This is a genomic window from Paenibacillus agaridevorans, from assembly GCF_003112455.1.
In the GTDB taxonomy this organism is placed as follows: Bacteria; Bacillota; Bacilli; order Paenibacillales; family Paenibacillaceae; genus Pristimantibacillus; species Pristimantibacillus agaridevorans.
Map to the genome: position 1 here is coordinate 180423 of NZ_BDQX01000036.1, position 44813 is coordinate 225235.

The window sequence follows — 44813 nt, forward strand, 5'->3', positions numbered from 1 at the left end:
GCTTCTATCTACGCGGCGAGCAAAGCGGCAGTGTTGTCCTATACGAAGGGACTAGCGAAGGAGACGGCGGGCGACGGCATTCTGGTCAACGCCATATCGCCGGGCTTTATTGGAGGAACGGCCTTCCACGCAACGTTTACGCCGGATGCCGCGAGACAAGCGACGGTGCAGGGCATTCCGCTGCGCAGGGAAGGAACGCCGGGCGACGTCGCCGGCGCCGTGCTGTATCTCGTCTCCGAGCTGTCCGCTTACGTAACTGGCGAGACGATCGAGATCAACGGCGGAATGTTTATGCGATGAGCGCGCCGAAGATGTCTCTGCGAGAAGGGAAAAAGGACGACACGCTGGGTCGGCTTGTCTCCGAGCTGGATGCCATCATGGCGGCGAGTCAGGAAATTCCGACGGAGCCAGGCGGCTGGTGGCATCAATACGTCTGTCCGGAGCATCATACGGAGCTGCTGTTTGATGAGCTCAAGGAAGACGTTGGGCGATATGACTGTCCCTACGGCTGCGTGATGGAGGGCGAGCCTTACCATGGGGCGTGGCTCGTTTTCCGGCATCAGGCGATGGCAAGGTTCGCGTTGCAAGCCGCTGCCGTATTCGCGGCAACGGGCGAACGCCGGTACGGCGATTACGGCAAGGGAATCATCGTCGCCTATGCGAGACAGTTTCCGCTATATCCCGTCCATCCGGACGCTCAGCCTTGGATGCTCAAAGGACGCGCCTTCCATCAGGCGCTGACGGAAGCGATCTGGGCAACGACGCTGCTGCGAGCCTATGTGCTGCTCAAGGACAACGGCCTGGATGTGGAGACGGGGAAAGACGATTTTAACAAATTTTTGGATATGCTCGGAAGCAGCATGGAGCAATACCATCATATTTTGACCGTGGAAAGAAATCAGCCTGAGAATAATTATACGGCCTGGTTAAATGCGGCTTTATGCTGCGTTTACGCTGCAAGCGGCGACGAGGTAAAGCTGCGTTCGCTGCTGGAGCGGAAGGGCGGTCTGCTCCACCATCTGGAGATTGCCATCCAGGCCGACGGGCTGGAGTTCGAAGGCAGCGTCTATTATCATGTGTTCGTGTTGCGAGCGTATATGATAGCCGCGGAGATGGCGGCCAGATTCGGCATCGATCTTTATGCGATTCGCGGGCAAGGCGCGCGGAGCATGGAAGGGATGCTGGATGTCCTGACGAAACTTGCCGACGAACGGGGGTGGCTGCCTGCCCTGCATGACGGGCCGTACGGGAGAGCTCCCTATAGCCGCGAAATCGTCGAAATTTTCGAAATCGGATATACGAAATATCGCAAGCCGGACTACAAACGAATTCTTGCCTTCTATTATAAGGAGTTAAATCCCGAGAGCGGACAGCGAGACGGGGTTGAATACATGCTTTACGGATATCCTTGGGGTCCTGATTCCGTTCTCCCCAATAAAGCTGAGGTTAATGAGTCGGGAGGACGTTCCTGGCTGCTGCAGGACAGCGGCTTTGCCGTATTGAGGCATCCCGATAATCTGCTGAGCGCTCTCGTCGATTATGGACCGCATGGCGGCTCCCACGGGCATTACGACAAACTTAATCTCATGTTAAGCTTGGCGGGTTTGCCGCTGTCTCCCGACCCTGGAACCGTTCCGTACGGCTCCGAGCTTAAAAAGGGCTGGTACCCATCCACGCCATGCCATAATACCGTCAGCGTGAATCGGAGATCGCAGAACGAGACCGCGGGCCGCTGTCTGAGCTACAGCGCCCATGACCGCGTAGGCACATTTATAAGTATGGCTGCGGACGACGCCTATGAAGATGCGAAGTTGAAGCGTCATGTAGCGGTCGTCTCGGATTATGTGATTGATTGGATGCAGGTGAGACTGCAAGAAGAGAGTGAGTTGGACTGGTGGTTTCACTTTCTTGGGGAGCCGGAGGCTGCGGGGGAAGAGAGCCATTGGGAGCGAATGGAGCAGTCTGTCTCCTTAGGCGATAGAGACGGTTACCAGTATATAAAAGGGATCGGCAAGCTTCGTTCAGAAGCGGCGAGCGGAATCGATGAATACAAATACGCTTCATTCCGCATACGACTAACCGGTGAGCGCACGGATGTCGGGATGAGTGCAGACGATCGTATGGCCTCCATCTCGCTGTTGTTCCCCTCGGAATCAACGTTGTGGCAAGTGGAGTCGCCTGGCATTGCGACGGATCCCAGCGTGCCCATGAACGGTGTTCTGGTGCGTCATGTTGGCACGTCCATAGACTTGGTGGCCGTCTATCGCACCGGCGCCGAACGGGCTGAGATCCGGTGGAGCAGCAACAACGACAATGGCTCCGACAGCGGAAATCGTGTGCTTGTCATAACTACGGAAGCCGGTTGCCGGACGTATGAGCTTACGGAAAATGGATTAAAGGAAGGGGAGACGGACATTTGAACCTGATCAAGCTGTTCGAGCCGCGGAGCGGCGTATTGTCGGTGCCGTATTCGCCGCAAGAAGAAACGAAGCTGCTGGAGAATCCGCCTCGTTTTACCTGGATGCCGGCACTTGCGGAAGGCGGAACGTACGTACTCCAGCTATCCTCTTCGCCTGAATTCGCGGACCGTGAGACGACCCAATTTCATCCTATTCCATACAATCTGTTCACGCCGGATGCGCCGCTGTCTCCCGGCACTTATTATTGGCGTTACGCTCTGGCTCAAGACTCCGATGGAGGCGAGAGAGCGAGCAGTTGGAGCAAGGTCCGATCGTTTGCAGTGGAATCAGGCCTGCCGGAGACGCCGTTGCCTGCACGATCGGTCAGATACGCGCATACTGGAGGTGCGCATCCAAGATTATGGCTGAGTCCGGACGGCGTCGCCGCTCTTCGGTCCCGTATCGCAGAGGATGCCGCATATTGCGGCTGGGATACGTTCTACGAAGGTTCAGTGAAGCCTTGGCTTTCGCGGGACCTTATCCCGGAGCCCTCCCCCTACCCAGGCAACAAACGTGTCGCGCATCTGTGGCGCAAGATGTACATCGACTGTCAGGAAATATTTTACGCCATACGCCATCTTAGCGTTGCCGGAGTTATCTTGCAGGATGATGTTCTATTGGCCCGTGCAAAGCAGTGGCTGCTTCATGCCGCATTGTGGGATGCCGAAGGGACGACATCGCGGGATTACAACGACGAAGCGGCGTTTCGCGTGGCAGGAGCATTGGCTTGGGGGTACGATTGGCTGTACGACGAGATGACGGAGGAAGAGCGCCGGCTGGTTCGGGAGGCGCTGCTTGCGCGAACGCGTCAGGTCGCCTTCCATGTCATTGAAAGGTCGAAGATTCATCAGGTGCCGTTCGACAGCCATGCGGTCCGATCCTTGTCCTCCGTGCTTGTCCCCGCCTGCATCGCGTTGCTTCACGAAGTGCCGGAGGCGGCGGTGTGGCTGGATTACGCTTTGGACTATTTCTCTTGCCTCTACTCCCCATGGGGAGGAGAGGATGGAGGCTGGGCGGAAGGTCCGATGTATTGGACGACCGGCATGGCATTTGTGACGGATGCGCTTAATCTCATTAAAAGCTACAGCGGCATAGATCTGTACAAACGGCCTTTCTTTGCGCGGACGGGCGACTTCCCGCTTTATTGCTCCAGCCCGGATACCGTGCGGGCAAGCTTTGGCGATCAGTCTTCCCTGGGCGAACCTCCGATTTTGAAGACGGGCTACAATATCCGGCAGTTCGCCGGAGTGACGGGCAATGGTCTGTATCAATGGTTTTATGAGCAAACCAAACATAATGATCCCGATCCCGATTCAAAATTTTATAACTACGGCTGGTGGGACTTCCGGTTCGACAATCTACAGTATCTGCACGACTATCCTGCCGTGGAGCCCATCCTTCCGGAAAACGGCGTTATAGAACCTGTGAAGTGGTTCCGGGATATCGGCTGGGTCGCGATGCATGATCGCATGGACGATCCCTCGGAGCATCTTATGCTGCTGACGAAGAGCAGCGGCTACGGCTCCATCAGCCATAGCCATGGCGATCAGAACGCCTTCTTGCTGCATGCGTACGGGGAGCCGCTGGCCATCGAGAGCGGTTATTATGTCGCCTTCGGCAGCACGATGCATAAGCATTGGCGGCGGCAGACCAGATCGACGAACAGTATACTAATCGATGGTCAGGGTCAATACGCCGGCGACAACAAAGCGCTCTGCAAAGCGGCGTCCGGCGTCGTGGAGGAGGTCCGTTCCAGCGCGGATCACGGCTACAGCCGATGCGACGCCACGGCAGCGTACAAGGAGAATGTCCCCTATCTGAAGCGATTCGTTCGAGAGATTTATTGGTTCGACCAATCGTATTTCGTTATTGTCGATTATGTCGATCTGGAGCGGAAGGGGAAAATAGAGTGGCTGATGCATACTCTCTATGAGATGGAGCTGTCGAGAGCTTCATTTCTTGTAAGAGGAAAGAAGGCGGATATGGATGTCCGGTTCGTTTATTGCTCTTCGGGTCATCTGGGGCTCACGCAGCATGACGAGTTCACGGACGTGGATCCGGCCGAATACGAAGGTCAGCCGAAGCAGTGGCATCTGCATGCCGAGACCCCGGAGGCAGAGAGCCATCGGCTCGTTACGCTGCTTGTACCGAGAAAGAAAGGCGAAACCAATTTCGTTTCGAGCATTATGGATGACCAAGGGCATGGCGTACATCTTTACTTCACTAATGAGACCGGCATCACTCGAATGATCGAGGTTGCCAAAGGATATTGACTATGATCTCTTCTCGTGTAAAACACAAACAAGGTTCAAGCTTCCAGGCTTGGACCTTGTTTTGCGTCTGTCTTCGGTTAGCTGTCGTCAGATTTACTCCTGAGAAGCCGGAATGGGTGCCGACGTAACATAACTGTCTTTCAAAATATAGAGAAGCGGTTTTTCGGCTTGATTAGCGGCATCGTAAGCCGATACCAAGGCATATTGGCTGCCTTGCAGGTCAACATCCAGCTCCGTAACCCGATCGGCCTCGAGGCTGATCTCCTCCGTCAATTGCTGATTGCTGCCGTTTAGCACTCTGATCTTCATCGCCGAGGGGGAGTACAGAATCAGATGCATAGTATTGTATTTTGTTCCAAAGTTGAATTTCAGGTGAGGAGATCCCTCATACCAACCCAACCCCACGTTTTCCGCGGTAAAGGCGTAGGCTCCGTTATACTGATGATTTCCGAAAACTAGTTGCTTTTTGTCGACCACATCGTAAAACTTTTCGCTCCAATTATCCACTTTCACTTCCGCGGAATACAAGGTGAGGTTGCTTGTCTCGCGCATTCCAATCGTTTGCGTGGAGCCATCCCATCTGATTGGAATGTCAAAGGCGTTGGCAATTACACGAAGAGGCAAATAGGTCGTTCCTTTATACGTGATCGGAAGAACCTCCTTGCCTTTGTCGTCGAGAGGGCGCCAAGGCTTGCCGTCCAGACGAAATTTGATTCCCGCGTTGAGGTATGCTTTGATCTCGGTGAGGTTGCTGGCGGCGAACGCTCCGGTCGACAGCGAGAGCATGGCGGTGAGGATGAGCAACAGAATTACGCTTTTCTTCTTCATCAAATATCCCCTTTCATCGTATGTGATCGAATCATCATGAAAGAGTTTAACAGGATAAGCGCTTCAAAAACGTTTCAAAAACGGCATAGAGAGAGGGAAGCGCTTTTGAAGCGCTCGCTGCTTTAGAATAGACGGGAGGGAGATGAAGAAAGGGGATTCACTATGTTTAAAAAGAAATGGCTGATTGCTGCTTTCTCTACTGTCTTGCTGCTAGCCTGTTTCACTCCGCATCAATCCGCTAAGGCACTCGAGCTTCAGTTAAATCCGGAATTAATAATAGACATAAGGCTATTTTTGCCGAGTTCAAACGGCGTGGAGCGATGGGCGTTCGAAACAGGGGGAGCGATCAATTCGTCTTCGCCCGCAGTCGGTTCAGACGGCACTGTTTATGTTGGATCAACAGACGGGAAGCTCTATGCAGTCGATAAAAAGGGGCAGAAGAAGTGGGAGTTCGAGACGGGAGCTGCCGTCTACTCCTCACCCGCAATTGGTGCAGACGGCACCGTGTATGTTGGCTCAGGCGACAATCTGTATGCCATTACTCCTGACGGAGGGCTGAAATGGACGTTCCAAGCTGGAGGAGACATATACTCCACAGCGGGAATTGGCGCAGACGGTACCATCTATGTGGAATGTGAGGATGGTAAGCTCTATGCGCTTAAACCGGAAGGTACGAAGAAATGGGAGTTCGTAACAGGAGGAGGAATGAGCGGCAAACCCGCAATCGATTCTAACGGCACCATCTATGTCGGTTCCCGCGATAAGAAGCTCTATGCGATCAATCCGAACGGAACGAAGCGATGGGAATTTACAACGATCAATGAAGTGAAGACATCGCCGGCGATCGGGACAGACGGTACCGTCTATATCGCTTCCGGTGCAGAGAGACTGTATGCGATCAAGTCGGATGGAACGAAGAAATGGGAATATCCCTTGGATAAAAAGCTTTATGGAGGCAATTCCTATTCATCGCCAACGATCGGTTTGGACGGCACCGTTTATGTCGGCTCAGGCGGCTCAGGCATTTATGCAATCAAGCCCGATGGAACGAAGAAATGGAAATTCGAAACGGATGGCATTATGATAGCCACGCCTTCGGTCGGCGCAGACGGCACTATCTATATCGGATCGGCCGATATGAAGCTCTATGCGATTAAAACGGACGGAACGAAGAAATGGGAGTTCAGAACCAATGGCCAGATCGTCGCCGCATCGGCGATCGGTCCTGACGGAGCGGTATATATTGGATCTGGCGATCACAAATTGTATGCGATCGGCATGGTGCGCGTTAACGGAGTAAGCTTGAATAAAGACACGCTCAAATTGGACGTCGGGCAAAGCGAGACGCTGCAGGCGACAATTGCTCCGGGCAATGCTTCCTATCAAGAAATTACATGGTCGAGCAGTGACGAACGCATCGCCAAAGTGAACGCTGCGGGCAAGGTGACGGGCATGGGGCCAGGAACGGCTATAATTACGGCAACATCGGAGGATGGAGGATACTACAAACAATGCGTCGTGACCGTATCCGCTGCCATTAACGGCAATCCGCAGACAGAAGAGGCGAGCTTGACGGACATTGCGGGGCACAAGTTGGGACCGGAAATTAAGAAAGCGGTGGCGCTCGGCATTGTATTCGGATATCCGGACGGCAAGTTTCGGCCCGAAGGGAACGTTACCCGAGCCGAGTTTGCCAGCATGATCGTCAGAGGGCTGCCCCCAGGGGAGGAAGGAGCCCCGCTTGGCTTCAAAGATAAAGATAAAATCGGAGCCTGGGCGGTAAAGGCAGTGCGGCAGGCGGTGACGCTGGGCATCATTCGAGGGTATGAGGACGGTACATTCCGACCTGATGCGAACATTACCCATGCGGAAATGATCACGATGGTCATTCGGGCCTCGGGCCTCACTACGGACAACAAAGTGTCGCAGACCGGCTTCTCCGACGATGCGGACATTCCGAAATGGGCGAAGCCCGCCGTTTCCAAAGCCGAGATGTCCGGTATCATCAACGCCGGGGATACCCAGAACGGTAAATTCGCACCACAAGCGATGTCCACCCGTGCGGAAGCCGCATCGGCCATCGTCCGCATGCTGGAGGTCCGCAATTAGAAAATATTCGTCATTACGATTTAGATTCTTTGACCCCCGTCAAAGAATCTTTTTTTTCCGGGTTGTCAAAAGGGATTTCCGCACAATAAGCGAATACAATGGACAAATATGCGATTTGCGATTGGAGGGGAAGCCATTTGGCAGGCTTAAGTTTTCAGTTGTTAGGCCGTTTGAAAATGACCCTCGACGGCGAAGAACTATTGGAAATCCCCGGAAAAAAAGCCGCGTTGCTGCTGGCTTACTTGATTCTCGCTATTGATGCGGCTCCTGGCAGAAAGCAAGTCGCGTTTCATTTCTGGCCCGACTCCACCGAGAAGCAAGCATTGTCCAATTTGCGGAAGCTGCTTCACGATCTTCGGGAATCCGTTCCGATCATCGACCGGTATCTAAAGATCACGCCCGCATTCATTCGCTTGAACCGTGAACTGCCCTTCTATTCGGATGTGCGTGAATTCGAGCAGTCGGCGCAAGGGACAACCGTTCGCGAGCTGTGCAGAGCGGAAGAGCTGTACAGAGGCGAACTGCTGCCCGGGTTCGGCGAGGAGTGGCTTGTGATAAAACGGGATCAGCTGGCGCAAATGTACTTGACCGCGCTTGACAAGCTCGTTTCCGTTTTGGAACGTCAGCGCGAGTATGCGTCAGCTCTTTTTTTCGCGCAAAAGCTGCTTGTCCAGGACCTGTTAAGGGAGGAAACGTACCGCACGGTAATGCGACTGCATGCTTTGAACAAAGATATGGCTGGCGTCGTGCAAACTTTTCGGAAGCTGCATGGTGTTCTGCATACCGAACTGGGAATTGCCCCCTCGGAGGAGACGCTGATTTTGTATGAAGGACTGACGAGAAACGGGAGCGGGATTTCTACGGCCTTGCAAAGTAAAGTCCCTTTGATCGGCAGAATAGTTGAATGGGCAAACATGCTGGGCGCCTGGAAGCAAATCGTGTCTGGCGGAAACGCCATGCTTCTGTTGAAGGGGGAGGCGGGAATCGGCAAAACCCGATTGGCCATGGAGTTTAAGGCATGTCTGGAAAGCTTGGGGATTCAAACCGCTTTTGCCGGTTGCTATCCGTCGGTCAGGTCGCTATCCTATAGGCCCGTAGTCAACTGGCTCCGGAGCCTTCCGCCGCCGAAGCTCGGCTTTGTGTGGTTGTCCGAATTGGCGCGTCTGCTTCCCGAACTTCTGGAGCAATATCCAGACTTGCCGAAACCGTCTCCGATTCAAGAGAAATGGCAGTTGAACCAATGGTTCGAAGCCATCGAAAGGATGCTGCTGGCCAGCGAGCCGCTGATGATTCTCCTTGACGATATCCAGTGGAGCGATGAAGAGACGCTTCAATTTCTATCCTATCTGCTGCGTGGCGATTCCAAAGTCAGACTGCTTTTGGTGGCGACGATGAGAACGGACGAAGATACAGAAGATGCCGTTGCGCATGTTCTGGGCGAGCTTCGGTCCGAGTTAAAGCTGATCGATATCGAGCTGACTCCGCTTAGCCGAGACGAAACGGCCCGCTTGGCGGTCGAAACGGTTGGCGATGCGCTGGCGGACCGCCACTCCACGAATTTATTCGCGGAAACCGCCGGCAATCCGCTCTTTATTGTGGAAACGTTGCGGGAATGGCAATTGAGCGGGGACAGCGGCGAAATCCGACTTTCGCAAGTGGCGAAATCCGTTATCGAGAATCGGTTGAACAGGCTGTCACCGGTCAATCGCAAGCTTGTATCGATTATCGCGGCCGTCGGAAGACCTGTTTCCGCAGCGCAATTGACGATGGTCACGAATATGGAGGAGGAAGTCATTCTAGCGCGCACTGAGCAGCTGGTGCAATTGAAGATTTTGCAGGAGGCGGGGGACGGGAATTACGTTTTCACTCATGACATCGTTAAGGAAACCGCGTACAAGCTGAATAATGAGAGCAGGCGGCGCAAGTGTCACCGGCAAATCGCGGAAGGATTGCTCGCCTATAATCGCGTGTTGATCGAACCAGTTGCCGGAGAAATCGCCTTTCACTATGAGCTTGCGGGCTTGGATCTGGAGGCCATTGCTTACTATGAAATAGCTGCGACGGCGGCGGAGAAGATCTATGCCAATGAGACGAAAATAAATTATTATCGAAAGCTCTTCAGCTTGATGCCAGCTAAGCTGACCTTGCCCGTTCTCATGAAGCTCGGCGAAGCTTTGATCGTGACGGGAGATTGGGATGAAGCGGAGAAGACTTACAAGCAATGGCTTGATCGTTACGGATACTTGGTTACGCTCAATGATCGGTCCTATTGCGACGTCGCGCTCGGCAACTGCTTGCGATTGATGGGCAAATATGAAGAGGCCGGATTTCATCTGGAACGGGCGTCCTATCACTTCAAGTTGGCGGAGGACCATGACGGACTCTCCTTCGCATACGGAACGCTCGGTATTTTGCATTATTTTATGGCAAGTTATGACAAGTCGCTTCGGTACTTCCTGGATAGAATGGAATTGTCGCAATCCGGAAATCAAATCCCAATGGTTACGCAAGACGATGTCCGGTTTCTCGGTATGATCGGCTTCCTGCATTATGACCAAAGCGAGTACAAGCAAGCGATTTATTGGTTCCAGAGACAAATCGGCCTTGCTGGGGAAATCCGGTACGCTTTTTTTGTAGGAGATGCAATGGGCGGATTAGCGTTGGTGTATTTCGAGACGGACGATATGGACCTCGCTTACGACCGCATCGTCGAGAAGCTGGAGATCAGCAAGTCTATTGGGGCACGAATGGGCTTTGCGATGGGGGTGGGCATGCTCGGCAAATATTATTACTTGCTCGGCTCCCGTATGCAGGCGGAACAATGCATCGCCTTCTGTCTCGAAGAAGCGGTACGCATTCAGGATTGGCATATTGCTGCCGTCGTGCTCGGCATCGAAGGCTGCAATCGGATGAAGCAGCATCGGTATGAGGAAGCCGGTCGATTGATCGAATGCTCGTTAAGGTTAACCAAACATCTTCGAATCCCGTTCTTCGAATGCGAGGCGCTTTATTTCACGAGCCTGCTAAAGGAGCGGCAGAGTCAATTCGAGGCCGCTGCAGAGGTTGGCGAAGAGGCGCTGAAGCTCGCCATTCGACTCAAACGGCGAGACTTGCAGGTCAAGCTTCTTGTGCAGCAGCAGCTTTTAAAGATGCGCTTGGGACGGATCGGTTCTGGCGAAGCGATGGAAAGGCTGAAGGGTATGCTGGAACCACACGCCGGTGAACAGGAACAAGCTGCCGTTCGTTTTGCGATGTGGCGACTGGAGCCCGACTCGGAGTTGCTTCGGACCGCTGCGTCCTCCTTGATCGAAACGCTGTACCTAAAATCGGGCAAGCAGGAATATTTCAGCCGTTTGCGCGAGCTTGGCTGCGCAGGCCAAGTCATCGAGGCACGCCCGATGCCGAAGCTCGCGGCAGAAGCTGTGCGGAACAACCGGATTTCCCCCGAGCTATTGGTGGATATCGATCGTTTTTTAATGCGCTCGATGGATTCAGACTGAAGTGTGTAGCGGCTTACGACCAACTGCACGACACGTTGAGACCGTACTTTGACGAATAGAGAACAAATGTTCTATAATGGAGAAAAATGATTCGGAGTTGAATGCCGGTGACCGCGAAATACGAATGGAAAAAGAACGACAAAGCTTTGTATCTGCCGAAGGAGGAGCCGGCCATTATCGAGGTTCCTGTCTTCAGGTATTTTAGGATCAGCGGAGAGGGCAATCCCAATTACGAACAATTCCGGGAAGCCGTCGGAGTCTTGTACTCGTTGGCCTATGCGATAAAGATGATGCCCAAAAAAGGCGAGGCGCCGGAAGGGTATTACGAATATACGATTTTCCCGTTAGAGGGAGTATGGGATCTCGCGGTAGAGGCACGAGGATTAGAGGTACTGGACAAGGATAAACTTCTGTATACGATCATGATCAGACAGCCGGATTTCGTTACGGAACCGCTGGCGATGGACGTGCTGAAAACCGTAAAAGCGAAGAAGCCGCATGTTTTGCTGGACAAGGTTATGTTCGGCGAGCAGGAGGAAGGATTGTGCCTTCAGATGATGCACCACGGCTCATATGATGATGAGCCGCAAAGCTTCGCGAAAATGGAGCGGTACTGCGATGAGCACGGGTTAAAGCGAATCTCGAAGGTTCATAAGGAAATATACATATCCGACCCAAGGAAAACACAGGCAGACAAGCTTCGTACCGTGCTTCGTTTCCGAGTGGAGAAAAACGAATAAATAGCGATCGTCAGCAACACATTGGCCAAGAAAACGTTAGGCTGGCCGCCTCGGCATTCGTGGAGAGATCATCGAGGAGAACGACCTAATTAGTCCGGTAAAAATATAAAAAGTCCAAGCTCATGAGCTTGGACTTTTTGTTGATGCGGTCGAGAGGACTCGAACCTCCACGGCTGTTACACCACTAGAACCTGAATCTAGCGCGTCTGCCAATTCCGCCACGACCGCATGTCTGAAGTAACGAGATTTATAATAGCATGGCTTCCAAGAAGAAGTCAACGACAATGCTAAAGTTTAAATTTTCAGCTTATTCCATCATTTTCTCGGAGCAATGGCATGGTACATAAATCCTTATAAATCGTGGAAAGGTAAATGAAGGAATCGATGATGGAAAAAGAAAATAGACCCTAGGGGGTAGCGGAACAATGAATAGAAAAAAGACTAGTCAATCGCCGCAAGTGCAGCATACGAATAGGATGATGCCCAGATGGAAACGGGCTGTAGCCGTGCTCTCCATGACTCTTGCTATAACGGCTGCTTTGCAACCCACAACGCTTAAAGCCGCAGTCGATCAACCGTCTGAATCGCTTCAGCCATCCGTTAGAACCGAAAAAACGGTCTCGATCGTTATCGACGACTTCGGCAACGGGATGGCTGGTACGGAGGAGATGCTGAAGCTGCCGGTAAAAATCACGGCTGCCGTCATGCCGTTTTTGTCTACGACAAAGAAGGATGCCGAAGCAGCTTACAAGCTCGGACATGATGTGCTGATTCATATGCCTATGGAGCCGAATCATGGCAAAAAGAGCTGGCTGGGCCCTGGCGCCATTACAGCCGATCTTAGCGATGCCGAAGTGCGGGAGAGAGTAGAGGCTGCTATTGCAGATGTGCCGCATGCCGTCGGCATGAACAATCATATGGGCTCCAAAATAACAGCAGACGAACGTATCATGCGCATTGTGTTAACCGTATGCAAAGAGCGCGGACTGTTCTTTCTGGACAGCAAGACGAACTACCGCTCCGTCGTTGCCAAGCTGGCCCAGGAGATTGGTTTGCCCGTACTCGAGAACAATGTGTTTCTCGACGATGTGTATACGGCTGAGCACATATCCAAGCAAGTTAACGTTATTCGCAAGCATATGGAGACCCATAATCGTACCATTACGATCGGTCATGTCGGTTCCCCGGGTCTCAAGACGGCAGCTGTGCTGCAACAATCCATTCCGGGCTTGCAGGCGGAAGCAAGGATCTTGAAGCTGTCGGAGCTTATAGGTGCTTCAATTGGCGACCCATTGGTAATGCCCAATCCCTGAAGCGATCGCCTCGGCAATCTCGAGCTGCTTGCGTGAATCGGTTAACATGCTCCGATCCTGAGCATTGCTGATAAAGCCCATCTCCACAATGACCGAAGGCTGCTCCACTCTCCTCAGCAAATAAAATGGTTTTCCCTCACGCGGAAGCGCAGTGGTATTTTGCTGTCGATTAAGAGCTTCCTGCAGGCAGAAGGCGAGCAAGGCGCTTTCGCCTGTGTTCTGGAAAAGTACAAGAGGACCTCGTTTACCGCTGTTGCGTGCCGAGTTCACATGGAGGCTGACCATCAGCTCGCTGCCGATCTCTTCTGTTAATCCTCGGCGCTGCGACAGGTCGCGCCTATGCCGGGAGCCGGTACGGTGCCAGCGATTATCGTCGCTGAGCGCATAGTCGCCTGTCCGGTTCATGACGGCGGCAATGCCTCGGCTTCGCAAGAGCAAATAAAGCTTGCTCGCGATGGCTAGATTAATGTCCTTTTCCAGCAGATCGCCATGCGATGCTCCGCCGTCGATCCCGCCATGCCCAACGTCAATAATGACAGTCGTCGATGGCAATGCCCAGCGATCGCTGGACTGGGAAGGGAATGAGGCCGCCGACGCAACGGGATGAACCAAAAACATAAATAATACAAGCAGTGTCAGCAAAGTTCGAATCATGATCAACGTCAACCTCCTGCGACCGGATCAGAATGATTTATTTGACGTTAGCGTGGCTGTTCGGAGGTAATCTCATACATGATTATGACCGACCTAAAGCGGGAATAATGATCGTAATAACTCGCATTATAAGAAGCTGGAGGTGACGAAGATGAAGGGCGGAAGCGATCTTGTGAAGTATATGACGGAGCAATTCATTACGTATATGGAGACGCCGGCAGAGACGCGCAAGCAAGCAAAAACGTCAGCCAAAGCGGCAAAAGAGCCTTGGCTGACGCGATGGTTCGGATTCGGCGGCATGAGTCTGATGATGTGGTGGCGAGGTCGGACAGGACGTCAAAGGTAAAAGGATCCTAATGATTGCAGCAAGGAAGCAGGTATATATCGTCGGATCGGAGCATTCTCTTCGCTGTCGAGCGAGATAAACAGCTCTCCGCCCGACCACTCCGAATATCCCGTGACGGACCACGCATACGTCATCTTTCCCTGGAAGGACTTGCTGACGTACCTAAGCTCACTATTGTCTCGCAGGGCATCGGATAAAATGGATAGAGGATCGGCAGCAATCGAATAAGGACTTTGGGTGAGCCATGGCAATCGGCCATAAGGATCGAAAGAAGCCATGGCTCCGGCAGATGAGATCGAAGCATGGGCGTTTTTAACCCCATGCTTGTTTGCGTTGGCGTCTTGAGCAGCGGCAGCGGCCCACTGTTCGGCGTCAATCGGCAATTGTTCGCCCGAATAAGCATCTGTATAATGATTTTCGGTTATTGATCCATGACCGGCAATGCCGCCCGATATTTGCCAAGCAGCCAGCAAGGGATGAATATAGAGTCGAGTCGCTTTCATGGACGTCTCGCTCAGACCTAGTCTGGTTAAAGCGGATTTTAATATTGTCGAGCTAAAGGGCGGATATTCCCCGATGCCGTATTCACCCAGTACATAACCTCCGCCGTCCTTGGCATAAACAATCATATATCCGACAACGCTCTGACCTCGTCTCATCAATACGAGCCAGCTATGCGTTCCGGGTCCGAGCGCTGCCGTGCTTGCCCAAGCGCCCTTCCATTCCGCAAAAGCCCCATCCGGAGAATTCGCGAGCTGTTCGGCCCATAACCGTGCTTGTTCTTTTAATGGAACGTCTTGTTCCTTGTCCAGCGTCGACATGGCTTGTCCGGTTGCGTAGATTCTTGCGTCTGCTCCGCTCGACATGCTTAACATAACCGCGAGAACGGTCGCGGCCGTCGCGATCTTCCAGCTTGTTCGCATTGTAATCACCTCTCTGGATTCATTGTAGCGGACGAGCTCCAAGAAGACTGTTGCAACCTGTCGCCCAATAGCTGCCGGGGAACCGCTTCTTTTGCCGTAATGAAACGATTCCCGTCACAATGTCATCAATCTATGCCTTCCAGATGGAAAATGCCGCAGTTAATGGCGGAAGCCGTCACGCGCGGCTCGTACTGCCACTTGATTTCGGCTTGCCGCTGCATGTATTGTTCCTGAATGGCCGACTTGTTCTCGGGGAGGGCATGCTCCAGCAACGGCTCGTAATAAGCCTGAATGCGGGAAAGCTCCTCTTGCAGCCTCGCAGCGGCTCCTTCCGCCCAAGTGTAGTCGTATCCCTTGAGCTTACGCTCCAACGCCTGCTCAATTAACGTCAGCGCTCGGTTGTAGGATATGCCGTTGCGGGCTAGATGAATATTGGCAGGGAGTCTTGGCGTAAGCTTTTTATGCTGAAGACGGTCGTGAAAGTTTTCAATAATATGCCCGGTCACAAGCGACACGCCGAAGCTGTGGATTTCCTCCCGTTTGCGATCGCAAGTCAGCTCCACTCGCATATTAATGCCGAGCCATGCCGTATAAGGCGTCGAGCTGTACGGATTGCCGCCGCGCTTGTCCGGTTCCTGAAACAGGAACACATAGCTGCCTTTATTTCGAGTAGCACCAAACAGCTGATCCAGCCGACGCGAGCCGAAATAGAGATCGTCGCGAGAAACGCGGGCGGGCGCAGCAAGGGTCGTGTGGACGAAGCCGAACGATCGGGCGAGGGCGGCATCCGCCGCTGGCGCAAGGCTTTCGCTGGCGGAAGGGCCGGGTGATGGAGCTGGAGCCTCCAGCATCGTCTGGTATCTAGTCTTGTCGGTGACAAACAGAAACGTCATGGTCTCCGGCTCCGCGCCTACACGGTCAACAAAGCTCCAGTAATAGGGACGATTCGTCAGCTCTCGATCGGCTTCCGGAGACAGCTTGACCATATAATGGGCATTCGACTTCTCCAGAATGGAGCAGCCCGTTGCTTCCAGAAATCGGCCAACGAATTTATGGATTTGTTTCTCGTTCACGGTTTCACCTCCACAGTCTGCCCCAGTCGGTCCAGCTTCACCACCAAGTCGGGACTCTTGGCAAGTCCGCCTTCGGACTTCGCCCCTTCGCGCAGCTCGGATATGGAGCTGCCGAGCTCGTCGAGCTGACGTTTCAGCTCCTGCTCGTTTCCGGCTTCTAGCAGCGCCTTCGCCAGCCGCTTCTCGATCGATTCGCCTCCGTCGAGCCTCTCCAGTATATGGTCCAGCTCGCCGATCACGAGCTCGAACAAGTTGATCTTCTCGTGCAGCAAACCTACGATATGCTCTTCGATCGTGCCGAGCGTGCACAGATTGTAGATCTTCACATCTTCGGTCTGGCCGAGTCGATGCACGCGTCCGATCCGCTGCTCCACGCGCATGGGGTTCCATGGCAGGTCGAAGTTGATCATGTTGTGGCAGAATTGCAGATTGATGCCTTCACCGCCGGCTTCCGTTGCGATCATAATCTGAGCTCTGCCGCGGAAGAGGTCCATCATCCAATCCTTTTTGCCACGGTTCATGCCGCCGCGATAGGGGACGGCGATCATATCGTTTGCGCGGAAAAATTGCAGCAGATATTCCTGTGTCGCCCGATACTCCGTAAAGATGATGACTTTTTCGTTCATCTCCTTTACAAGCTCCATCGTTTTTTCTGCTTTCGTATTGGCTTTAATGCCCTTGATCTTTTCGACGAGCCCCCAGATTTTGGCCCGGAGCGGAGAATCCTCCGACGTTTTCTTGAACAGATTGACCAGCGTCAGGAAGACGGCATCGCGGCTGCTGCATACTTCGCGCTGCAAAGTAACGAGCGACAGCATGCTGGTCATATCGCCCCCGCTTTCTTCGTAACGTTCCTTCACGAATCCGGTGACGGCATCATATAGCGCCTTCTCATCTTGGGAAAGCGAGAGCGGTATGTTTTTAACGAACCGCTTGGTAAAGTGAATGCCGCCGTCGCCGCGCCGATTGCGAATCATGACATTCGACAGAGCCTCTTGCAGCTGATCTTCATTTTTCGGCAGCCGTTTATCCACGACGAAATTGGCGGCGAATTCGCTTTGCCCGCCTAACTGTCCCGGTTTGAGCAGCGTAATAAGGTTGTACAGCTCGTCGAGATCGTTCTGGATCGGCGTTGCCGTCAGCAAAAGGCAATATTTTTTGCGAAGCAGGTTGGCGAACTGATAGTTCGTCGTTTTTTTGTTCTTCAGCTTATGGGCTTCGTCGATAATGATGAGATCATAGTCGGTGCCCAGCACGAGCTCCCGATGAGGTTCCCGCTTGGCGGTGTCGATGGAGGCGACAACGACGTCGTAACCCCAAGTATGATCCCGTTTCTGAGCGACGGCCGAGATGCCGAATTTCTGGTTGAGTTCCCGCACCCATTGCAATACTAAAGAAGCGGGAACGAGAATAAGCGCTCGCTTGACCAGGCCGCGGACCATATATTCCTTGAGCACAAGCCCGGCTTCGATCGTCTTGCCAAGTCCCACTTCATCTGCGAGAATGGCACGGCCTCCCATCTCATGCAGCACCTTGCCGGCCGTGCCGATCTGGTGGGGGAGAGGCTCGAAGTCCGGCAGCAAGCGCAGGCATTGCAATTCTTCGAAACTCTCAACGCGCTTGGCATGTTCGGCTTCCATAGCGAGCTGGTATAACGTCCAGTCATCCCACGGACCGCCTCGCGATATTCGATTCTGGAGCTCGTCGTACCAGGAACGGTCGAATTGCAGATCGACCAGAGGATGAAGTCTACGCGTAACGGCGGTATCGCTGCTTGCCGCTCCCGTGCTGGACGGCTGGTGCGGAGACGTAAGTTGATCGGTCATAGGAAGCTCCTTCCATTCTTAAAAAAGGGTGAAGTTGTCATTAGTATTGCCTTGTTGGACCATAATCATAAGACAGACTGGAAAATGAAGTGAATATCCATATATAGTGTGATATAATATGTGAGGTATACTATATGTAGATGTTGTCGGTGTCCGTAATTGTGAATTTATTCTCGGAATGCAAAAACAAAGGAGAGAATACCCATGCGGCTCGAAGGTCTAAGCGAAAAAATATTTCTTGATCGGTATGCCAAAAAACATCCTAACGGTCAGTTATGCAAACTTGGCGATACGGTGCTCGTGCTTGTAAAGGACGATCCTAAATTCCCGACGAAGGAAGTAGGGGTAGTCACAGCTCGCCAAGGAAATGAAGTTACGGTTCAACTCCGTGGAGGAGACTCGGTGGAGACGACCGCAGACAAGCTTGTGCTGCCTCTGGAGGTTACGCCAACCGGCATGTGGAACCGTCTTGCGGAGTCTATTGCCTCTGCCGAGGAACGCCCCGATAAACGCGTAGAATGGGAAGGGCGGTTCCTCGATGCGCTGCAAGACTGGAAGCTTGTGCCGGGCGGACGCATTATGGCGGGAGCGGGAGCCAGCGACGAGCTTACGCTTTTTAACTGTTACGTCGTACCGTCGCCGAAGGACAGCCGCGGCGGCATCATGACGACGCTGGGCGACATGACGGAGATTATGGCCCGCGGAGGGGGCGTCGGGATGAACCTCTCTTCGCTTAGACCTCGTCGCGCCGTCGTGGCAGGGGTTAACGGCTCCTCCAGCGGATCCGTCTCCTGGGGCGGCCTTTTCAGTTATGCTACGGGGCTTATTGAGCAAGGTGGTTCGCGCAGGGGCGCTTTAATGATCATGCTTAACGACTGGCATCCCGATCTGCTGGAGTTTATTACGGTGAAGCAGAAGATGGGCGAGGTAACGAACGCAAATCTCTCTGTCTGCGTGAGCGACGCCTTTATGGATGCGGTGAAACGGGATCTGGAGTGGGAGCTTGTATTCCCGGACACGAAGGAAACGGGTTACGACGAGCTGTGGGACGGAGATTTAGCGAAGTGGCGCGAGCTCGGCAAGCGGGTCGTTACCTATCGCAAACTGCCCGCGCGTGAAATATGGCATGTCATGATGGAGTCGGCATGGCGTTCCGCGGAGCCGGGCGTCGTCTTTATGGAGCGGTATAACAAGAAATCTAATAGTTGGTATTTTAACCCAATTGTGTCAACTAATCCCTGCGGAGAGCAGGGCCTGCCGGGCTGGGGAGTATGCAACCTGTCCGCCGTGAACTTGTCCCAGTTTTATGACGCGAAAAGGGGGGGCGTGGATTGGGATGAGCTCGCCCAAGTGACCCAGTCTGCCGTGCGGTTCCTGGACAATGTCATCGATAAGACGCCATACCACTTTGAGCAAAATGAACGAAATCAGAAGCTGGAGAGGCGAATCGGACTAGGCACCATGGGTCTGGCGGAGCTTATGATCAAGCTGGGAATCCGTTATGGGGGAGAGGAATCGATTGATTTCCTGGACCGTCTGTTCGGCTTTATTGCGAAGGAAGCGTATCTGGCATCCTCCCGGCTTGCGGCGGAGAAAGGTTCGTTCCCGGCGTTCGACGCGGATCTGTATCTCCAAAGCGGATTTATGAAAGAGCTGGTTGCGGCCTATCCCGAGGTTGGCGAGGCGATCCGCAGGGACGGTATTCGTAACGTAACGGTGCTGACGCAAGCCCCTACAGGAAGTACGGGCACGATGGTAGGCACGTCGACGGGTATCGAGCCCTACTTCGCCTTCGAATATTACCGGCAGAGCAGGCTGGGTTACGACAAGCAGCTTGTGCCGATCGCGCAGCAATGGCTGGATGAGCATCCCGGAGAGGAGCTTCCCGATTATTTCGTGACGGCGATGAGCCTCTCGGCAGAGGATCATATTCGGGTCCAGGCGACCATCCAGCGTTGGGTCGACAGCTCCATCTCCAAGACGGCCAATTGTCCGGCAGACTTCACCGTGGAGGAGACGAAGCATCTCTACGAGCTTGCTTATGATCTGGGCTGCAAAGGCGTCACGATCTATCGCGACGGCAGCAGGGATGTGCAAGTACTGTCGGCGGGAGAGAAGGAGTCCTCCGTCAAGGATGTAGAAAAGTCTGATGCGGAATCCCAAGAAAAAGCGGAATCTCCGACAGAATTTGAACAGACAGGCAACCTCACTGTTCCATCGACTTTTACAGATACATCCAGCCGGGAGAATCCTGTATCTGTGGATAAACAATATAAGCGCCGCCCGTCCGTCTTGCGCGGAGCGACTTACAAGATGAACACGCCGTTCGGCATGGCCTACATTACGATTAACGATCTGGACGGCTCGCCGGCGGAAATATTCCTCAACGTTGGCAAGGCCGGTTCCGACGTGTTCGCCATGGCGGAAGCGCTCGGCCGCGTATGCTCGTTATTCCTGCGCTACGGCGACCACGGCAGCAAAGTGAAGCTGCTGGTCAAACATTTAAAGGGGATCGGAGGCACCGGAGCGATCGGCTTTGGACCGAATCGCGTAGAATCTATTGCCGATGCCGTCGCGAAGGCGCTGGAAATGCATATAGAAGGCGGTCGGGAACCGCTTGACGTTGTCTTCCAGTCGGAGATGGTATCGGATGAGCTGGCGGCAGCTCAAGCTGCCGCGAACGGAACGGGCGTTTATCCCAACTACGCGACCGACTCGGAAACCGGCTCTCCGCGAGATCATTTCAAACATAAGGCCGCAATGGAGACTCATCCGGATCTATGTCCTTCTTGCGGCTCCGCTACATTAATGAGTATCGAAGGCTGCAAACAATGTACGGTATGCGGGTTCAGTAAGTGTAATTAAGAAAGTTGGTTCCCTTTTGAAAGCTTAGGGTTTGTTCTGGTATACTCGAATAGATAGACAAACCTAACGATCGAAGGGAGCGATTGACATGTATGATGTTGCTATTATCGGGTCTGGACCTGCAGGAGCGAGCGCTGCTATCTTTACGGCCAAGGCTGGCAAAAAAACGATCGTGCTGGACGCCGATCAAAGTGTTACTAAAAGGGCCTGGATCGAAAATCATTACGGCGCGCCCGAAATCAGCGGGCCGGATCTCGTAGAGACAGGCAGAAAGCAAGCGGCTAAACACGGAGCGGAACTGGTTGCTTCCAAGGCGGTTGCACTGGAGACTGCAGGCGAGAACCTCCGTGTGCAAGCGGAGGATGGCACGGTCTACGAAGCGAAGCACGTCATTTTAGCAACCGGCATGTCGGTTGAGCTGGCTGAAGCTAGCGGCGTGGCGGTGAAGCCGGGAACGGAGCCGCGCATCAAAAGTATTGTGGATTGCGATGCGGAAGGCAAAACTAGCGTGGCCGGCGTATGGGCGGCGGGCACTGTTGCAGGGGTAAGCATGCATACGATTATTACCGCGGGAGACGGCGCGAAGGTCGCTATTAATGTGATCAGCGAGCTTAACGGTGCCCGTTATGTCGATCATGACGTACTGAAAGTGAACGGTTAGTCTAAGAGATTCAAATCGATAGGGCCCAATAAATAACGTAATGATAAAAACACATATGATAACAGCTAGTCCGGGCGCTGCCCGGACTTTTTGTGTTGTCAAATTTTAGTAGGCAAATAGACCCTGATATAGTATGATGATAGTCATATTTTGAAACAAAGGGGAGGGTAAAGGATGGATAGGGAGCTGCCGCCGCAGTCGGATTTTCCTATGCAGTCAACGCGCAACAAGTCTTTGGCGGAGAGAATTTGGCAATACAAATTTCATTATATCATCGTCATACCTGCATTTTTTCTCGTTTTTGGATTAAAGATCATGCCTTTCCTGAACGGACTGTATGCGTCATTTCTGGAATACAAACCTTATTTGGGAGTCGGAGGCAGCCCATGGGTCGGGTGGGATAATTACAAGGCACTCTTTCAATCGCCCGAATTCCGGAGCGCATTGGGTAATACGTTGACTTACAAGATCATCTATATCGTTGCCGGAGGCGTGCTTGCCTTTGGAGCCGCATTGGCGTTAAGCGGTATTCGATCGGGAAAGCTGAGAAGCTGGATCACTTCGATGTTTGTGTTGCCCTACGTCATTCCTTCCGTCGTACTCGGTCACTTCGCGATGCTGATGTTTTCCGCCACTTCGTCTCCTTTGGGTCCGGCAGACCGCTTGCTGCTTGGCGAATCGGGGCCTTTCCGAATGATTCTACTGGCGTTGGAGCTGCTGAAGTATGGCGGCATTCCGATGATTTTTGCTCTGGCGGCGATTGCCGCGACGCATTCCAAGATCGGCGACGGTCATAGCGGTGCGACGTTCGGTCGTTTGAATGCGCTTCCCGCCGCAAAGGCGGTTGCGGCTGTTATGCTGCTCCAGCTTGCGATGATTACAACAACGGATTTCGAGCTGCTGCATACTTTGTTTAATCCTCTTGTCATGGACACGGCCATGACAGTTGATCTGTTCGTTTATCAGATGGGCTTCCTTCAAATGAACACAGGCCCGGCATTTTCGGCTACGATTCTTTCGTATGGACTGCAGTTGGCGCTCGCGCTGGCAGCCTATTTTATCGTACGAGGAACCTTGCTGGATTCGTTGTTTCAGCGCGATGCCGATCCGGCTGCCGATTTAAAAGGCGGCTCTGCGGTTGCCGGAGGAGTCGTTGGGGTTGCAGGCACGGGACTCGTGTTGTTTGTGCTTTACTTTATCTTCGTAGATCCATTTCTAAGTCAAAGCTCAACGGAAATTCCTTTAACCGAGCTTCTACGGATGCCAAACGTGGCACTGAGCGCCGTACTGTTCTGGGGAGCGACGCTGATTAGCATGCTCGTTACGATTACCCTCGCTTATCCTATGACAGCGCGCCGTCTGCCGGGCGGGACGTTGTATCGGATTCTCCTGATTGCCGTCATGGGCATCGGAACGGGGACGTTATTCGAATACTTGCAATTCCGTTGGCTGGGCATGGTGAATACCATATACCCGATAGCCATCGTAGGTTTTATAAACATTGTTTCGGCATTCGTGCTCAAAAGCATCTTTAACGGCCAATACGGCCACTTGAAGGAGCAAGCGGAGCTCGAGGGACGGGGAGAGTTTGCCACGTTGTTCATCTTGTTTTTGCCGAAGATATGGAAACCTTTGCTGGCATTAGGCGCGCTTCAATTTATCGTGTTATGGAACAGCTATCTTCCGTCTTTACTGTATATAGCGGATTCTTCCAAACATCTTGGCATGATGCAATTTCTTAATGCGATGTATATGAGCGATCAGTTCGGCATCGACCGCAGCGACCCCATCCTGTATCGGATCGGTGCGCTCTTGAGCCTGCCTCCGCTTGTGTTATTCCTGCTTTTGCGCAAATGGATCGTTGGCGGGGTGCTGTTAGGAGGATTGTTTAAAAGGTAGTTCAATTATTAGAATAATGAAAACGCCTCTATCTGTATTCTATGAAATTCGCTTGCTTCATATAGTAGTAACAACGCTAGATTGAATTGGGGGTTGTTACTATGATGTACAAGCTTCGCGAAAGACTCGTTTCAGGCACCTTTTTTGCATCCACGTGTTTGTTGTCCATGTTATTAAGTGTAGGGTGGGGGCTGGCTGCCGACTCTCACCCGACTACATATGCTGCCTTGCATACGGAAACAGAAGGGGCAGGCGGTCTTTCGACATTTCTGCAGCCCGCTCCTGAGCCGAAGGTCTCGTTCCTCGGCGGGATCCAAATGTTTCCGGGATGGGATGATGCTTCGTTAACCGCTCCAGTTCAAGGCGGAGCAGCTTTGGCAACAGCCGCCGCACCTCCTGCATCTGCGGCTCCCGCTCAACCATCCGCCTCAAATACTCCTGACAAGCCCAACCCTGCGTCAGCTCCAATTGACAAGGCGGACAAGCCTGCTGCATCGGATGCCGCATCGGCGACTGCACCGGCGTCTCCCGCCAAGGACAAGCCCGTCCGCGTCGCAAGCACCTCGCCTCGCGTGCTGGTCTATCATACGCATAATCGCGAATCGTATTTCCCAGAACTCAAGGAAGGGACCAAAAACGCCAGCTCCAAGACGGTAAACGTCACGCTTGTCGGCAAGCGGCTGACGGCCAGTCTGCAGAAGCTTGGCATTCCCGCCTTGCAAGAGAAGATGGATTATCCGACCACGATCTCCAAGTTTAATTATGCCTACTCCTATAAGTATTCCAAACAGACGGTTGTCGACGCGTTAAGCGAGAACAAGGAGCTAACGTACCTGCTCGACATCCACCGCGATTCCTTAAAGCGCAACAAAACGACGGTCGAGATTCATGGGAAAAATTACGCTAAAATCCTGTTCGTTATCGGCGAAAAAAATCCAAACTGGAAGGACAACAAAGCGTTTGCCACGAAACTTCACGAAGCGTTAAACGCCAAATTCCCGGGCATCTCGCGAGGCGTGCTCACGAAGGCGCCGGGAACGGGCAATGCAGAGTATAACCAGTCGCTTTCGAAGAACAGTCTCGTCGTAGAGATGGGCGGAGTCGACAATACGCTGGAAGAAAACTACCGAACTGCGGACGCCTTGGCCGCCATCTTGCATGAGCTTGACCAGAACGGCAAGGTTTAGCTGTCCCGCAGCAAACCTGTATTTTGAATAACCGTCACGAATTCTACCTCGCAGTTGAGCCGAGGCAAATAATCTTCTCTCCAATGCTCCAGCTGATCGCGGGTCAGGTTCGATCGGAAATATTGACCGGTAGCCAGTATATCTGCCCGGGTAGCCTTCATCTTGCCGATAATGCTGTCGTATCGGCTCTGCAGCAGCTTGCTAACCTCATGCCTGATGTTCTCCTGAGAAGGCGAACCCTTCGTCTCCAGCAGCGTCACCTTTAGCCGAATCTTCGATTTTAGATAAGGGATGCCATTTTTCATCGTATGCCGGTGGACGGTGGCGCTGCTGATGATCTCGACCGTCGCGTTCTTCATGACTTCAATCTTGCCCTGCGCGCTGCTGCCCTTAAACGCATTGACAATCAACGTCTCCCCGGGGGTTAAGTTGCCGACCATCCGTCCGCTGCCGATGATGGCCGAACCTCTGCTCTCGATCACGGTCCCGGTGCCGGATCGAATGATCGGTATAGAGACGTCATGCGTATAAGAGTTCATGCTTCGGAACACTTCCCAGACGGATGATTCCGCAACCTGCGGATTCCAACCGGCGTTTTTTTCGAAGAAGCTGAGAAGGACGGTTCCGTTGTTTTTGTGGAAAGTATTAATGTTTTTAAAGAACGACTCCAGCGGTTCGTCGCAGATCGCGACCATAACCTTGGCGGATATGTCATGCGCGCGCATAAACGATTCGATGACGTCTCCCAGCCCTTCCTTGGCGAATTCGTCCTCGAATAGGATGAGCTTCAGATGCAGCAGATCGATTTGGCTTTCCATATTGGTGCTTATTTTATCGACAATATCGTTAATGGTAGTTCCCTTTCCTTCGATCACGCGAAGATCGGTCGTTCCTTCCGTCGGTTCCGGCACCTGCAAGACGACCTTGTATATGCCATCCCGCTTGGCGATGCCCATGACGATCGGGAGGGAGCGATGATTAATGTCTTTGTTATCCCAGCAGCCGCCAGCGGGAATCGTGAGCAGCATCGACAGACAGACGGCAATCCAGCGAAGTTTAAAGGATCTGCTACCCATACGCTGCGCCACCCTTCCGCTTGTAAAGAAGACCCAGGGTCAGCGTAACGCCCGGAATAACAAACATGACGTATAGTCGGAGGAATGTATTCCACCAAATCAGTTTCTCCAGTTGCTCCCAGTCGTCGATGCTTACGCAGATAACGAACAAAACAAAGGCGATGGCCCATACGATAGACCACGTCCGTACAGTAATCACCTTTTGCACCAAGTAGGCAGCGTTCCACAGCATAAGCGAGATAAAAAGAAGGACGAACGCGATCATGCTCATCGTAAAGAACAACGACGTGCGCTCGAACATGAGCCAGTTCACCTCTACGATATCTGTCACGAAGATAAACGGGAACATCAACCTGGAGGCCGTGCTATGGCCGAAGGTCAAGAGCGGAACATAGACGGCAATCCCGTACAACGGCAGCAACAGGAAGCTGGCATACCGAATATAACGCTGATTGAATGCCACTTCCGGTTGAACGAATCCGAGAAAGACGAAACTGCCGCCCACCGCTAACAATCCCATCAGGAAGGAGCGATTGTAAACGAATGACCATTGGAATGCGCCGCCCTCGAATAGGGGGAGCAGGTAATGCCAGTCCACATGTTGAAAGGACGAGAACAGCACGAACAAGGTGGGAGGCATGCATAACACGAGCAGCAATAATCCCGTTCGCAAAATAGCTTCGATGCCTTGCATCGCGAGAAAGGCTGCAAGGATGGCCGTTAACAGCATCGTTGCCCAGAGAGGCGTGCTGGAGAGAAAAATGATCGTAATCATTTCCCCGTACGACCGGATCGAGATGACGATGACTGCAAGCAAATACACGAAGACGGGGGCGAGCAGCAGAAAAGCGATCCACTTGCCGGCGTCAAGGAAGATGTCCACGACATTTCGGCGATCGAAAAGACTTAGCCCTTTTATGTAACTCCATACGACTATGATATGAAGCAGGAAACCCGTCAGAATGCCGATCCAGTGACTGACCTCCATCGCTTGGATCATATTGTCCGGATAGAGGAAAAAGATGACTCCGATATGCGTCAGAATATACAGATTCGCCACTTGCCAGGTTTTAACCATTTGGCTCACCTCTCGGTTTCATCAGGTGCATGTAAGGGATGCCGAACGAGGTGACGCCGGCCATATAGGAGCAGACCAGGAACAGCCCGGCGAGCAGCCCCATTACGCCGTAGATCGCCGATAATACGACAAGCAAATATTTGAACAGCCGGATGGTGACCGAGTTCTGAAAGCCGACTACCGCCGAGTTTGCGATCGTTGTCGCCGCGAGAATGATAATAAGCAAATTGCTAACGAGTTTCGCGCTGACGACGGCTTGTCCCAAAATAATGCCTCCAACCATGGTGAGCGTGGGACCGATGCTTTTGGGCAACCGAATGCTCGCTTCCAGAATCAGCTCCAGGATGACGAGCAGCAGCAGCGTTTCGACCAAAGACGGATAAGGCACATCGATCCGACTCTTGGCGATCGTCAGGGCGAGCTCGATGCGCAAGACGTCCGGATTAACCGAAACGAGAGCGACATACAAGCCCGGAATGAGAATGTTGATCAAGACTCCGAACACGCGCAAAAAACGAATGGCATACATAAAGATGACGGGGAAGCTGCGATCGTTCTCCACGGCAAACATATCCCACATCAGGCTGGGCAGGATGATGGCGAAGGGCATCCGGTCCATAAACAGGACAACCTTGCCTTTGCTTAAGGCTGTCTCCGCTTCCTGCGGCAGCTCGGAGGTGTTGAACTTGGTCACGAGCGACCACTTGGAGAAGCCGAGAGCCGTCGACAGCTGCTGCAAATTTTGAATGTTCATTTCTTTGTTCTTCTCGAGCATCGCGACGATCGCGTCCCGAAGCCGAACGTCCACGACGTTATCGTTGCATAACAACACAATCCGCTTCTTCTGAATCGTCCCCAGCAAATAGGAATGAACATGTAGAGAAGGGGAGGCGACATGCTTGCGAATAAGTCCTATGTTTGTATCGATATCCTCCACGAAAGCGCTGATCGAGCCGCGCAGTACATTTTCCGTCGTAGGCGGTTCAATCGTACGCGAGAGGGGACGGCTGACAGGCGCGACAAGCACGTAGGCGTCGATTCGCTCGAACCAGAGAATGAGGTGACCGGCCAGCATGGATGACATTAATTGATGCTCTGTCGGTTCGGCCACGATAGGTCCAAGGTTGCCGATCACCGACTCTAGCGGCAAACCCGTGTTAGTATCCTGGTGAACTTGCTGCTGAATATGCAGGAGCGAGGCGTTAAAGTCGATCAGGGAGCTCAACCCCGTAAGTTCTACTTCCAAGCCGGACAACGTCATTTTCTGAAAACGTATATCGGCATTTAGGCTTGCCCGATGTTTCAAAGCTTGCAGAATCGTCATGAGATGCTCCTAAGTGTATGCTTTTCTTAGCAGTATCTCCATGGCGGCTATCTCGCCATACCAAAAACCGGCAGACAGAAGTCTACCGGCCAATTGTGGATAGGGATCGGATCAAAAGATGCGATGCGACCAGCCGTTTAACTTGGCGAACGCTTCCGCATAATAATAATCGCCATAGATTAACGATACGTTGATGTTCTGTCCGGCAGGCTTGTGGCCTGTGCCTTCAACGAGAATGGCTTCGTGCCCAGGGCGATCCCATGTAGCGTAGTTTTCTGTCAGAGAATGCAGGATACGGTGCGCCGCATCGCCATAAATTCGTTTCTCCTCCACGCCTACTAACTCGGCTAGCTCCAGCAAGCCGGAAGCGGCGATGGCGCCTGCCGATGTGTCGCGCGGTTCGCCTTCGATCGGATGCGCCCGGAAGTCCCAATGCGGAACATGATCTTCGGGCAGCGAGGCGATAAAATAGTGCGACACGCGTTTCGCCGCTTTCAGGTAACGATCCTCACCCGTACAACGATAGGCAATCGCGAGACCGTATAAAGCCCATGCATTGCCGCGGCTCCAGGCCGAAGTGCCCGACAGGCCTTGTCCGCCCAACTGCTCCAGGAACTCGCCGCTCTCCGGATCAAACGACAGAATATGGCAGACTGAGCCGTCGTCGCGGATCGCATGTTTCAAGAACGTATCGGCATGACGGATGGCGATATGCTTGTAGCGGGGATCGCCGGTCGTGCGGCTCGCCCAGAACAAAAGCGGAATATTCATCATGCAGTCCACGATGGCCCAACCGATGGCTTCATCCGTATTCCATGCGCGGATAAATTCACCTTCGACGTTAAAGCGTCCGGCCAAATAATTGGCGGCTTTCAAGCCGATGCGCAGCGCTTCCTTATCTCCCGTGAGCTCGTATTTAAATACGGCAGTAGGAAGGAACTGAAAGCCTACGTCATGATGCAGCCCGATGGGATGCTCGGAGAAGCAACGCTCTAACTTTGCGTCCCAGTCCCAAGCTCCTTCTTTAAACGATTCCTTGCCGGAGACGTCGTACATGAGCCACTGCAAGCCCGGCCAGAAGCCGGATGTCCACCAGCTATGGCGCAGATCGTCGTAGATGCCATCCTCTCGGGCCACATGGGGCGACTTGCCGCCGATTCTTTTCATCATATCTTCTACTTTGTTCGTGATAGCGGTCATCGTTTGGTTAACGTAGGTTTGATCCATCGATTGGTCAGCTCCTTGTCATGTTTCTAATGCTCCAAGTATAGCGCCTGACAAACAAACAAAGTTGCAGTACAATGAGTGAAAATGTTGTTGTATTGACATTACACATTACGCGGAGATGAAGGACATGAAGGATTTATTCTATAAGTCGATCAATCCTCAGGGCAAGCCGTTCCTGTGGTCCCATCGGAGATGGACGCAGGAGCCGTTCGACGGTTATTATCATTGGCATTGGGGTTTCGAGATGCTGTTCGTGCATCAGGGGAGCGGAGTTGTGATCGTCAATCAGAGGAGGTATGAAATGCGGCCTGGATCGCTTTTCTTCTTTTTGCCGAATCAACTGCATAAGGTGCAAGCGGATATAAACGAAGAGCGGCCTTACGAGAGAAGCATCATCCATTTCGAGCCGGCATTCCTGGAGCGTTTCCTGCCGCCGTTTCCTTCACTTAGAGATACGTACATGCGGATGAAGAAAGGGCTTCTTTTTAAGCAGAGCTTGGAGCTTTCAGCCTGCCAGACCGAGCTGGGAGCAGCGTTCGACAGCTTTCAAGGGGTCATTTATGACAGTGGTGCAGGAGGCGGGGAGGAAGAGGGGGCAGCGATTCTTCTGCTGCAGCTGCTGACCTTCATTCAGCGCGAAATTGCGGAGCCGATAGCCGGGGAAGGTGTTAAGCCGATCCGTCATTCCGACGAAATCATGGCCTGGATAGAGCGGCATTATTCGGAGCCGTTCCAACTGGATAAGCTTGCGGCGGAGCTGCATATGTCGGGTTCTTATCTGTCGCGGCTGTTCCGTCAGGAGACGGGCAGCAGCATTACGGGATACCTGGCTGCGCGTCGGATCCAGCAAGCATGCAGTCTGCTGCGCGGGAGCGACAAGCCGATCGAGCTGATCGGACAGCAAGTCGGCCTGCCAAACGTTTCTTATTTTATCCAGCTGTTCAAACGAACCATGGGCATTTCCCCGCATCAGTACCGTCTGAAGTTGTAGGGCAACGGCTGCCCATCACTTTACCGTTTCAGCTTGAAGTGCACGACGGCGCTATAAAGGAGCCGTTCTTTACGGGGATTGAACACCACCTGATGAGAGACGGAATGAACGTCGAGCATTAGCGCCTTATTGATATCAATCGCACGTTCGATCTGGCCTTCCAGCGACTTCAAGTCATCCGCCTCGTATAACTCGACCTTGGAATCCAGTAGGTCCAGCTTAAAATCCATAATATTACCCTCCTGCTTGTCAACTGAATCGTAATATGAAGATCGAATTCTATTCTAACCGATCTTGCGGCGGTATCCAATAACGATCCAATTATGATACTATAAAGAACATTAGGCTGGTGGAAGGGAGGGGCGGCTAATGGGCAATGTGCCCGGTTCTGTATGGATATTTTCGGTGATCATTATCGTATTGGTGACCTGGATTACCCTTTGGGTGACGAGGAAAGCCTATTCGAAAAAATGGGACGAAACCGATGAATGAGATAACCTCTATCGTGGCCTTTCGGAGATGAGCGACCGAGTTTTGAGGTGAAGGCGATCATCGCCCTCAGTAAAGCCAGGCGGCGGCGCCTGGTTTTATTGGCGTGTCGCGGGAAAAAAACAAAATCAACTGATGGTGATTCGAAAACCCAAAACGGTCCAGTCACTCACCGCTTATCGGACTATATGACGCTATTCATCGATTTTTTAGGTTTTCGAAAATCTAACGGACACACACGACCTAATTGGCATATTCATCGCGTAGATTGGCTCCGTTACGACTCAATAGTGTTTTTCCTGTCCGTTAGATTTGTTTGAGGTTAAAAATCGGACAAATAGCGTCGCTGGTGTCTGTTAGATTTTCAACCTCAGCCGATTATTGGACAAACGAAACACACTTTTATACCTCATTCGGCGCTCACCCCGTCATTCGGATAAACGAAGTATACTTTATACCTCATTCGGCGCTCATTCAGGATCTGTTCGAACCTGCAACCGCCTTTAATCTACATTCCACTTATCCACAAGACTTTTGGTTGCATAATTTTCTTAACAACAAAAAAACTTCCCCCGACCAGGTCGGCGAGAAGTCTTGAAATTACTAGTTGTGAGAAAAAAATGGTGCCGTCGAGAGGACTTGAACCCCCAACCTACTGATTACAAGTCAGTTGCTCTACCAGTTGAGCTACAACGGCACATGTTGTTATCCCTGTGTTACCGGGGACAAGACATATTATTGCACAAAACCAAAAATGAATGCAAGCCATTTTTTGAAGTTCTAATTTTCAGAAAAGTAACAACTTTTGAGGAAATGAAACGCGCTGCTCTGCCAAAGGACGACGACAGCCGTTTCACCTTGGGCTTCGACTACCTCGCAAACCAGGCCATGGATAATTTCCGCACTCCTTCGCGCAACATGTCTTCCTGCATGCCGCCGAAGCCTAACATAACGAATTCACGCGCCTCCGCATCTGGGTTGCTCCAATGTTTGGCGGCGGGGTACACGAGGCAGCCGGCTTGCTCCGCTAATGCAACAAGCTCCATGGCATCTCTGCCCGGCACGCGCAGCAGGATGTGCATCCCCGACGAATCGCCGACGATGCGAACACGTTCTCCCATCGTGGAAGAAACGGCATCCGTCAGCGCCCGATACCTGGCTTGATAAACACGCCTCATTCGGCGGATATGACGACCGTAATGGCCTTGCTTGATGAACAGCCAGACCGCTTGTTGAATCATGGGGGAGACGGAGCAGCTGTAATTCGCCATACGTTCCGTCATAACGGGAACAAGTCTGCGCGGAACAATCACATAGCTGAGTCTGGCGCCGGGCAGGAACGACTTCGACAAGGTGCCCAGATAGATGACTCGATCATCGTAATCCAGCGCCTTTAAGGATGGCACAGGTCTGCTGCCATAACGGAACTCGCTGTCGTAGTCGTCTTCGAGAATGAGCGCATCGCTTGCGGATGCCCACTTTAGCAGGCGTTGACGTTTCTCGATGGACATAACCATTCCGAGCGGGAATTGATGCGATGGCGTCACGTATGCGACCTTGGCCGTCGATTGCTCCAGTGCCGTGACATGAATGCCGTCCGCCTCTATCGGGATGGAAGTGATGCGGCAATCCAGGCCGGCAAGAACGCTTCGAACGCCGTTATAACCAGGCTCCTCCATGGCGAATTCGGCCTGTCGAAGACCGAGGGTCTGAAGCAGGAGAGAGACGGTGTACTGGGTGCCCGCACCTATGAAGATCTGATCAGGGGAGCAGACCGCACCGCGAGATTGATACACATAATCGCAGAGCTCTTCCCGCAGTCCGAGATGTCCAAGCCGATCGCCGTAGCCTAATATGCCGTATGGCGCTGCAGCTGCCGCATCGTTAACCGATTGCGTAAGGCACGACTTCCATATATCGTATGGGAAGCGGTCGAAGGCTATATCGCCGTACCGAAATTCGTAAGGGAGGAAGGAGGACTCCCTCCTGTCCTTCCTGTTAATTGAGTTCATGACCTCGCTTGCCTCGCCACACTTATTATTCATTTCCACATACTGAACGGGGAGAGGATTCCACAGCTCATCCAACGGCTGTATAAGGTAGCCGCCCCTCTCTTTGCTCTCGACATACCCTTCGGCAACCAACTGGCCATAGGCAGCCTCCACTGTATTTTTGCTTATGCCCAGATGCTGGGACAGTGCCCGTATCGCGGGCAGTTTACTTCCGCTTGGCAGCTTGCCGGCTTCGATCGCTTCGCGAATATAACGATACAGCTGAGTATAAAGCGGGGTACCTTTTTCCTTGCCAAGCGCAGGCGTAATGGATTCAATCATCGATGGATCTGTCCCCTTGAATTTTGAAGTTTTTGTCACTTTTCTTGGTGACAATAGTTGCATATAGTGACAATAGCACAAGATTAGCGCAGTTGAGAAGGGGAGAAACCCATGTTTACCGTAAGATTGAGCAAAAGATTATGCCAAGACGAAAACAAAATAGCCGCATTTCTGGAGCAGGCTCAAACGGCTTTTCTCGGTTTGGCGGACGGTGGTATTCCTTACGTCGTACCGCTGAATTTTGTATGGCTTAACGGATCATTTTATTTCCATGCGGCTGAGGAGGGGAGAAAGATGGACATTATGGGTCGAAATCCGGAGGCTTGCGTAACAATCGGGGAATCGTACGGCACGATCCCGCATCCCGTTCCCGCAAAGACGGATACGGCATATATGAGCGTGATGGCATTTGGCGCCATCGAACCCGTCCCGGGACTTGCGGAAGCAACGGCGGCTATGCAGGCGATGCTGGACAAGTATGCGCCCGGTTTCCATAAGGAACGTCTGGCAAGCGTGCATGTGGAGCGGTACGTGTCGTCCATGGGCAGCAAAACCGCCGTCTTTAAGCTGACGGCAAGACAGTTGACGGCGAAGGAGAGCGAGAAACCTGCGGGATAGGCTGGAGGGCGACGGTTGGCAATTTCTATTTTGGAATAGGAAAGGGGCAGCCCCAGGTCTTTGAACCTGGCGGCTGCCCCTTTGAACTATATTTTAAGCCGTTTCTCCTTCAAGCTGGAGCTCCTCGATCTGCATCTCGATCTTGCGGATCCTGTTCTTGCTTGTCTCGCGAATGATGAATTTCATATTTTCGTGCGTATATTCCTTGCCTGGCTTCGGATCCTGCAGCTTGCTGTACAGCCAGCCGCCGATCGTATCGACGTCTTCTTCGTCGAAGTGTTTGCCGGCGATGGTTTCCAGTTCGTCCAGCAGCACCTTGCCGTCCAGCAAATAACAATTGTCGGCAAGCTGCTCGATTTCCTTGCGCTCGTCGCCGTCGAACTCGTCTCGAATCTCGCCGACGATCTCCTCCAGAATATCCTCGATCGTGATCAGTCCGGATGTGCCTCCGTATTCGTCGACCAAAATGGCAATGTGCACGCGTTCTTGCTGCATCCGTTTGAGCAGCATCTTGACGGGAGTAACCTCGGATACGCTCAGTACGGGATGAATCAGATTTTTGATGTCGAATTCCTTGTTCTCTTGGTAGGAGAGGAACAGTTGCTTCGTGTTAATCATGCCGACGATATTGTCCTTGCTCTCGAGAGCAACGGGAAATCTTGTATATTGTTCCTTGCGGATAATCTCGAAATTTTCCGCAAGCGTATTGTTTGTGTATAAGCAGATCATATCGGTACGAGGAACCATTATTTCCTTGGCCAGCAGCTCATCAAATGCGAAGATCCGGCTAACGTAACCGTATTCGGTGTTGTTGATCATGCCGCTTTGGTAGCTCTCGTTCAAAATAATCTGAATCTCTTCTTCCGTATGCGCCTCTTCATGCTCCTTCATGGGTCTCAGTCCGAAGGCGCGCACTAGCGCGTTGGCCGATCCGTTAAGCAGCCATATGAATGGGAACATCAGTCGATAGAAGAAGATGATAGGTTTGGCCGTCAAAAATGTAATAAATTCCGCTTTCTGAATGGCCCATGATTTCGGCGCGAGTTCGCCGACGACGACGTGAATAAACGTGATGATAACAAACGCGATTCCGATAGACAATGCATGGCTCATTGCTTCGCTGAGATGAACGTTTTCGAACAGTGGTAAAAGTATTTTCTCAACCGTCGGTTCGCCAAGGAAACCAAGCCCCAGCGCCGTGATCGTAATTCCCAACTGACAGGCGGACAAGTAAGCATCCAGATTGCTCGTTACCTTCTGAACGGCAAGCGCATTTTTCCGTCCCTCCAGCACGAGCTGATCGATCCGGCTTCCGCGAACTTTAACGATGGCGAACTCCGTTGCGACGAAGAACGCGGTCAAGAAGATAAGCAAAGCGATCATGAATAAATTAAGTCCTATACCACTACCCATTTTCGTGTCTCACTACCCTTTTTTTTATAATTTTTGTAGGACAGCAAACTATTGTTCTATTTACTTATGAATTAATATAACGAATCATGACTCGAACTGACAACCGGCAAAAGGGTCGTAATTCGCCTTGTACGTTCGTTTAAGTCGATTTACATGCGATTATTGCGCTTTTCCCATTGTTTTTCGCTCCTTTACAAGCTTGTTTCGCAGCCGTAAGATGAGTTCATATGAACTCCCATGCGACAGGGAAGGAGGCGATGTCATGGATGGATTCTCTTTGACTCGCGCTGAAGTCGGCCATTTATTGATGGCGATGGAGTCCGGAGGTCAAGAGCAGCCGGCCGATATTATGCAGAAAGCTTGGAGCGCGCGAAGCCAGACAAGACGTTTGAACGATCATCCCGTATTGTCCGAGCCGCTCCCGGCGATCGCCATGAAATTAATGAAAAGCGGTACTCCAAAAGGATTGTCGCTGCACGAAATCGCCGAGCTGGGGCAGCTCGTCGAATTTGCCAGTCCTTCTGCCACCTCCATGCAGAATTGGGTGAAACGCGATTTCAAATCTATATTCGTCTGCCCGCAAGCCGGAAAAAAATATGCGCCTGGTCAAGCGGCACTCCTATATATGATCGATGATCTGAAGTCCAGCCTGGATTTCGAATCCATACGCAATCTATTCGCGATTCTATTTGGCAAGCCGGATTGCAGGGAGGGCTCTTCTGCCAAACCATTCATTGAGCCTGTTGCTTTGTACAAAAGCTACGCCGCGTTATATGAAGAGATGAAAGTTTTGGGACGATCCGGCGTCCGTATTGGAAGCCAGCTGGAGGAGCATGTTCGCATGCGTGCAGACAAAGCGGCGAATCTGCTCGCGCTGGGAACGGAGCCGGAGCGTGAAGCGCTGAGGAATTTTTTGCTGGTTGCTGTCATCTCGGTTCAGTCGGCCTATTGTCAGGCGCTGGCAAGGCGTTATAGCGAAGCCACTTTGTTTCTGGGCGGCCATTAGAGAGGATGAAGACATCGATGCTGCAATCATTTATGAAAGCCTCGCGATTCAAAGTGCTGCCGGTCATGCTTATTCCAGTCGTGCTCGGAGCAGCTGGAGCTTATGTTTGGACAGGGCGATTCCAAATCGGATTAATGTTGTTGACGCTGTTGGGAGCGGGTGCGGCACATCTGTTCTCCAATATGATTAATGATCTCTGGGATTATTACAACGGGACGGATGAAGCTGCCAAAGCAACGGAAGGCGCTATCTCGACCAACTCCGGATTTCTGACGGGGGGCGCCTGGAGCGTCGGCAAGTTCCGCGCCGTCACCTGGCTGCTCTTTTTCGTTGCGGCAGCCAGCGGCATTGCGCTTGGCGTAATCAGCGGCTGGCCGGTTATTGTGTTTGGACTCGCAGGGGCGTTTATTGCGTACTTCTACGTAGCGCCACCCGTGAAGTTCGGCTATCGCGGCAAAGGCTACAGCGAGCTTGCGATTTTGCTTGCCTTCGGCGTGCTGCCTGTAACGGGAGCCTATTATGTTCAGACGTCGCATCTCGATTATCGTGCACTGCTGTTGTCGCTGCCGATCGGATTATTGACGACGCTGATTCTGTTTAACCATCACTTCCTGCACTGGGAGGCTGATCGCCAGGCGGGCAAGCGAACGCTAGTCGTCGTTTGGGGAGAGAAGAGAGCCTTGCAATTTTCCCGGCTGTTATTGTTCCTGGCCTATGCCGCTCTCGTTCTGTGCGTCGTATTTGGAGCACTTCCCCTATATGCCTTGCTTGCCGTGTTTACGGCGGTTCCTTTATATTTGGTATACGGCAGACTTGGCGCGCATAATAAGTCGACGGCGTATTTGCCGCTGATGGGGGCATCGATGCAAGCGACCAAACGATGCGGCGCTGTCCTCATCTTGGCGCTTGTACTGCAAGGTATCCTGCAATAACAGGCAAGCGGAGTGAACACTTTACAACCATATCAGGAAAGAAGGAATGCCGACATGGCTACTACTACGAAAATACTCGGTGATTTCCATACCATATTAAATGACGGAGAAGTGTGGAAAATAGGAGGTTTTCCGTTGCAGGACGGTACCTTCTGGCCTTATCGCGAGCCGGAGGCCGTTGTCATCGTTCGAAACGGCATTCTTTATGTTCGCGCGGCAATCAGTCGATCCAACGACCAAGTGCAGATACTCGATAATGCGAAACATATGTATTATTCCGCTGAACAGGTAGCGGTGCCGGAGAACGGGGAAATCAGCTTCGAGCTGAAGATCCGCGCCCGCTCCAAGGACACGGCGCCAGGAGACTTGTACGACGGCTACGTCTCTTTGAATTTGCTGGATTTTACGACTGGCGGGGCATTGGACTTCTTTGTAGGCAATGATCAATATGCCAGCGTGTACGCCGTGCTGCCGTTCCCGGGCGTGAAGGTGCCGGAGACGGACGGAACGAAATACTTCTGTATATTCAAGGAAGATACGGACTTCGCTCCGCGCGAATTTAATACGTACCGGATTACGTACAACCGGAACAAGGACGAGGTGGTCTTCTTCGTGAACGGCCGGGAAGTTCGCAGAGAGACGGGAACGCCAGTCAAGTTTAACAGCTTCACGGTAGCTCTCGGCATTATGACGGAGAAGGACCTGACGCCGGAAGGCAGCGTGTCGGCGCATGGACAGACCGTGATCGCGGAATGGTCGCCGATTACGATTGAAGTGACCGAAGAGGGATAACATCGCGGACGGCGGTGAATATGGCGCGGCTTGGAGCCGCGAAGGGGCGTAACGATGCTGTTTGTATTGATTGCCTTATGGAGCATAGCGGCGATTGTATGGATATCGGAGCCGGGCTCTGCGGTAAATCGCAGGCTCGGCGGACTTGCGTTTACCGGCGGTACTGGCGCGTTGGCGGCAATGATCGATTTGAAGTGGCTGCCGCAAGCTGAGGAGGCCGGAGCGGGTCAATCGACGCTGCGCCTTCTGTATGAAGTGCAAGCGCTGTCATCGATTTCGTCCTATTATGGCATTCCTTATTTTTTCCTGCTGTTCGCGATCGCTTACAGCGGCCTTCGGGTTAGTCGAGGACTGGCGGTTGCACTTCCTGTTCTCTTGCTTATTCCCATCATTCTGTGCATTTTTCTAACGCCTTATTATACAATATATTACCCTATCAGCTTTAAGGTAGTCGTCTGGTGGGCCGTTCCTTATATGTTGACGGGAGCTGTGCTGGTGCTATCGAAGAGGGTGCCGCCATCGGTATACGCCAGAACCCATTGGATCGTTTGTTTCGCCGTACTTCCGCCCGCGCTGTTCTGCATGTTCATGAACTACATACTGCCCAGTCTGGGCATGCTTCGCATGTGGGTGTATAATACTTGGTTAGTTGGCCTTGGTGCGGCCGTGTTCGTGATCGGGCTGTTCACCTATGGTTTCATGGGCATGCGCGTACTCATTCAGCGCAGAAGATACGATTCCACTTTGCGGGCCGTAACGTCAGGTACGGCCATGCTTAATCATGCCATTAAAAATGACGCGGGCAAGCTGCGGTTGTTCGGCGAAAAGATGAAGCGTCACGCCATCGCCACATCGCAGCAGGAACTGCTGGCCGATGTGGAAGCGGTTCTGTCGGCTTCTCGGCATATGGAGGAGATGGTGCGGCGCGTCCACAGACGTACGGAGGATCTGGAGCTTCGTCCGGAACGCGTCGAGCTGTCTTCCGTACTTCGAGAGGCGCTGGAGCTGGCAAAGCCATCCGCAAGCTCCGTCAGGCTTGAGACAGCATTTGCGGAGGGTTGGCAATGCGAGGTGGATAAGACGCAGCTGGCGGAAGCGTTCGGCAACATTGTGACCAATGCGATCCAGGCGATGTCGGAGCGTGGCGATGCCATGCTGAGAGTTAAGCTGACGGCAACCAAGCGGGAGCTTGTCATCAAAGTGGCGGATAACGGCCCCGGTATGGATCGGGAGCAGCGGCTGCAAGCGTTCGAACCCTTTTATTCGACAAAACGGGGGAGCGGAAGTTTCGGGCTGGGCTTGCCTTATGCCTATCATGTCATGAGCAAGCACAAGGGCTCTTTGACCATGCGAAGCCGGCCCGGCGAAGGAACGACCTTCTATATGACTTTGCCGAAGCGGGCGGTCAAGGCAGTAAGGATGGATTAAGGAATGACAATGAGGATTCGCGACGACTGGAGGAACGGGCCGAATGGGGAAGGAAGAATCGAAGATACGAGTGGGACTGCTGGAGGATGATCCGGACTGGCGGCGCGGCTTGGCCGATTATTTGGCTGGCCAGCCTGATGTATCATTAGCATGGATTGCTTCCTGCGGCGAAGAGCTGCGCGCAGCGATCCGCGATGCGGGCGAGGACGGGGGCGCTGACGTTGTGCTGATGGATATTATGATCGACGGCAGTCCGGAAGGGATCGCGCTTGCCGAAGAAACCTCTCTATCGACGGGTGCCCGCGTCATTATGCTGACATCGATGGAAGAGAAGGAGCTTATCTTCCGATCTTTCCAGGCGGGAGCCATCGACTATCAGTTGAAGTCTGGCTTCGAGGAGCTTCCTGATGCGATACGGGCGGCTTATGCGCGACAGTCTCCTATAAGCGCCGCTGCAGCCGAACGGTTGCGTGACGAATTCCGGCGTTTGAAGCAGGTGGAGAAAGAGTTCGAAACCAAGAAGATCGCCGACCTCATTACCCCGTCGGAGCGGCAACTGCTTGGTCTGATCCATCAGGGCTACTCCCAGCCGCAGATTGCGGATAAGCTGTTCATTACGCTGCGGACGGTCAAAAATCACGTAGGCAATATTCTGCGAAAGCTTGGCACGCAAGGCTCCAAAGAAGCTGCCGACAAAGCGAAGGAGCTTGGCCTGCTGGACCAATCGAATAAGGACATCTAACGGTACCAGTTATAATTGGTACTATTTTTTTTGCCCCAAAAAGGTAATATTTTCTCATAAGGTGGTTCAAAAAGCTCGCTTTTGATCACGATGTATTTCAAGAAGCATACTCGGCATCGAATATTGAACTCAAGCGAAACTTCCGGTGCTCACGTAGCGCTGCTACGCTCCGCTCCTCAGTTTCTACTTTCATTCAATCTTCTCGGTGCTGAAAAGCGAACTTTTTGAACTTTTATTTGAAGCCTCGATCCAGAGACAAACTGCAAGACACAAAGTCAAAACCGCAAGACACAAAGTCAAGAGCGCAAAAAAAGTCAAAACCGTAATAAACCTAAAATTGTGCGTACGAAGGGGAGGTGAAGTCATTGTTTGAAATGTTTTCGGGATCGCACCTGGCCGCGTTGACCGTCACCGTAGCCGTATTGGCTGCCATTGCGGCGGGGCGGACGAAGTTGAGGGAGGAAAAGGCCGGGCGCGCCATGCGCGTAGGACTCGCGGTTCTGCTCCTTGCCTGCGAAGTATCCTTCCAGCTGTCTTATGTGCTGGAGGACAACTGGAGTGCGGGATCGCTGCCGTTCCAGCTCTGCAGCCTCATGGTGCTGCTGTCGGCGGCAATGCTCTTGTCAAATGCAAAGAGGTTGTACCCGGTCGTCGTCTTCCTGGGAGTGGCAGGAGCCCTGCAGGCGCTGATCACGCCAAACCTGGATGCGCCATTTCCGGAATTCCGATACTTCCACTTCTTCGCCGCTCATATCGGCATTATGGCAGCCGCGATGTATCTGATTGCCGTGGAACGTTATCGGCCGACGCTGCGAGCTACGTTCGGCGCGTTGCTGTGGCTCCACGTCCTCGCCATTCCGGCTGCTATTACCAATATCGCGACGGGCACGACGAACTTCATGTTTCTGGCCCGCAAGCCGGGCACTGCGTCGCTGCTTGACGCACTGGCTCCATGGCCATGGTATTTGCTTCAACTGGAGCTGATAGCCGCAGCCATGTGCCTGATGATGTACGGTATCATCCATTTCGTCCATTGGACGCTTAGGGGGAAAACGAGATGAAGGATACGATTAAGAACCATTGGACTTCACTGCTGGGTGCGTTGTTCGTCATTACCGCTTTTATTACGATGTTCCAATTCTCCATAGATAAAGGCTGGATCACGAATGCGATGAAGATCGGCATCGGAATTGCGGCAGGCATCGCCTTCGCATTAGGCGGAGGAAGAATCGCGCAGAAGCCCAAATGGGAGTTGACTGGCCAAATCTTATTAGGCATCGGCGCGTGTATCTTGTACGCGACCTTTTCGTTCGGGGGCATCTATTATGATATGTGGGAGCCTACCCTGGTGCTGCTAGGCATGACGGCCGTTACGGCGGGCATGCTCGCATACGCCCATAAGTTCAACTCGCGTATGCTGACGAATATTGCGCTGGCGGGCGGGCTGCTGGCCCCGATGCTGCTTCGTCCGGACTGGGATTCCGTGCTGACGCTTTTCCTGTACTTGCTGGTTTTGAATATTGCGCTCTTCTATCTGAGCATTACAAAAGGCTGGATGGAGCTGCGCATCATCGCATTCGGCGGAACATGGCTGCTGTATACGATCTATTTCATCCATTTCTCCCCTTCTACCGAAGGCCTCTGGAATATGCCGATCCGATACGCTATATGCGCGTACCTGTTTTACACGTTCGCTTTGCTTGCGGCCACTTGGACCAGCAAGTTGAGCTTCGATAGCGTTGATCTGTATCTCAATGCCATCAACGGACTGTTGTTCGGCGTTTGGGCGCTGTTTATCTGGCAAGGAGATGTTCCTTACGGCTATGTCATCGCGGGAATGGGCGTCATCTATGCCGCTGGCGGCTTCGTCCTCTATCGATTGAGCCGTTCCTGGTCAGTACCGGCTGTTTCGTTCGTATTAGCCGGCGTGCTTCTGATGCTCATGTCGCTGAACAACTTAGGCGAAGGTACATTGTTTAATGTGATGATGTGGACCGGCTTTGTTGCGCTGCTGACCGGCGTGGGCCATATCAAACGCTGGTTCCCCGCTGTGCTGATCGCCGCGATCGTCTGGTTCTACCTTGGCGCCTACTGGTACGTTGTCACTTGGACGACGCCAAGGGGCGAATGGTTTGGCGTCTATATCCCGTTTCTGAACTGGGGGGCGATGGCTTGGATCGCTCTTGCCGCACTTGGCTTCTACTACTCCAGACAGCTGCGGCTGCCCGGCGCAGGCGAGCTTATGAACAGAGCAACGTCAAGGCTGTTTGCTCTGCTGGCTCATCTGATTGTCGGCGGATTAATGACGAGACAGATCGAGAATATTTTCACCGAATATTTCCAAAGCGGCTATGGCGTGTATATGGATCTTACGCTGTCTGTCGTTTGGGGAATCTACGCCTTGCTGCTCATTCTGTGGGGCAATTATTACAAGGAGCGCACCTTTAGGTGGTTCGGATCGATTGTACTGGTGCTGGTCGCATTTAAAGCGATCTTTGTGGATCTAAGCGGACAGGAGCCGCTGTACAAGGCAATCGCCTTGCTGGCGCTTGGCGCCATCTCGTTCGCCATTACCTGGGTTAACAGCAAGTGGAGGGGCGGAGAAGCGGAGAAGCGCGCAAGGGACGAAGGTCCAAACGAAGAGCCGGTCTCCGGCGAAACGATATTTGTAGCGGATTACGCAGTCCAGAATATCCAAGCGGATCGGAAGCACGAAGCAGGCGGAGGCGATGCCGGAAGCCCGTCCGATGAAAGGGATTAGAGAGCTCCTTGATGCGCCGTCCCCCTGGTTTTTAGACGAGTTCTGGCAGAATGGGCTAAAAAGTTGTACAATGGATACCGATAATACTCATGTACCTGCAGCAATGCGGTTGTTCCGCAATTGTACGGATTCATGTTATCTCTAGGGGGCAACGAACGTGAGTATAGATCCGCGAACATTAAAATCAATGATACAGGCACAGCTGGCGCCATCCCTGAGCTTCGGGGCCAACGCCAAAAAAGCGTCAGGACAGGACAACGACGATGTTTCTTTATTCAACAAAATGTTGAGCGCGCAGCTTGGCAATTCCGATATCGGCGAAGCGGTCAGCGGGGACGGAACGTCGCCCGCTGCATTATGGCCCAATCAGCTATGGGCCCAGGTGGAGTCCTCGATGGGCTACGAGGGCAGACTGATCTGGGGGGACGCCAGCGCTCAATCGGCCACGGATGGCGGGAGCTTTTCGGAAGCAGCGGCACCGTTCGCCGGCATCATTGCTAGCGCGGCTTCGAAATACGGCGTAGACAGCGCCTTGATCGAAGCGGTGATCGCGACGGAGTCGGGCTTTAGGCCGCTTGCCGAATCGCATGCGGGTGCCAAAGGTCTGATGCAGCTGATGGACGGAACGGCAAGAGGGCTTGGCGTAACCGATTCCTTCGACCCCGTCCAAAATATCGAAGGCGGGACGCGTTACTTGTCTCTGCTGCTGCGCAAATACGCCGGCAACGAGTCGGTAGCTCTGGCAGCTTACAATGCAGGACCAGGCCGCATAGACAGGCTAGGCATCTCGACCGACGCGGAATTGCTGTCCAGACTGAGCGAGCTGCCGCAGGAGACGCAGCGTTACGTCGCGAAAGTGCAAGAAGCCAAGTTTTAGAGGTTGTTCAAAAAGTCCGCTTATGAACACGCATTTTTTGATGTAGCACACGAACTAAAACGTATTTGGGGATCACGGTTGCGACCGCAGTAACAGGCGGAGCGGCGCTGGTCCCTTTTCTCATGAACGAGGAGGTTCACCAACATGCAGAACCCTATTTATTTCGATCATTGCGCTTCGACGCCCCCTTACGAGGAGGTAGCTCGCACCGCCATGGAGGTTATGCTTAAGGCTTATGCCAATCCTTCTTCCCTGCACGGTCCCGGAGCGGAGGCGGCCAAGCTGATTGAACGCGCCCGAACGCAGCTGGCAGCCAAGCTCGGAACAAGCAAAGGAACATGGCTGTTTACTTCGGGCGGGACGGAATCCAATAATTTGGCAATCAAGGGGAGCGCGCGTTATTATCGGGAGAGAGGTCGCCATATCGTGACGACCGGCATCGAGCATTCCTCCGTAATTGAAGCCGTAAGGCAACTGGAGGGAGAAGGGTATAACGTTACCTTTTTGCCTGTGAGCCGTTCGGGTCATGTGAGCGTGGAAGATATTCGATCGGCATTAACAAAAGAGACAGTGCTCGTAAGCGTCATGCACGTCAATAACGAGATCGGAACGGTTCAGCCGATACGCGAAATCGGAGAAATTCTGCGCGGGTATCCCAAGGTGCTGTTCCATGTGGATGCCGTGCAGAGCCTGGGCAAGCTCCCGATCGACGTCGAAGGCTGGGGCATCGACCTGTTGTCGGGATCCGCTCACAAATTCGGCGGAACACGCGGAGTCGGCTTCCTGTACGTCCGCGACGGCGTCCACCTTCAGCCTCTGTCCTCCGGCGGTTCCCATGAGAAGGGATTTCGCGCGGGTACGGAAAATGTCCCGGGAATCGTGGCTTCGGCAAAGGCGGTGCGGCTGGCCATCGAAGGAATGACCCTGCGTGAACATAAAATGATTGTACTTAGGGACAAGCTTAAGGCATTTATAGAAGCGGTACCCGAGTTGACGCTTAATGGAAGCGAGCCGCTGGCGCCGCATATCGTGAATTTCTCCTACGCCGGCATGAAGCCGGAGGTTATCGT

The 44813-nt window shown here is 52.8% G+C and carries 36 protein-coding genes and 2 tRNA genes; 24 read left to right on the forward strand and 14 right to left on the reverse strand.

Annotated features, from left to right (window positions below):
* The 3 genes from PAT3040_RS38335 to PAT3040_RS02950 form a co-directional block, all read left to right on the forward strand.
* The coding region (locus tag PAT3040_RS38335; RefSeq protein ID WP_258234804.1) for an SDR family NAD(P)-dependent oxidoreductase at positions 1-300 on the forward strand (300 nt) is incomplete at its 5' end.
* Entirely contained in the window at positions 297-2420 is a 2124-nt protein-coding gene (locus tag PAT3040_RS02945) for a heparinase II/III domain-containing protein (protein WP_108991470.1), read from the forward strand. The genes PAT3040_RS38335 and PAT3040_RS02945, both read left to right, overlap by 4 nt.
* A gap of 2 nt (positions 2421-2422) precedes the next feature.
* The gene (locus PAT3040_RS02950; protein ID WP_108991578.1) at positions 2423-4732 is read left to right on the forward strand and encodes a DUF4962 domain-containing protein; all 2310 of its coding nucleotides are present in this window, start codon (positions 2423-2425) and stop codon (positions 4730-4732) included.
* Positions 4733-4825: 93 nt separating this feature from the next.
* On the opposite strand, the gene PAT3040_RS02955 is transcribed toward PAT3040_RS02950, so the two are convergent.
* Entirely contained in the window at positions 4826-5560 is a 735-nt protein-coding gene (locus tag PAT3040_RS02955) for a stalk domain-containing protein (protein ID WP_108991471.1), read from the reverse strand.
* Between the two features lie 162 nt (positions 5561-5722).
* Here PAT3040_RS02955 and PAT3040_RS02960 point away from each other — a divergent pair, with 162 nt between their 5' ends.
* From PAT3040_RS02960 to PAT3040_RS02970, 3 genes are all read left to right on the forward strand, one after another.
* Complete coding sequence (locus PAT3040_RS02960) at positions 5723-7669, forward strand: S-layer homology domain-containing protein (protein WP_108991472.1); 1947 nt, start codon at positions 5723-5725, stop codon at positions 7667-7669.
* Positions 7670-7806: 137 nt separating this feature from the next.
* Complete coding sequence (locus PAT3040_RS02965; protein ID WP_181376417.1) at positions 7807-11169, forward strand: ATP-binding protein; 3363 nt, start codon at positions 7807-7809, stop codon at positions 11167-11169.
* Between the two features lie 107 nt (positions 11170-11276).
* A complete protein-coding gene (locus tag PAT3040_RS02970; protein ID WP_258234805.1) occupies positions 11277-11909 on the forward strand; it encodes a GyrI-like domain-containing protein in 633 nt (210 codons plus the stop codon).
* A gap of 144 nt (positions 11910-12053) precedes the next feature.
* On the opposite strand, the gene PAT3040_RS02975 is transcribed toward PAT3040_RS02970, so the two are convergent.
* A tRNA-Leu gene (locus PAT3040_RS02975) sits at positions 12054-12137 on the reverse strand.
* A gap of 251 nt (positions 12138-12388) precedes the next feature.
* Here PAT3040_RS02975 and PAT3040_RS02980 point away from each other — a divergent pair.
* A complete protein-coding gene (locus tag PAT3040_RS02980; RefSeq protein ID WP_146200349.1) occupies positions 12389-13222 on the forward strand; it encodes a divergent polysaccharide deacetylase family protein in 834 nt (277 codons plus the stop codon).
* Here the strand turns inward: PAT3040_RS02980 and PAT3040_RS02985 are convergent.
* Complete coding sequence (locus PAT3040_RS02985) at positions 13187-13876, reverse strand: N-acetylmuramoyl-L-alanine amidase family protein (protein ID WP_108991475.1); 690 nt, start codon at positions 13874-13876, stop codon at positions 13187-13189. The genes PAT3040_RS02980 and PAT3040_RS02985 overlap by 36 nt on opposite strands.
* A gap of 151 nt (positions 13877-14027) precedes the next feature.
* On the opposite strand from PAT3040_RS02985, the gene PAT3040_RS02990 reads away from it, so the two are divergent.
* Positions 14028-14222, forward strand: a complete 195-nt coding sequence (locus tag PAT3040_RS02990) for a YqzE family protein (RefSeq protein ID WP_087567634.1) — start codon at positions 14028-14030, stop codon at positions 14220-14222.
* Here the strand turns inward: PAT3040_RS02990 and PAT3040_RS02995 are convergent.
* From PAT3040_RS02995 to PAT3040_RS03005, 3 genes are all read right to left on the reverse strand, one after another.
* On the reverse strand, positions 14213-15145 hold the full coding sequence (locus PAT3040_RS02995; protein WP_108991476.1) for a hypothetical protein: 933 nt from the start codon (positions 15143-15145) through the stop codon (positions 14213-14215). The genes PAT3040_RS02990 and PAT3040_RS02995 overlap by 10 nt on opposite strands.
* Before the next feature lie 125 nt (positions 15146-15270).
* Complete coding sequence (locus PAT3040_RS03000) at positions 15271-16218, reverse strand: YqhG family protein (RefSeq protein ID WP_108991477.1); 948 nt, start codon at positions 16216-16218, stop codon at positions 15271-15273.
* Positions 16215-18044, reverse strand: a complete 1830-nt coding sequence (locus PAT3040_RS03005) for a DEAD/DEAH box helicase (protein WP_108991478.1) — start codon at positions 18042-18044, stop codon at positions 16215-16217. Before PAT3040_RS03005 ends, PAT3040_RS03000 begins: the two co-directional genes overlap by 4 nt.
* A gap of 204 nt (positions 18045-18248) precedes the next feature.
* On the opposite strand from PAT3040_RS03005, the gene PAT3040_RS03010 reads away from it, so the two are divergent.
* From PAT3040_RS03010 to PAT3040_RS03025, 4 genes are all read left to right on the forward strand, one after another.
* Positions 18249-20909, forward strand: coding sequence for an adenosylcobalamin-dependent ribonucleoside-diphosphate reductase (locus PAT3040_RS03010; protein WP_108991479.1), 2661 nt, complete (start codon positions 18249-18251; stop codon positions 20907-20909).
* Between the two features lie 88 nt (positions 20910-20997).
* Positions 20998-21570 (forward strand): NAD(P)/FAD-dependent oxidoreductase, encoded by a 573-nt coding sequence (locus tag PAT3040_RS03015; RefSeq protein WP_087567639.1) that lies wholly within the window; start codon positions 20998-21000, stop codon positions 21568-21570.
* Positions 21571-21744: 174 nt separating this feature from the next.
* Positions 21745-23469: a hypothetical protein gene (locus PAT3040_RS03020; RefSeq protein WP_108991480.1), complete on the forward strand. Its 1725-nt coding sequence runs from the start codon at positions 21745-21747 to the stop codon at positions 23467-23469.
* Positions 23470-23570: 101 nt separating this feature from the next.
* Entirely contained in the window at positions 23571-24656 is a 1086-nt protein-coding gene (locus PAT3040_RS03025) for a stage II sporulation protein P (protein ID WP_108991481.1), read from the forward strand.
* Here the strand turns inward: PAT3040_RS03025 and PAT3040_RS03030 are convergent.
* The 4 genes from PAT3040_RS03030 to PAT3040_RS03045 all read right to left on the reverse strand — a co-directional run bounded on the left by PAT3040_RS03030 (position 24653) and on the right by PAT3040_RS03045 (position 29361).
* Positions 24653-25732: a Ger(x)C family spore germination protein gene (locus PAT3040_RS03030; protein WP_108991482.1), complete on the reverse strand. Its 1080-nt coding sequence runs from the start codon at positions 25730-25732 to the stop codon at positions 24653-24655. The two genes, PAT3040_RS03025 and PAT3040_RS03030, sit on opposite strands and share 4 nt — an antisense overlap.
* Positions 25725-26810 (reverse strand): GerAB/ArcD/ProY family transporter, encoded by a 1086-nt coding sequence (locus PAT3040_RS03035; RefSeq protein WP_108991483.1) that lies wholly within the window; start codon positions 26808-26810, stop codon positions 25725-25727. Before PAT3040_RS03035 ends, PAT3040_RS03030 begins: the two co-directional genes overlap by 8 nt.
* Positions 26803-28134 carry a spore germination protein gene (locus tag PAT3040_RS03040; protein WP_108991484.1) on the reverse strand — a complete coding sequence of 444 codons (1332 nt, stop codon included), beginning with the start codon at positions 28132-28134 and terminating at the stop codon, positions 26803-26805. Before PAT3040_RS03040 ends, PAT3040_RS03035 begins: the two co-directional genes overlap by 8 nt.
* Before the next feature lie 111 nt (positions 28135-28245).
* Entirely contained in the window at positions 28246-29361 is a 1116-nt protein-coding gene (locus PAT3040_RS03045) for a glycoside hydrolase family 88 protein (protein WP_108991485.1), read from the reverse strand.
* Between the two features lie 127 nt (positions 29362-29488).
* Between PAT3040_RS03045 and PAT3040_RS03050 the strand changes: the two genes are divergently transcribed.
* Positions 29489-30352: an AraC family transcriptional regulator gene (locus PAT3040_RS03050; protein WP_181376418.1), complete on the forward strand. Its 864-nt coding sequence runs from the start codon at positions 29489-29491 to the stop codon at positions 30350-30352.
* A gap of 20 nt (positions 30353-30372) precedes the next feature.
* On the opposite strand, the gene PAT3040_RS03055 is transcribed toward PAT3040_RS03050, so the two are convergent.
* Positions 30373-30582, reverse strand: coding sequence for a DUF2536 family protein (locus tag PAT3040_RS03055; protein WP_108991487.1), 210 nt, complete (start codon positions 30580-30582; stop codon positions 30373-30375).
* A gap of 139 nt (positions 30583-30721) precedes the next feature.
* Between PAT3040_RS03055 and PAT3040_RS38340 the strand changes: the two genes are divergently transcribed.
* Positions 30722-30844 carry a hypothetical protein gene (locus PAT3040_RS38340; protein WP_256975597.1) on the forward strand — a complete coding sequence of 41 codons (123 nt, stop codon included), beginning with the start codon at positions 30722-30724 and terminating at the stop codon, positions 30842-30844.
* A gap of 618 nt (positions 30845-31462) precedes the next feature.
* Here the strand turns inward: PAT3040_RS38340 and PAT3040_RS03060 are convergent.
* Together PAT3040_RS03060 and pdxR are read right to left on the reverse strand one after the other, a co-directional pair.
* Positions 31463-31538 (reverse strand) — tRNA-Thr (locus tag PAT3040_RS03060).
* A gap of 172 nt (positions 31539-31710) precedes the next feature.
* A complete protein-coding gene (gene pdxR, locus PAT3040_RS03065; protein ID WP_181376419.1) occupies positions 31711-33174 on the reverse strand; it encodes a MocR-like pyridoxine biosynthesis transcription factor PdxR in 1464 nt (487 codons plus the stop codon).
* A 111-nt stretch (positions 33175-33285) separates the two neighbouring features.
* On the opposite strand from pdxR, the gene PAT3040_RS03070 reads away from it, so the two are divergent.
* Positions 33286-33792 carry a pyridoxamine 5'-phosphate oxidase family protein gene (locus PAT3040_RS03070; RefSeq protein WP_087567649.1) on the forward strand — a complete coding sequence of 169 codons (507 nt, stop codon included), beginning with the start codon at positions 33286-33288 and terminating at the stop codon, positions 33790-33792.
* Positions 33793-33885: 93 nt separating this feature from the next.
* Here PAT3040_RS03070 and PAT3040_RS03075 read toward each other — a convergent pair whose 3' ends face one another.
* Positions 33886-35205 (reverse strand): hemolysin family protein, encoded by a 1320-nt coding sequence (locus PAT3040_RS03075; protein ID WP_108991489.1) that lies wholly within the window; start codon positions 35203-35205, stop codon positions 33886-33888.
* A gap of 262 nt (positions 35206-35467) precedes the next feature.
* On the opposite strand from PAT3040_RS03075, the gene PAT3040_RS03080 reads away from it, so the two are divergent.
* From PAT3040_RS03080 to PAT3040_RS03120, 9 genes are all read left to right on the forward strand, one after another.
* Positions 35468-36211 carry a DUF1836 domain-containing protein gene (locus PAT3040_RS03080; protein WP_179215502.1) on the forward strand — a complete coding sequence of 248 codons (744 nt, stop codon included), beginning with the start codon at positions 35468-35470 and terminating at the stop codon, positions 36209-36211.
* Positions 36212-36228: 17 nt separating this feature from the next.
* Positions 36229-37143 carry a prenyltransferase gene (locus tag PAT3040_RS03085; RefSeq protein ID WP_108991490.1) on the forward strand — a complete coding sequence of 305 codons (915 nt, stop codon included), beginning with the start codon at positions 36229-36231 and terminating at the stop codon, positions 37141-37143.
* 54 nt (positions 37144-37197) lie between these two features.
* Positions 37198-37935, forward strand: coding sequence for a DUF6081 family protein (locus tag PAT3040_RS03090; protein ID WP_108991491.1), 738 nt, complete (start codon positions 37198-37200; stop codon positions 37933-37935).
* Positions 37936-37989: 54 nt separating this feature from the next.
* The gene (locus PAT3040_RS03095; RefSeq protein WP_108991492.1) at positions 37990-39363 is read left to right on the forward strand and encodes a sensor histidine kinase; all 1374 of its coding nucleotides are present in this window, start codon (positions 37990-37992) and stop codon (positions 39361-39363) included.
* Between the two features lie 43 nt (positions 39364-39406).
* Positions 39407-40105, forward strand: a complete 699-nt coding sequence (locus PAT3040_RS03100) for a LuxR C-terminal-related transcriptional regulator (protein WP_108991493.1) — start codon at positions 39407-39409, stop codon at positions 40103-40105.
* A gap of 374 nt (positions 40106-40479) precedes the next feature.
* The gene (locus PAT3040_RS03105) at positions 40480-41166 is read left to right on the forward strand and encodes a YwaF family protein (RefSeq protein WP_246608809.1); all 687 of its coding nucleotides are present in this window, start codon (positions 40480-40482) and stop codon (positions 41164-41166) included.
* Complete coding sequence (locus PAT3040_RS03110) at positions 41163-42866, forward strand: DUF2339 domain-containing protein (protein WP_108991495.1); 1704 nt, start codon at positions 41163-41165, stop codon at positions 42864-42866. The genes PAT3040_RS03105 and PAT3040_RS03110 overlap by 4 nt, the downstream gene beginning before the upstream one ends.
* A 157-nt stretch (positions 42867-43023) precedes the next feature.
* Positions 43024-43743: a lytic transglycosylase domain-containing protein gene (locus PAT3040_RS39445; protein ID WP_305778765.1), complete on the forward strand. Its 720-nt coding sequence runs from the start codon at positions 43024-43026 to the stop codon at positions 43741-43743.
* Positions 43744-43887: 144 nt separating this feature from the next.
* The coding region (locus tag PAT3040_RS03120) for a cysteine desulfurase family protein (RefSeq protein WP_108991581.1) at positions 43888-44813 on the forward strand (926 nt) is incomplete at its 3' end.

Bases quoted from the DNA above. Each gene is read 5' to 3' on its own strand.
- PAT3040_RS03055 (WP_108991487.1), bottom strand. From the start codon at position 30,582: ATGGATTTTAAGCTGGACCTACTGGATTCCAAGGTCGAGTTATACGAG.
- PAT3040_RS02990 (WP_087567634.1), top strand. From the start codon at position 14,028: ATGAAGGGCGGAAGCGATCTTGTGAAGTATATGACGGAGCAATTCATT.
- PAT3040_RS02985 (WP_108991475.1), bottom strand. From the start codon at position 13,876: ATGATTCGAACTTTGCTGACACTGCTTGTATTATTTATGTTTTTGGTT.
- pdxR (WP_181376419.1), bottom strand. From the start codon at position 33,174: ATGATTGAATCCATTACGCCTGCGCTTGGCAAGGAAAAAGGTACCCCG.
- PAT3040_RS03070 (WP_087567649.1), top strand. From the start codon at position 33,286: ATGTTTACCGTAAGATTGAGCAAAAGATTATGCCAAGACGAAAACAAA.
- PAT3040_RS03050 (WP_181376418.1), top strand. From the start codon at position 29,489: ATGAAGGATTTATTCTATAAGTCGATCAATCCTCAGGGCAAGCCGTTC.
- PAT3040_RS03090 (WP_108991491.1), top strand. From the start codon at position 37,198: ATGGCTACTACTACGAAAATACTCGGTGATTTCCATACCATATTAAAT.
- PAT3040_RS03110 (WP_108991495.1), top strand. From the start codon at position 41,163: ATGAAGGATACGATTAAGAACCATTGGACTTCACTGCTGGGTGCGTTG.
- PAT3040_RS03015 (WP_087567639.1), top strand. From the start codon at position 20,998: ATGTATGATGTTGCTATTATCGGGTCTGGACCTGCAGGAGCGAGCGCT.
- PAT3040_RS02995 (WP_108991476.1), bottom strand. From the start codon at position 15,145: ATGCGAACAAGCTGGAAGATCGCGACGGCCGCGACCGTTCTCGCGGTT.
- PAT3040_RS03020 (WP_108991480.1), top strand. From the start codon at position 21,745: ATGGATAGGGAGCTGCCGCCGCAGTCGGATTTTCCTATGCAGTCAACG.
- PAT3040_RS02980 (WP_146200349.1), top strand. From the start codon at position 12,389: ATGCCCAGATGGAAACGGGCTGTAGCCGTGCTCTCCATGACTCTTGCT.
- PAT3040_RS03035 (WP_108991483.1), bottom strand. From the start codon at position 26,810: ATGGTTAAAACCTGGCAAGTGGCGAATCTGTATATTCTGACGCATATC.
- PAT3040_RS03045 (WP_108991485.1), bottom strand. From the start codon at position 29,361: ATGGATCAAACCTACGTTAACCAAACGATGACCGCTATCACGAACAAA.
- PAT3040_RS03025 (WP_108991481.1), top strand. From the start codon at position 23,571: ATGATGTACAAGCTTCGCGAAAGACTCGTTTCAGGCACCTTTTTTGCA.
- PAT3040_RS02960 (WP_108991472.1), top strand. From the start codon at position 5,723: ATGTTTAAAAAGAAATGGCTGATTGCTGCTTTCTCTACTGTCTTGCTG.
- PAT3040_RS03075 (WP_108991489.1), bottom strand. From the start codon at position 35,205: ATGGGTAGTGGTATAGGACTTAATTTATTCATGATCGCTTTGCTTATC.
- PAT3040_RS02955 (WP_108991471.1), bottom strand. From the start codon at position 5,560: ATGAAGAAGAAAAGCGTAATTCTGTTGCTCATCCTCACCGCCATGCTC.
- PAT3040_RS03080 (WP_179215502.1), top strand. From the start codon at position 35,468: ATGGATGGATTCTCTTTGACTCGCGCTGAAGTCGGCCATTTATTGATG.
- PAT3040_RS02945 (WP_108991470.1), top strand. From the start codon at position 297: ATGAGCGCGCCGAAGATGTCTCTGCGAGAAGGGAAAAAGGACGACACG.
- PAT3040_RS03100 (WP_108991493.1), top strand. From the start codon at position 39,407: ATGGGGAAGGAAGAATCGAAGATACGAGTGGGACTGCTGGAGGATGAT.
- PAT3040_RS03005 (WP_108991478.1), bottom strand. From the start codon at position 18,044: ATGACCGATCAACTTACGTCTCCGCACCAGCCGTCCAGCACGGGAGCG.
- PAT3040_RS03030 (WP_108991482.1), bottom strand. From the start codon at position 25,732: ATGGGTAGCAGATCCTTTAAACTTCGCTGGATTGCCGTCTGTCTGTCG.
- PAT3040_RS03105 (WP_246608809.1), top strand. From the start codon at position 40,480: ATGTTTTCGGGATCGCACCTGGCCGCGTTGACCGTCACCGTAGCCGTA.
- PAT3040_RS38340 (WP_256975597.1), top strand. From the start codon at position 30,722: ATGGGCAATGTGCCCGGTTCTGTATGGATATTTTCGGTGATCATTATC.
- PAT3040_RS03095 (WP_108991492.1), top strand. From the start codon at position 37,990: ATGCTGTTTGTATTGATTGCCTTATGGAGCATAGCGGCGATTGTATGG.
- PAT3040_RS03040 (WP_108991484.1), bottom strand. From the start codon at position 28,134: ATGACGATTCTGCAAGCTTTGAAACATCGGGCAAGCCTAAATGCCGAT.
- PAT3040_RS03085 (WP_108991490.1), top strand. From the start codon at position 36,229: ATGCTGCAATCATTTATGAAAGCCTCGCGATTCAAAGTGCTGCCGGTC.
- PAT3040_RS03010 (WP_108991479.1), top strand. From the start codon at position 18,249: ATGCGGCTCGAAGGTCTAAGCGAAAAAATATTTCTTGATCGGTATGCC.